Source organism: Pontibacter populi, from assembly GCF_040278685.1.
GTDB classification, from domain to species: Bacteria; Bacteroidota; Bacteroidia; order Cytophagales; family Hymenobacteraceae; genus Pontibacter; species Pontibacter populi.
The window spans coordinates 1-57,671 of the sequence record NZ_JBEOKT010000013.1; the positions used below are offsets into that span (position 1 = coordinate 1).

The following is a 57,671-nucleotide window of genomic DNA, read 5'->3' on the forward strand; positions in this document are numbered from 1 at the left end:
AGCGCGGCAACGACCTTAACACTATTCTGCTGGCTATTGGCTTTGTACTTTTGGTTTTTGTATGTGTGGTGCTACATGAACTGGGGCATGCACTTACTGCTAAAAAGTACGGTATCAAAACCCGCATGATCACGCTGTTGCCCATTGGTGGTGTTGCCAGCCTCGAGCGTATGCCCGAAAGTCCGAAACAGGAGTTAATGGTTGCCTTAGCCGGTCCTGCCGTAAATGTGGTGATCGCTCTTATACTATGGCTTGTGCTGCCCGGCTTACAGGCTGTGCCTTCCGATGAATTTTTTATGCGCATTACGCCGGGCAATTTTCTATACCTGCTGCTGTTCGTAAATATAATGCTAGTGCTGTTCAATGCTATTCCGGCTTTCCCGATGGATGGTGGGCGCGTGTTGCGTGCTTTGCTGGCGTTTAAACTTGGCCGGGTGCGAGCCACCCAGATCGCGGCCAACCTGGGACAGTTGCTGGCTATTGTTTTTGTTTTTTACGGCTTCTTCACAAATCCCTTCCTGATCCTGATCGGCTTGTTCGTTTTCTTTGGGGCCTATACCGAAAATATGATGGTGCAGCACCTCGACTTTCTGCGTGGCCATAGTGTGCGCGAAGGCATGATGACGAACTACGTTACCTTAACTCCGGACAATACTGTAAAAGATGCCTTAGAGAAACTGCTGATGGGTTCGGAGCACGAATTTATAGTGGAACAGGACGGAAACGTAGTCGGCACCCTTACCCGGAGTCAGTTGATACAGGCTTTAAAAGAAAACAAAACCGATACCGCTGTTTCAGAGATCATGACGAAGGAGTTTGTTGCTTTTGATGTGAAAGATAAGTTGTCGGTGGCCTACACTGAACTGCAGAAATCGCGCTCTCCCTTATATCCTGTTTTAGAAAATGGCCGCCTGGCTGGAGTTATCAATACAGATAACATCAACGAGTTCATCATGATCAAATCAGCGCTGGTTCATTGATCGTACTATAGTTTTATTTTTCTTTTCTGTCATCCCGAGCGTTAGCTGAGGGATCTTAATTGTTCTATAGTTACTCTTTTGTCATTTCGAGCCTGAGCGAGAAATCTATCCCAGCTTATAGTTGTAGTCTGTCCTTCCCGAACCAAGCTATCCTTTCAAATCACGTTCAACCCTGAGAGCTCTAGTTATCTATAGTTTCAATCCAGCTTTGGTGCCCTCACGGCCGGGAGGCCCCGTCTTTGGGCTTCGCGCGGTGTACATTTCCTTTTCTCGTACCTCGAAATGCCTGCGGCACCGGAAATCTACAAGGCACTCAACCCAAAGACTGAGAAATTTCTCATAGCAACCACCTGTCTATAGTTTGAATCGGTAAGCTTCGAATTTTATCGTGGCTGTAGTTCCGTAGGGACAGGTCGCGACCTGTCCGCGTGACAGGCTGTAACTATAAAACTATAACCCCAACTATAGCAAAGTCAGAGAGTCCCCCTTTGAAGGGGGCGAGGGGGATGACAAACAGTTGAAATGAAACTATAACGGCAACTCTAGCAAAAGCTAAAAAAACTCCCCGCCTTAGACAAGTCGCAGATCCCGGACTTGATTCGGGAAAAGGGTTGGGGTTGGGGGGGACCACAGCAGCTATAAAACTATACTCTCAACCGAATTTAACTTCATTTTAATTAAAACCCCCTCCGCCCACTCAAAACCCACTAACCACAACCATTTTTCTTCGGACTACGAAAAAAATCGTATATAAAATTTCTATTTACGAAAACATTCGTATATCTTAGTGATGCAGCTGTACTACTTTAACTTTTGTCTTTTAAGAACTATGAACCAGAACCAATCTTACAAACCTACCGAAGCCGAACTGGAGATACTGCAGGTGTTGTGGCAGAACGGGCCGTCCACGGTGCGTTTTGTGCACGATGTACTCAGCGAAACCAAAGGTGCCGGCTATACTACTACCCTGAAGCTGATGCAGATAATGGCCGAAAAAGGCATCCTGGAAGCTGATAAGTCAAGCAAGTCGCATATTTTCCAGCCACTCTTGTCTGAAGAAATTACCCAGCGCCGTCTGCTGGACCGTTTCCTGGATACAACTTTCCGGGGATCAGCGTCTAAGCTGGTAATGCAGGCACTGGGCAGCCAGCAAACATCCAAAGAAGAAATTGATGAAATAAGAAACCTGTTAGATAAACTGGAAGGAGGCACTAAATGAACCTGATCTCACAACTGGCTTCGGAGGCGTTAGTAAAAGCGCTCGGCTGGACGTTATTGCATTCGTTATGGCAGGGTGCGCTGGTGGCGCTTACGCTGGCAGTGCTGCTAGTGCTGTTACAGAAGCATAAAGCAACGTTACGCTATTTTATGGGCACTGGTGCAATGCTCCTGCAGTTACTTCTTTCAGTTGGCACATTCGCTTACTACTATAGTTCGGCTCCCGACACGGCAACTATAAAAGCAGGCAACGGCACACTATTCTTATCAGAAAGCACAGCTATAGTTTCGGCTACGCAGGTGGCAACTACAGCAGACCCGCTAACTACGGCGCAACTATACTTTGAACAGCACTTGCCACTGCTGGTAACACTCTGGTTGCTGGGCCTTGTAGTGATGGCGCTTCGTTTTATGGGAGGATTGGCTTATACCCAACGCCTGCGTTATCGTTCTGAATTACTTGGAGGTAAATGGCAGCAAAGGCTGCAAACTATAGCTTCGCAGATCGGGGTAAAACAGGCGATACAATTGGCTGAATCAGCAATGGTGAAAGTGCCAATGGTTATCGGTTTTGCGAAGCCGGTTATTTTATTGCCGGTTGGAGCAGTAACAGGTTTGAGCACAGCGCAGGTAGAGGCGATTCTTGCCCACGAGCTGGCGCACATTCGCCGCAACGATTACCTGGTAAATCTGCTGCAATCTATAGTTGATATCCTGTTCTTTTACCACCCGGCCATGTGGTGGATGTCGGCGGTGGTGCGTGATGAGCGAGAGAATTGCTGCGACGATATGGCTGTAGCTGTTTGTGGTAACTCGCTGGTTTATGCCCGTGCCCTGGCTGCCATTGCAGAAATGCAGCTGCCAACTACACCAAAACTAGCTATGGCGCTGGCTGGCAGAAAAGGTTCTTTACTTAGTCGTATTAAAAGACTGGTTGAACAGCCGTCTTTGCGGCCAACATTTTCAGAAGGATTTATGGCTGCTATGGTTATAGTGGTGAGCATGGTTTTCCTGTCGGTGGGTGCTATAGCTGGGATGAAAAAAGAACCTGCAGCTGTGCCCGTTGACGAAACTATAGTTAGCGAAAGACCTGAATTTATAGTGGCGGTTCCGGAAACTGAGGAAAGATACTCTGCTTACACATTCACTACCCAGGATACAACAGGTAAGAAACAGGATATCGTGATCATCAAGAACAAAAAAGGGGAAGTGACTGAGCTCTATGTTAATGGTAAGCAGATACCGAAAAAGAACATACCGGAATACAACGACCTGATAAACCAGCGCCTGCAAGCCGTTAAAAATGCCCCGAAAGCAAGCCGCGTTGAAGTGGAACGTGAGATAATAAGAGAACGTGCCGCAGTTGCCGAAGCCAGAAGAAGTAACCGCAACAACCGTGAAGAACGCCGCTACGAGTACAGGTATCAGACGGATAAGGATGGATTGGCTGTTCCGCCGCCTCCGCCACCTGCACCGGGTGTTCACCCAAGAGCACCGTTAGCACCTATGGCTCCAATGGCACCTATGTCTCCGCCACCTGTTCCGCCTGCCCCTCCGGTTATGCCGCTTAACCTGGATGGCAAGAATAAAGCAGAATTGAAAAAGCAGCAGAAGCAATATGAGCAGGACCAGAAACAGTATGAAAAAGATATGGCGCAGTTCCAGAAAGACATGCAGCAGTTTCAGGAGGAGATGAAAGCCCACTCTGCACGGGTAGAAGCTGAAGCAGGCAAACGTGTGGAAGTAGATATCCGCAGGATACAAACACAACAGGATGCCGCCATGCGCCGCCACGAGCAAAGCATGCAGAGACACAGCGAAAGCATGAAACGACATGATGAAAGCATGAAGCGTCACGAACAATTGTCGGAAGTACTGGACAATGTGACTGACGAACTGGTAAAAGACGGCCTGATGAAGAATAACAGCGAGAAAGTTGATTTTAAGATAGATGGCACCGGCCTGTACATAGACGGTAAAAAGCAGTCGCAGGAACTATACAACAAGTACCGCAACATGATGAAGAACAGTGATGGAAAGCCGTTTAACTATACCTACAAAAAAGACGGCAAAAACACACAGGTAAGAGTAGAAGACTGATCTGTAACCAATCAATACCTAGTAAAAAGGGCTGCTATGTGTAGCCCTTTTTTATTTTCCGAACCTATACTGCCTGGTTTAACGTACGCGCTCATATATAATTTAGCGAATATTATTACCTTCAACTATAGCACCTGTTTTGGGTATTAAAATGCGATCAGGAATAAAAAAAACTATAAAGTGCTGCAAACGACCTGAATACCTTGTATACTCTGGTGCTTAAATTTGCGTAAAAGCAATTTAGCTGTTGAGACCCCGGTATCACCCGCGCACCTGTTACAACTATACACATAAGCTCTTCTATGAATACTATCTACAACGGGTACAGCATAGCCTTTACTCCTGCCCGCATCAGGCTGTTTTTGCTGTTCTTTTTACTATTTCTTACCCCCAAACTATTCGCCGGCAACAGTGTGCACATGATTCCGGTGAGCCTGGAAGAACGCGTGCAGGCTGCCGATGTGGTAATTGAAGGCGAAGTGGTCTCTCAGCAGTCTTTCTGGGATGCCCGCCGCGAAAATATCTACACCTCTAACATCATTAAAGTATACAAGCTGTTTAAAGGCACTCTACAGGAAACGCAGCTGGAAATAATAACTGATGGCGGTACCGTTGGGCTGGATAAACATATATATTCGGTTGCGCTTACTTTAAAAGAAGGGCAGCAGGGTATGTTTTTCCTGCAGAAGCAAAACAAACTGGGCAATACACCTGGTAAAACCCGCTACAGTGCACGGCCTTATGCCAGCGAACAGGGCTTTATCCGGTACGACGTTCGGACGCAGACAGCCCAGGGCGTTTTTGAGAGCTATAGTTCGGTAGAGCAGATTTACCAGGCTGTTACCAAAAAAACAGGCGCCAACTATAGAACTATAATTACCAACCAAAAACTACAGAACGGCCCAAAACTGCAAACACAGAAGCAGAATAGTGTACTGGCCCCGGCTGCTATCCTGGATTTTAACCCCAAAGTAGCAAGTGCCGGCACCGAAACTATTCTGACTATAACCGGCACAGGTTTTGGCAGCACGCGCGGCGACGGCTATGTATCGTTTCGGAATGCAGATGATGGTGGTACAAGTTTCACAAAGTCTCCGAACGATGTTTACCTTTCCTGGACCGATACCCAGATCAGGATGTACATACCATCGGCTGGCGAAGATGGCGGAACTGCTGGCTCCGGCGAGATAAAAGTAACCACCGATGCAGGCTCATCTTTTACAACTACAAGGCAGATCAAGATCACGTATGCCTACAGCAATCTTTACGAAGACTCCATCACTTACCAGCCTGCGCTTATTGATGTAGATGGCGAAGGTGGCTACACAATCCATTTTGCGCCGAATATGCAAAGCCGCACCAATGCACGCGAAGGATTTATAAGAGCTATGAACAGCTGGATTTGCAACACCAACGTGAACTGGAAAATAGGCGCACCTACAACTATAGAAAGAAGTGCCGCCGATGACCAGATCGTGATCATGTTTAAGCCACAGTCTGATGTAGGGAAAGATGTGCTGGCCCGTACCCTGAGCCGTTATCGCGGTTGCCAGGTGGTATCTACCGGCGAAATAAACTGGTGGCTTTCTGAGTTTGATATGGAGATCAATAGCAACATAAGCTGGCAGTATGGCCCGGGACCTCCCAGCAGTACCCAGTTCGACTTTGAGACCGTTATGCTGCACGAGTTAGGACATGCGCACCAGTTGGGCCACGTAATTCTGCCACAGGAAGCAGTAATGCACTATGCGCTTGAGTTTGAGAGAGCCTTCCGCGACCTTAGCGACGAAGATATTGAAGGCGGTAATGTTGTTATAGCGCAAAGCGCACAGGAGAATGTGGCAAGCGTTTGCCGACAGCCGGAGATGAAGCCGAAGCTGGATGGGGAATGTAATCTTGCCGAAGAAGTGGCCACGTTGCAGGCAGACTATAATTCGGAACGCGATGTAGTTATTACCTGGGCTACAGACACAGAACAGAACATAGCCCGCTACATAGTTGAAAGAAGTGAAGACGGTACCACCTTTACAGAAATAGGCACAGTTAGTGCCTCAGCGGATAACACCTTTACGGACCAGGAACCAATACCGGGAACAGCGTATTACAGGCTGCGTGTAATTTATAACGACGGTAGCTTTAAGTACACGTTTGTGGTAAGGGTAACAGACCCGAGTTTCCTGTATAAGTTTGAGGTAGCGCCAAACCCGGTAGGGGCAGACCAGAAATTCACGATCAGGTTCCTGGTAAACAAAAACGTGCCGATGCAACTATACCTGTATGATACATCCGGCAAAGTAGTTCGTAGCTTCGAGACAACCTTTACCGACATAAACCTGCCACTGGAGTTCGACTTGACCGGTATCTCGCCAGGTGTATACATCCTGAAATGGAACTCAGCAGAAAGCAGCGGAACCACTAAAATTGTGAAACTATAACCTGCAAGATATATTCCTGAATAAGAGCGGGCCTGTACTTTTTGTGTGGGTCCGCTTTTGTTTTATAGTTTAAACTATAGCTTTAGCTGCAAAACAAACGGGCGTGACACTTGCCTGAACAAATGCACGCCCGTTTACACAAACTCTAACACTTTATTTTGCATAGGTGCAATTCCCAAATCAGTTGCCTGACCCTGTATTTAGAGATGCCTATTTGTTTTTAGCCTGGAAAGGATCGAAGATTCTATTGCAAAAGAACGCGTATAGTTGCCACTGTGCAAGGCTATTTGTATGCCTCCCGTAACATCGGTTTTTATTGTGGTTAATGCCTTAAATCGCCTCCTATTGTAAGTAAGGCTAAATATACTGCTAAAAAAACAGCACATTTAAGGCTTATCGTAACATTGGAGCGTTTAAACTTTAAGTGTAAAATCAGAAAAATTTTTGGTAGAGTGTTTATATAGATAAAGGTATATTTGAAGTAAAATGTTCCGTTACTCTATGGCAAAAAGGCGTCGTAAATTTACCCAATGCCCTAACTGTGGCTATATTTTCGAAGAAGTAAACAATTACTGTCCTAATTGTGGCCAGGAAAACCACGACCTGAATGTACCAGCTAAACACTTAATAGCTGAGTTCTTCGAAGGTACCCTGCATTTCGACACCAAAGTTTGGCACACGCTTAAGCTGCTACTTTTTAAACCTGGTCTGCTGACAGAAAAATTTAATGTAGGCCAGCGTGCATCCTATGTTCCGCCTTTCCGGCTATATGTTTTCATAAGCATCATTTTCTTTTTTGTGCTTGCATTACGTGGAGGTAGTAGCCCGGAGGAAGCTAAGGGTAGCTTTACACCTGATGTGGAAATAAAAGGGTTAGAAGCCGACACTGTGGCAGAAACGTCTGAAGCTGCTGTAGCGCTCTCCGATTCGCTTATTCAGGCAATAGACAGCCCTTTCCTGAAAGAATTGAGTGTCAAGTTCAAGACATTTACATCAGACGAAGAACAGTCGAGGCAGAAGCTTTTAAAGAATACGTCTTTTATGATGTTTATCCTGATGCCGTTTTTCGGGTTTGTACTTTACCTCTTCTACCGCAGGCAGGACCGCAACTATGTAGAGCATCTTATGTTCTCTATCCACTTTCATACATTCTTCTTCCTGATTACTATAGTTGCCATAGGTATAGAGTACTTTATTAAAAGCTTTGAAGTAGATACCTGGGTTTTCTGGATAGCATTACTGTACCTGTTCCTGGCTATGCTCCGGGTATACAAGCAGTCGTTTTGGCGCACGTTCCTGAAATTTTTACCAGTAAGTTTTCTTTATATTTTATCATTGCTTGCTTTGTTTTTGGGCACGCTGTTCATCAGTGTTATGATGAGCTAATTAAATTCTGATCTTAAGTTACCTATATGCAACATACAACTACCTGGGGCAAACTGATCTCTAAAAAGCGTTTCGAGAGTAGCGATAAAAAGTATACTTCGGATGAGTCGGTGCGCGGCGAGTTTCAGCGCGATTACGATCGTATTGTATTTTCTTCGGCTTTCAGAAGGTTACAGAACAAGACGCAGGTAATGCCCATGCCCGAAAGCGATTTTGTGCACACCCGCCTTACCCATAGTTTAGAAGCATCGGTAGTTGGCCGCACGCTGGGCCGTATAGTTGGCAAAAGTATACTGGAGCGTAACCCAGCCTTAACAGAAGAAAAACACATACAGGAAGCTGATTTCGGCGATATAGTGGCAGCAGCCTGCCTGGCCCACGATATCGGTAACCCGCCATTCGGTCACTCCGGCGAAGATGCTATTTCCTCATACTTCGAGAGCGAAGCCGCCCAGCCTTTTATGCAAAACCTGACCGAGGCGCAACGTAAAGATCTGTTAAGTTTCGAGGGCAACGCTGCCGGCTTCCGGGTGCTGACTTATACCTATCCGGAGCACTGCAATTTGTCCGGAGGCCTGAGTCTGACCTATACCACACTGGCTACTTTCACTAAATACCCGAAAGAGTCATTGCCGGTAATTGCTAAGACTAAAAACACCAGCGAAAAAAAGTATGGCTTCTTCCAGACCGAAAAAGACTGGTTTAACACGATCGCTGCAGAGCTTGGCTTGTTGCGTAAAGGCGATGGTGATACCGTTTTTTATCACCGTCACCCGCTTGCCTTTTTAGTAGAAGCAGCCGACGATATCTGTTACCGCATCATCGATTTTGAAGATGGCTTAAAGCTTGGTCTGGTACCGCATAAACAGGGAATAGAGCTACTAAAGCAAATACTGAATGATGATCCGAACCGTGTATCAACTATAAAATTTTACGACTGGCGCGAAGAGATAGGTTATTTGCGGGCCCGCATTATCGGTAAGCTGATAGATGAATGTTCGGCTGTTTTCCTGGGAAATGAAAAGGAGTTATTAGCAGGTACTTTCGACACGCCCCTCATTAACCTGCTGGATTGTAAACCTGCACTGGATGAGATCAAAATGCTGTCGATAGAGAAAATCTATCGAAACAAACCGGTTTTAGAAATTGAAGCTGCCGGTTTTGAAGTGTTGGGCGGTTTGCTGGACGCCTGCATGAAAGCCGTGTTTCTGCCAGAGTCCAAACGCCACCGCAAACTAGCTGACCTGATCCCAACGCACTACATTAACCTGCCGGATGGGGTATCAGATTACGAGCGCATCATCCACATCACCGACTTCGTAACCAGCCTGACAGACCAGGCCGCCATTAACCTCTTCCGGAAGATAAAAGGAATAGAGTTGCCGAGAATGTATTAGGGAGAATTACGAATTGAAGAGTCTTAAATACTATTGTCATCTCGAACAGCGTGAGAGATCTAATACAGCTTAAAATCGAAAATAGATTTCTCCTTGCGTCGAAATGACAAACAGCAAGTTAAATCGTCAACTATAGGACCTATAAGATCCCTCGGCTTTGCTCGGGATGACAGAAGAAAATTAGACTTCATAAAAAAGCGGTGACTGGAGTTTATACTTCCAGCCACCGCTTCTAACTATAGTTTAAAATACCTTAATGCGCTTCGAGCCAGTTATCACCAACGCCTAAACCAACTTCCATCGGTACGCTAAGTGGTAAGGCATTTGTCATCAACTCTACTATTTTTGGCGTAACAATTTCCACTTCTTCTTTCGGCGTATCGAACAGCAATTCATCGTGTACCTGCAGGATCATGCGGGTTTTCAGGTTTTCCTGCTTCAGGTACTCGTGTATGTTGATCATCGCGATTTTGATGATGTCTGCAGCTGTGCCTTGTATAGGCGCGTTGATGGCGTTACGTTCGGCAAAACCGCGGATGTTCTGGTTGCGGGAATTGATATCGCGGAGGTAGCGGCGGCGGCCGAGCACCGTTTCCACATACTCGTCATCGCGGGCTTTATCTATCGCGTTATCCATGTACTCTTTTACAGCCGGGAATTCCTGGAAGTAAGCTTCTATAATGTCAGCAGCTTCGCGGCGCGGGATGCTTAAACGCTCAGCCAGACCAAAAGCAGAGATACCGTAAATGATACCGAAGTTGATGGTTTTGGCCTTGCGTCGCATTTCACCGTCTACCTGGTCGAGTGGCACGTGAAACACTTTGCTGGCCGTGGAGGCGTGAATATCCAGCCCGTTCTTAAAGGCTTCCTTCATAGTTGGGTCGCCACTGAAGTCGGCCATTATACGAAGCTCGATCTGGGAGTAGTCGGCAGAAATAAGGAGGTGCTTGTTATCGCGCGGCACAAATGCTTTTCGTATTTCACGGCCACGTTCGGTACGCACCGGAATATTCTGCAGGTTCGGGTTGGTAGAGCTCAGGCGGCCGGTGGCGGTTACAGCCTGGTTAAACGAGGTGTGCACGCGTCCATCTAATTCGCAAACCAGTTGTGGCAGCGCATCCACGTAAGTAGACTTTAGCTTGGTTAGCTGGCGGTGATCAAGTATAAGCCTTACAATTTCGTGTTCGCCAGCCAGTTTAGATAAGATCTCTTCGCCGGTAGCGTGCTGGCCGGTTTTGGTTTTCTTTAGTTTTGATTTTCCCTGAAGCTCCAGTTTGTCAAATAATATCTCACCTAGCTGTTTCGGCGACCCAATGTTGAACTGTTCTCCGGCAATTTCAAAAACACGCTTCTCCAGCGTAATGATCTCGCTTTCTAACTGTGTAGAAATATCAGCCAGTGCATCGGTGTCTATGGTTATACCTTCGCGTTCTACATCGGCTAATACCTGCACCAAAGGCGTTTCTACTTCATGAAACAACTTCATCAGGTCGCGTTCCTGTAGCAATGGCTCAAAGTATAGTTTCAGACGCAAGGTAATATCGGCATCCTCGCAGGCATAATCCTTTACATCTTCCGGAGCCAGGTCAGCCATAGTTAGCTGATTTTTGCCTTTGGGTCCTATCAAGTCAGTGATCGGAATTGGTGTATAGTTCAGGTATGTTTCCGAAAGCACATCCATGTTATGGCGCATTTCCGGCTCCAGCAAATAGTGAGCGAGCATGGTATCGAACAGCGGTCCCTGCACTTCTACACCATAGCTTTTGAGTACCATAATGTCGTACTTGATGTTTTGGCCAACCTTTTGGATAGCCGGATTTTCAAGCACGTTTTTGTAGAGATTAACTATACGGAGGGTTTCTTCCTTGTCGTTTGGCGGAACCGGAATGTAATACGCTTCGCCGGGGCGATAACTGAACGACATGCCCACCAGCCTGGCTGTAATGGCATCTATACTTGTAGTTTCGGTGTCGAAAGAGATCTCATCCTGTTTCTCTAAGTAACTTACCAAGCTCTCGTGCAGCTCAGGTGTGTTGATGAGGTGATAGTCGGCAAGCGAGTTTTTGAAGCTGCGCATGGTTGCCGGAACCGCATCAACTATAGTTTCTTCAGTAGGTACTTCTGTTGCCCCGAAGAGCGATGTTTGCCCGGAGTCGGTTGGTTTGCGCTTTGCTGTTTTAGTAGCTATACCTGCCGCCGCCGCAGCCATAGGCTGGCCTAACACACGCTGCGCCAGTTGCCGGAACTCCAGTTCGTTAAACAGATTGATAAGCTGCTCCTCGTTGGGCGCATCGCAATGCAGACCCTCTTCACTAAACTCCAGCGGTACATCGCAGTGTATCGTAGCCAGTTCTTTCGACATCAGGCCCTGGTCAGCAAAGTCCTCTACATTTTCTTTCTGCTTGCCTTTCAGCTCATGCGAGTTGGCGATCAGGTTCTCAACAGAGCCATACTTTTGTATCAATGCTTTCGCAGTTTTCTCACCAATGCCCGGTATGCCTGGTATATTATCCACGGCATCGCCCTGCAAACCAAGTATATCTATCACCTGGTTTACATTCTCGATCTCCCATTTTTCCAGCACCTTGTTTACATCCCAGATATCTATGGCATTACCCATAAAAGCAGGCTTGTACAGGAAGATATGCTCCGTTACCAGCTGGCAGTAGTCTTTGTCAGGGGTCATCATATACACATCAAAACCGGCTTTTTCGGCTTTGCGCGCCATGGTACCTATAATGTCGTCGGCTTCGTAACCATCCAGGATGAGCACCGGAATGTTAAAAGCTTCTACAATTTTTTTGCAATAAGGTATAGCCACCGAAATATCTTCGGGCATGGCCTGTCGGTTAGCCTTGTATGCTGCAAAGTTATCGTGGCGGAAGGTCTTGGCAGCTGAATCGAAGGCTACGCCGATGTGGGTTGGTTTCTCTTTTTGCAGCACTTCTACCAGTGTGTTGGTAAAGCCGAGCGCTGCGCCCGTATTCATGCCTTTTGAGTTTATTCTGGGGTTCTTGCTAAACGCAAAATGTGCCCGATAGATTAGGGCCATGGCATCCAGCAGGAACAGTTTTTTTCTTGGTTCGCTCATAGTATAAAGGTAGCGTGTGCGGCTATTATCTGCAAATCTGTGGCAACTGTAACTATAAACTATAGCTTTTAAAATGCACGCCCGCCAACAGCAAAAATCAGTTGTCCGGATTTTGTGGATATACGTTAGAAGAGGCAGTTGTTACTGCCGGTTATATCCAAGACTCACCGTCTCCATTATCTATTTAAGTCTACCTTTATGGCAAAATTTTTACTCACTCTTATAGTAGCTATAGTTGTATGCGTTTCTGCTGATGCGCAAAAGGTATCGTTTGCTATAAACTATAGTTCGTTGAACGATAAAACCGGCCAAAATTACTACGAAGTAAAGCAAGTAACTATAGTTGAAAAGGAAACTGCAAACCCGGAGCGTGAAATGATGGAAGAAACGGCAAAGCTGCGTATCCAGGGAAGAGAGGATGCCAAACTATACTACCGATCAAAAGGCATTTTCTGGGGAACAATGGGGACAACGATTCTCTATCCGGCCGCCGGGCTTGTAACCGGAACCATCGTTTCGGTTGTGTCTCCGAGTACTGCATCCGCTGCAAACCCCAATGCACATTTAATGAAAGAGCCAGCCTACGAAGAAGCTTTTAAAAAACAGGCGCATCGCAAACGTTTCGGAAATGCCGCCGCCGGCTTCGGAATAGGTGTTGTGGTGTTGGGCGTGGTTTCGAAGGTTATAGTTGGAGGGTTGTAGTTTTATTTTCTTCGTCATCCCGAGCGTTAGCCGAGGGATCTTATGTGACTTATAGTTGCCTTACATTTTGTTGTCATTTCGACGTTAGGAGAAATCTAGTACAGATAATAGTTTGCTTTTCCACTATCCCGACCAAGCCTCTAACTATAGCCACTTCCAATCCTGGGAGCTCTATTAACCTAAAGTTTCAAATCAACCTTGGCTCCCTCACGGCCGGGAGGCCTCGTCTTCGGGCATCGCGCGGTGTACATTTCCTTTGCTCCTAACGTCGCCATGCCTGCGGCTCCGGAAATCTACAAGGCGCTCAACCCAAAGACTGAGAAATGTCTCATAGCAACCGCCTGTTTATAGTTTGAACCGGAAAGCTTCGAGATTTATCAGCAATGTATTTCCGTAGGGACAGGTCGCGACCTGTCCGCTTGTGGACTGTAACTATAAAACGAACTATAGACTAATCCTGTCAATCCTCAAATCCTGATTTACACAAAAAAGGAGACAAAGCCTGAGCTCCATCTCCCTTATTCATAATTCTTAATTTATAATTGCCCGCAGGGACACACTACCAACTGCTGCTGGCACCGCCACCACCAAAGCTACCACCACCGAAGCCGCCAAAACCACCTCCGCCTCCTCCGAAGCCACCGCCTCCGCCACCAAAGATACCGCCACCACTACGGAAAGTGCCGAAGCCACCAGGTATAATGATCGGGCCGCCTAACGTACGGGTATAGCCTCTGCCTCCCCGACCGCCGCCGCCGCCTTTACCAAACCTTGACAGGATAAACAGCAATATTAAGGCAATGATAACGATGAACATAATTGATGGTCCGCCTTCATCTTCGGCATTGGCTTTTGGGTCGGCCTGGTATTCGCCGCTGGCTACGCTAATGATAAACGAAGTTGCTTCATCCAAGCCTTTGTAAAACTCTCCCTGCTGGAAATTTGGCTTAAGTGTGTACTCGGTAATGCGTTTGGCAATGGCATCGGGCACCAGGTGCTCCATGCCATAACCGGTTTGTATGGCAACTTTGCGCTGCTCTATAGCAACCAGGATTACAATACCATTGTCAAATTTTTCGGAACCAACACCCCAGCGCTCGCCCAGTTCAGCAGCATACTGGTTGGGGTCGTAATCGCCGATAGATTTTAGGGTAACAATAGCTATCTGCGTGGAGGTAGTATCGTTATAGTTTACCAGTTTCTGTTCAAGCGCAGCTACTTCTTCCTGGGTAAGTATGTTGGCCATGTCGTTAACCAGCTTAGGCGGGTTTGGCCGTGGCGGAAAATCGCTGTCCTGGGCAAAAGCCATCAGGCTGATGCAGCAAAAGCACAGAAAAAGTAGCGTATGTTTAAGCATAGATGGTTATTGTCCGAACGAGATATCGTCTCGGAGTTCGTTTATATCTCCTTCTCTGTCGTAAGGAAAATGCGCTTTTAGTTGTTCACCGGCCATTTTTATGCCGTTCGCCAAGCCTGTGGCATACTGCTTTCGCTTAAAATGGCTTATCACTTCAGCGGTTATGTCTTCCCAGAAATGGTCCGGAACAATGGCATTTATACCGGCATCTCCGAGCACAGCAAACTGGTGATCTTTAATGGCGATATAAAAAAGTACGCCGTTGCGTAGCTTGGTCAGGTGCATATGCAGTTCGGCAAAAACTTCGGTGGCACGGTCCAGTACATCGCCTTCGCAATGGTTCTCGATGTGCACGCGTATCTCCCCGGAGGTATTCTGCTCTGCTTCCCGGATGGCAGCCAATATCAGCTGCTCATCTTCAGGGGTTATGGTATCTTTGGGCATACCCTATATGGTTAAATTGTTGAATTGTTAGATTGTTGATCATCAAAAACAGAACAACAATTAAACAATTCAACCTTAAACAATTTATAGTTTAAAACTCTACCGTCGGGGCTTGTTGCGCTCCTGCTTCAGCCTCAAAGTATCCTTTCTTCTCGAAGTCGAACCAGCCGGCTATGATGTTACGTGGGAACGAGCGGATGTAAGAGTTATAGTCCTGTACGGTCTCGTTAAACTTACGCCTTTCAACAGATATCCGGTTTTCGGTGCCTTCGAGTTGTGCCTGCAGTTCCAGGAAGTTCTGGTTGGCTTTTAATTGCGGGTATTGTTCTACGGTTACCAATAAACGGCTTAGTGCGCCTGATAACTCGCCCTGCGCCTGCTGAAATTTTTGAATATTCTCAGGTGTCAGGTTATCCGCACTGATGTTCATACTAGTAGCTTTGGCACGGGCTTCAATTACACGTGTCAGAGTTTCCTGCTCGAAATTGGCAGCTCCTTTAACAGTATTTACCAGGTTAGGAATAAGATCGGCGCGGCGCTGGTAGGCGTTCTGTACGTTAGCCCAGGCTGCTTCTACGTTCTCATCTTTGGTCACCATTTCGTTATAACCACAAGATGACTGAGAAGCCAGTACAACAAATCCGATCAGGTAGAATAATAGTCTTTTCATGAGTTTATGTTAGGTAGTGTGTATACGTTTCCGTTTTGCTTATAAGGCGTTATGATTACGAAAATATGTAAGCATCGTTTAAAGTTAAAGCTTTTATATTAACCAATCTTAATATAAGCTGATATGCTACTAATGCATTATAGTTTAAATTATTGCTTTAATTTAATATATTAGCAGAAACGTATAGTTTATGAAAGCAGTAATTCCGGTAGCAGGTATTGGCTCAAGGCTTCGGCCACATACACATACACAGCCTAAATCGCTGTTGCCGGTTGCAGATAATACTATACTTGGCCACATTATAGATCGCCTTTCAGAAGCCGGAATCACAGATTTTGTTTTTATTATTGGTTACCTGGGCGAGAAAATAGAAAGTTACGTCCGTAACAAATATCCCCAGCTAAAAACAGAGTTTGTAGTACAGGAGCCCCGCGAAGGTTTAGGCCATGCCCTTTGGGTAGCCCGCCATACTTACGAGAATGAGCCCAACGTACTGATCATGCTCGGCGATGCTATAGTTGATACCGACCTGCAACCTATACTGGATGCGCCTTATTCTGTGCTGGGCGTTAAAAAAGTATCGAAGCCGTCGCTGTTTGGGGTTACCGAAGTAGGCATGGATGAGTTTGTGGTGAAGCTGGTGGAGAAGCCAAAGATCCCGAAGTCGAATTTTGCGTTGGTGGGCCTTTATAAAATTGCCAATCCTAAAAAGCTGATCGAGTCGCTGGAGTATATTATCAACGAAGACCAGCGCACCCTGGGCGAATATCACCTGACCGATGCCCTGATGCACATGATAAAATCGGGGGAGAAAATGGTGAAGTGGAATGTAGAGCAGTGGTTTGATTGTGGCCGGAAGGACACTTTATTAGAAGCCAATGCTTTGCTCCTGAACCGTCCACATTTGCGCAAACAAAACTATAGCCAGCAATTTTCGGGAAGCATTATTATTCCACCTGTAACGATTGGTGCTGAATGTACTATTGTAAACTCAGTGATCGGGCCAAATGTAGCTATCGGCGATAATACAACTATAACTAATTCTGTACTTAGCAATTCCATTATCGGGTCTTTTTCGGAGTTGCGCTTTGCCGTGATGCATGATTCCATCATCGGGTCCGATGCAAGCTTTAAAGGGCTAAGCCATAGTTTGAACATCGGCGATAGTACCGAGATCAATTTTGGGCAGTAAGTATAGTTTGGTTCAATCAATTAAAATGATACCCCTTTTCCGGTGTAAACTATAAGCTCAACCGCTATAGATATTAGGTGCTAACTACAGCAAGTGCTTTAGTTGTAATTTTAGCCCTTTTCATGATAATTACTTATCTTAGCTTTTCCCGTATCACAATTAAACTCAGACGGAAAACATTATGAAAAAAACAACTGTTCTACTGCTGGCTGGTGGCCTGACGGCTATGTCGGCATGTAAATCATCACAAACAGAAACCCCAACTGTGAATACAGAGACTACTACGGAAGCCACCGCAACGGCTGAGACTACTTTAGATTATCCCGATACCAAAAAAGTTGACCACGTTGATAATTACCACGGCAAGCAGGTAGCCGACCCATACCGCTGGCTCGAAACGCATACCGATGAAGTAGACCAGTGGATAAAGGCGCAGAACGAAGTAACGCAGGAGTACTTAGGCGACATCGACTTCCGCGACAATATTAAGGCACGTCTGACTGAGATCTGGAATTACCCGAAATACGGCGCTCCGTTTAAAGAAGGTGGTAAATACTACTTCTACAAAAATGATGGCTTACAGAACCAGAGTGTGCTGTACGTGCAGGAGACCCTGGACTCTGAGCCAAAAGTTTTCTTTGACCCGAACAAACTGTCTTCTGACGGAACAGTAGCATTAACGGCTTTCTCTTTCTCGAAAGATGGCAAGCATGTGGCGGTGGGTACATCAAGCGGTGGCTCTGACTGGAACACCTACCAGGTAATGGATGTGGCTACCGGCAAAATGCTGAACGATAAACTGGAGTGGGTGAAATTCTCAGGCCCAAGCTGGTATAAAGATGGTTTCTTCTATAGCCGTTACGATGCCCCTACTGAAGGCAACAAACTGGCTAACAAGAACGAATTCCATAAAGTATACTATCACAAAATTGGTACGCCACAGAGCCAGGACAAACTGGTTTACGAAGACAAAGCACATGCGCTGCGCAACTTCTACGGCCAGACAACAGACGATGAGCGCTTCCTGATCCTGAACGCATCGGAAGGTGCCAGCGGAGCCAACGCGCTATACTATAAGGACCTTGCTGACCCGAAATCAACTATAAAACCGATAGTAGACAACTTCGAAAGCGAGTACAATGTAGTTGATAACTTTGGCGACAAGCTGCTGGTGATGACGAACAAGAATGCGCCGCGCTACCGCCTGGTGATGATCGATCCGAAGAAGCCACAAGAAGCCAACTGGAAAACTATAGTTCCGGAATCTGACAACGTAATGCAGAACGTATCTACAGTAGGCGGCCGCATTATTGCCAGCTACATGAAAGATGCTACCAGCCAGGTTGTAGTGTACGATCAGAATGGCAAGCAACTAAATACAGTAGAGTTACCAACTTTAGGTACAGTTAGCGGCTTCGGTGGCGACCAGAAAGACAAGGAGACCTTCTTTACGTTCACGTCGTTCACATATCCGCCAACTATTTACCGTTACGATGTACCAAACAACAAAGTAAGCCTGTTCCGCAAAACCGAAGTGAACGTAGATACCGATGCTTTTGAAACGAAGCAGGTGTTCTATACTTCGAAAGATGGTACCAAAGTGCCGATGTTTATCGTGCACAAAAAAGGTCTGAAACTGGATGGCACAAACCCGACTTACCTGTACGCTTACGGTGGTTTTAACATCTCAATGACGCCAAGCTTCAGCATTGCCAACATGCTGTGGCTGGAGAATGGTGGTGTTTATGCCATGCCTAACCTGCGTGGTGGTGGCGAGTACGGCGAAGACTGGCACAAAGCCGGCATGACGCCAAACAAGCAAAACGTATTCGATGACTTTATCGGTGCTGCCGAGTACCTGATCAACCAGAAGTATACTTCATCTGAGAAACTGGCTGTGGCTGGTGGTTCTAACGGTGGCTTATTGGTTGGTGCGTTCATGACACAGCGCCCTGAACTAGCTAAAGTTGCCCTGCCTGCGGTGGGTGTAATGGATATGCTGCGCTTCCATAAGTTTACGATTGGTTGGGCATGGGTACCGGAATATGGCTCGTCAGATGATGCTGCTCAGTTCGAGAACCTGTACAAATTCTCGCCGTTGCACAACATTAAAGAAGGCGTAAAATACCCTGCTACTTTAGTTAAAACTGCTGACCACGACGACCGTGTAGTTCCTGCTCACTCGTTCAAGTTTATCTCTGAACTACAGGCAAAGGGTGCTCCGGGTAATCCTTATTTAATTAGAGTTGATGTGCGTGCTGGCCATGGTGCCGGTAAGCCAACTTCGCTGGTTATCCAGGAGTATGCGGATACGTATGCATTCATCTACAAAAACATGGGCGTAAACCCTTACGAAGGCGAAGCTCAGAACAAATAACACAAGTATAGATCTGCCATTTATACTTCAGCCGCGCTGCCTGCATCAGGTAGCGCGGCTTTTTTTGTTTGGGTGGTATAGTTTGTAAAGATGCTCGCACATTTTCATAAGTATATTAAAACCGCTATATTTAGTTAATCGAAACACACTTAAACAACTAAAAAACATTTATTTATGGACGCAGAACTTTACGCAGATGCACCAGCACCGCAAAACCTTAGCCTTAACCTGGCATCGGAAGATTTTTTAAGAAATACAGCCAAGTGGGGCAAATTCCTGGCTATAGTCGGTTTTGTTATGATCGGCTTTATAGTACTAATGGGTATTTTTGCCGGCTCTGTTTTAGGCTCAGTTATGAGTAAAGCCAGCGGAAATGGAATAGGTGGTGGTGTTGGAGGAACATTCTTCGTTGTCTTTTATCTAATATTTGCTCTGTTGTACTTTTTTCCGGTGCTATACTTATACAGGTTCTCTGATAAAATGCAGCATGCGCTACGTCATAAAAACGAAGACCTGGTAACGGAGTCTTTTAAAAACCTGAAATCGCTGTTCAAGTTTATGGGCGTACTTACTATTATAATGCTTGCATTTTATGCGCTTGGATTATTGTTTATGGCTATCGGGGCAGGTATTGGAAGTATGATGTAAACTATAAACCATATATTATTTTAAAAGCACGTCCTGCCAGGGCGTGCTTTTTTGCTATAAGGCTGCATGTGTTTTAATTCCTCCGTATTTTAGCAACTATAAACCAAACCTACCACTATGAAATCATACCCAGGCAAAAGCCAGTTTATAGTTCGATCAAGTGAGATAGATTACCATGGCAAGGCAACTATACCGGCGCTTGTGAGCTACATGCAGGAAGCAGCCTGGGAGAACACGCGCAGCATAGGTATTTCGATGTACGACTTGCTGGAGCGTGGATTGACGTGGGTATTGCAGCGCATGCGTGTAGAAATCTTCCGTTATCCTAAGCACGGCGAAGCTATAGTTGTAAAGACGTGGGCATCGGGGCGTGAACGGGTTTTCCTGCATCGTGATTTCAGAATCTATAGTTCGGATGGAGAATTGCTGGGGCAGGCAACAAGTGTTTGGCTGGTAATGGATGTAGTAAAACGCCAGATGGTGTCGGTGCCTGATTTTATTATGGACATTGAAGTAGTGCCTAATCAGGAACCATTGCCTTTTGCCAAAGGAAAACTACCGCAACTACAGGAAGTACAGTATGCGCAACAAATGCCCGTGCGCTGGCACGACATCGACCTGAACCGCCACGTTACCAACACCCGCTACCTGCAATGGGTTCTGGATACGCTGCCAACTGAAATTCTGGAAAAGCAACTACGCGAAGTAGACATCATTTACAAAGCTGAAAGTGTATTGGGTGATACAGTTATATCAGAAGTTGGCACAGGTGAAACAGAAAGTATACTTTTGCACAAACTTACCAGCCAGCAAACCGGCAAAGAACTGGTGCAAGCGAAGACAGTTTGGGAAGTCTTGAGTTAGAGAAGTTAATAGGTTAGAAAGTTTGGAAGTTAGAAAGGGATTCTAAATCCTGCCAATCCTTTAATCCTGAAAATCCTGATTCAGACAATCAGCAATAAACAATTAGCAATAAAAGTGATACAAGTTAGAAAAGGAACTATAGACGATTTGCCGCAGGTACGTGACCTGGTAATGGAACTGGCTATTTTTGAGCGTGCCCCAAACGAAGTAACAAACACCTTGGAAGACATGCGCCGCGATGGCTTTGGCGAGCGCCCGATATTTGAATTTTTTGTGGCAGAGTCTGAAGAAGGTATAGTTGGCCTGTCGTTATACTATACCGCTTACTCCACCTGGAAAGGCAGAACCATTTACCTGGAAGACCTGGTGGTAACAGAGCGATTACGCAGGAGCGGAATTGGTAAAAAACTGTTTGATGCCGTAGCCGAAGAAGCAAAGCGAGTAGGTGCCAAGCGTTTCAGGTGGCAGGTGTTGGACTGGAATGAGCCAGCCATTGAATTCTACAAAAAGATAGGTGCCGACCTGGATGGCCAGTGGATGAACTGCACCATGACGGAGCAGCAGATACAGGAGTACAAAGGTTAATCAGGAAGCATTAAAAAAGCCCCGGCTATACTTGTTAATTAAGTATAGCCGGGGCTTAATATTTATACTTTAGGGTGTTTATTCCTGATCCTTGCGCTCTACGTTTACACCAACAATTTCCAGCATAGTCCGGAAGGAAGCATATCGGCCGGCATAGCGGTCATTAACTTTTTGCTGTAGTGCCGGAGAGTGGTCGCGCTGGTATTCCTGCAGATCTTGTACGCTGCGGCAGGTATATTGCACGGCATAGGTAGTTCCACCTGTGTCTTCATCTTCCATAACCCGGCAGATCTGGTTCGCCATAAAATAGCCTGTCTCCATCACTTCCGGAATATGTACATCTTTCATCCACTGTAGCCACTCATCGGCCACAGTATTATCTATGCTTACTGTTACGTTGTATAAGATCATCCTCAAAATTACAAAATAGCAACTGCTTTACAGAAACATACGATTAAAATTGCGCGACTGGCTATCAGCCATGATTATAGTTACAGTTTGACAGCGTCTTTCTCAACTACCAAAATTTAGATATCTCGTATAAGTCATATTAAAAATTAGTTTAAGTATGAAAAAAGTTCTTGTTTCATTTCTCCTGAGTGCTGGTTTGTGCTTAGGGCACCTGCAGGTTGTTGTTGCTGCACCTGTTTTGGTAACTATAGCCAGGCTGGATATACACCCCACCGAAGCTAAGTATGATAAACTGATGGAGAAATATGCCACTGGCCTGAAAGCTGCTTTTGCTGAAAAAGACGATACAAAGACCATTGCCATGGTAAATAAGCTTAACAACGAGCTATACACGGAGCTGGAAAAGATAAAACCTGAACTGGAGAGCTGGGTGAAAGGTATGACAGAAGCAGACAAGGAAGCTTTTGAACAGAGAGCAGAAAGCAAGCCCTACCTTAAAACCATGTTAGAGATCATGTTTAACCCGGAAGTTGGCAAGCGTATAGAAAACAATCCAAAGTTAAAAGCCGCCATGGAAGCCGGAAATAAACGAATGGAGTCACTGGGTTTTGAAGATGAGGATGATTCCGAAGAAGACTATAACTAAGGCTTACTCACAGATCCAGTTGCCGGCGCTGTCGTCGTATATGGCCTCAGGCAAAGTGCGCTGGTACGCCACAACTATAGGTGCATCGCCGGAAGTAGGTTGTAGCTGCATTGGTCCTTCCTGTAGCTGCAAGAATACCCTGCCATTTTTATCCCCTATCGCTTTTAAGGTGCCATAGTTGTTGCGGAGCTTATAGCTGTTGTATGTGCTTAACCCAGTGGCTGTAAGTTCTTTAACGGCAAATTGCCTGCGTATTTTTTTAGGATCATCCGCTGCTGGTATGCATTCTATCTTACCCCCGATCCAGAGGTTCTCTCCCAGGCACTCCGCTGTTTCCACTATAAGGTCGAAATAAGCTTCGTTGGTAGGTATGGTTAAAGCAGCAACAGTAACAGGCGTCTGTACTTCGGGAGGTGGTGGAGTTATAGTTGCGGGCTGCTGTTTTTCGGGCTGCGATGTATAAAGTACAATGGCAAGCAAGGTTAACGAAGATATGTCCGCAATTCGGGATGTAAACGGTATCTTCATAAGCAAGTTAATTTATAGCCGGAACTATAAATTTATACTTGTAATTTTCTGATTTAGTTGTACTGATTCTACCTTTTAAAGGAATCTGTAAATTCGCAATTGGTTAAGTATCAGGGTGGTTCCGGGTTTTGGTTTTGTAGTGCAACTCCCGGTTGCAAAATGGAATTTTACCTATAGTTGCTTCTTGAAATGCAAGCATCTCCTGCATACTCCAGCTAATCTAAAACCGCAGATTATAGTTGCAGGTATTTACAGTAAACTATAGCACTGGCCCGGAACTATAGTTTGCAGGCCGGGTGTATGGTTTTTGCTGATTTTAGATTAGCTTAGGCACCGCAATTAACTTAACTCAATTATAAATTACCTCATGCCTTCTATCTGCCAGAAACTCCAGCTTAAGCCACCTTATAGTTTGCTGCTCTTAAATGCTCCTGATACTTTAAAAAGTGGGTTTGAACAGGACGGTGGTAAAGTAACGGCAGCTACTACTACCAATGCAGAACACCAGTTTGATGTAGTGCAGGTATTTGTAACCACTAAAGCCGAACTGGATACGCTCGGGCCACAGGCTGTTGCAGCACTAAAGCCGGGCGGCATGCTATGGGTCGCGTACCCTAAAAAAACATCAGGCATAAAATCGGACCTTACCCGCGACCTTGGCTGGGCAACTATAAAAGAACTGGGCTACGAAGGTGTTCGGCTAATTGCGATCGATGATACCTGGTCTTCGCTTCGGTTCAAGCACACCTCCGAGCGAAAAGAACCTTCAAAATTTGGAGTTGATTACCCGGGAATAGACAGGGTGAACCGTACCGTAACTATACCCGCAGACCTGCAGCAGGCTTTAATAGAAGCGAACGTACTGGAGCAGTTCGGTAAACTATCATTTACGAACAGAAAAGAACATGTAATTGCAGTGCTGGAGGCCAAGCGCCCGGAAACACGACAAGTCCGCATCAGCAAAATTGTAGCAAGGCTTCAGGGCAGGTTGTAACTATAGGTATTAGCATAAAACAGGAAAGGCGCCCTTTATGGGCGCCTTTCCTGTTTATGTATGTAGCGTATTGTTACTGAACAACTACGTTAAATTTAGCTTCAACATCGGTCTCGCCAGCTGTAGGGCTGCCTTTTGTGCCAGGCTGGTGCTTTAATACTACTTTAAGCTCACCTGTACCGGCATTTCCAGTAACTATAGTTGCCGTTAAACCCAGTGGGCGGTTCTGGCTATCTTTATCAGTTACCGTTACAGTCATCAGGTTGGCAGGCGTTGAGGTGTAATATACCTGGTGATCGTTTGCCTCGTCGATGATCTCGCTGTTAAGGTTTTCTGTTTTGTTAAGTATAGTAAGATCTACATCGTATGTTGTACCAGCCTTAAGCGTTAGCTGAGGTATTACAGGAGGGTTACCACCCGGTCCGTCAAGATCTTCATAAGATGCAGTAACCAGTGTGCCTTCTTTGCCTTGTGGCTCCAAAGAAAGTTTAACAGTTGTGATCGTTTCGCGATCAACTACCGGTGCAGGATTGTCGTCGTCGCCACAGCTGGTTGTTGTAATAAGAGAACCCATTAGTAATACGGCAAGGTATGGTCTCAAAAGCTTCTTCATAAATGACACTTTACGTTAAGATGATATACAAATAAGGTGATTAAAATCTGTTGATACTTACTCTTTTAAGATTCGGTTTTAAAAAGTAGCGGTAAGTTAACACGAATCAGTAACATTCGGGCAGTTTCGGCAGCAAAAAAACGTAATCTATTTTGATAATCTCTATAAACGGTGTTTAACAAATTGTTACCAGATATACTCAACTCAACGGGCTGTCTGCCGATGTGTATTTTTGTGCCCGCCTCGGCCTGTAGCAGGAAATAACCTTCAGGTGCGGCCATGTACGGATCTGTCTGTTCGTCGGAGCGGTCCTGCCTGGCAACAGCCAAACCACCTATAGCTACAAAGCTATCCTTAAAATTACCGTTGCCCAGTTCTCCCAGCTCATACTGCAACTCTGCGTTAAGGCGGTTAGCCGGAATATTTGGCAGATATTGGTCCTCTTCAAAATTATACGCCCGAACTATAGTTGCCTTTGTATCCAGGTTAAGCCTGTCGGTAAAAGCATACGACAAGCTCAGGTCTGCCCCATAAAATCGCGAGTCAGCCTGTTTATAAAAATATGATAGATACGAACCTCTTATAGTTAGCTCTGGTACGGTGTCGGGTTGCAGGTAAATAAAATTGGAGATTGTGTTATAAAAAAAGCTGATACCACCGTTCAGTTTCGGGTTGGTATGGTAATTTATAGTTGCGCTTGCGTTTATAGCATGTTCCGAAACCATATCCGGGTTACCTACTTCGTAAGAGGCGGTTCCGTGGTGGATACCATCTGCAAATAACTCGTTAGCATGCGGTGAACGGGATGCGTAACTAACATTGGCTCCAAAAGTAAAGTGATACCCTACATCAACCAGCGCACCGGCACTACCCGATAGGTTATGGAAACTATAAGATGGTTGCTGCAGGTTGTTTTCGCGGTCGCGCCTTTTTACGTCCATGTTCTTATAGTCGTATCGCAGGCCGGCTTCCAGTTGCAGGTTATCTTTGCGCCACTTTTCTTCTACAAAAGCGCCTGCCGTAAAGCTGCGATAGAACGGTACAAACATACGTCCTTCATAGGTATTGTCCTGCCAAAGCGTGCTTACGCCCATACTTCCCGAAATAGCCGATGGCAGCTCATGTTCCCAAACCAGTTCAGTAGTATGCGTCAGCAGGTCGAGGTGCAGCTCAGGCGCTTCAGGGTTCGCCTTGGATGCATCTTTGTCATATTCATCACGAACATTCTGTTGCAGGGCATAGGTAAAGAGTAGCTTACCCAGGTTACCTGTTGTGTGGTAGCCTTTTAGTTTTAATAACTGGTGGTTCACATCCTGGTAAGGTCGGGCTATGTTATAACTAAATTCACCGGTTTGTTCCGGGTAACCACGCTCTATAGCATATAATAAATCTGTGGTGTTGCCAATGTGTGCCGAACTCAAAAGCCCGATCTTGGTATGGAATAAACTATAGTATGCCTCTGCGCCAAACTTCTCTTTGTTATAGCCCAACGTGGCCGCCAGGTTCTGTTCTTCGAATCCGGTGTTCTTCAGGTTATAGTCTGGTGTGTGCGAGTCTCCTGCTTTTTTAACGGATGTGTGCAATCGCCAACTGATCGGTTGTTGTTTTAACCTGCCTTGTAGCAAGCCGGCTATAGTTCCCATCCGGCCATTGGTATTTCCTATCAGGCCTATGTTGCCACTCATACCGGCAGAGTCTGGCAATGGGCTTGGGTTTACGAGTATAGTTCCGGCAATAGCATCTGACCCATAACGCACACCGGCAGCGCCTTTCACTACTTTAAGTTCTGTAGCTGCAAGGGCATCAATTTCAGGAGCATGCTCGTCGCCCCACTGCTGCGCCTCATGCCGAACACCGTTATTCAAAATAAGTACCCTACTGCCAGACATACCATGTATAACAGGTTTCGATACGTTCGGCCCGGTCTGAAACGAGCTAACGCCCGGTAACTTCTCCAACGACTCTCCCAGCGAAAGCCCTCGGGTTTGTTCCAATTCACGGCCAGACAATACTTCGGTAGCCTGAGATTCGGTGAGCAGACGGGAGCTTACTACTTCTACAGAGCGCAGCATAGCCGCATCGGAGTGCAGTTGCAGGTCTCTTACTGATGATGTGGTGATCCGGTAACTATAAGCTTCGGTTGCATAGCCAATAAAGCTAACCTTTAGTGTATAAGTGCCCTGGCAAACATGATGGAAATGGTAATTGCCGTACGCATCAGCTATAGCAGCACGGTCTAGTTGCGGAATATAAATAGTTGCGCCGGGCAGCGCTGTACGGGTGTCGTGGTCCAGCACTTTCCCCGAAATAGTAAGGCCGCAATCCTGCACGGGGCTGGATGTGCCCACATGCGGTAACATGCTTTGCGCAACCACAGGTACCACAGTCAGGAGTAGTGGCAGCAAAAGCAGCTTTCGCAAAATTAAATCTCTAAGCACGGTAATAAATTAAATAAGAATAACAGCTGAAATGCAGCCAAACTAGCACTTGGCAGCAACTATAGCACATGCCTATAGTTACCAGTGCTAAACTATAAATGCCGGACGATTGGAGTGTTTGCAATCCGGGCTTGAAGAAGAAATTATGCTACAGGAGGGCCTCGCAGATGAAGGGATTGGCTGTTGTTGTTTTGCCAGTAGCTATGGTAATAATTAGCATAAGCTGATCGGTGTTGTGCCGTCGCTAAATCTATAGTTGTTATTGTACCCTGGAACGGAACATCAAAAGTGTCCTCAACGGGGCAATGCTTGTGCTTCTGACCTATCTGAGCCTCGTGGCTATCGGTATGGTCGGCGTGTACGGTATGGGTGTGCGGGTGTAATTCCAGTAAAAGCGCATCGGGCACCATGGCTCTGGTAAAGAGCAGGAGCAGCACAATGGCGATATAACTGGTAAACTTGTACACTTTCTATAGTTAGGCTTTTACAAATATAACAACATCCGGTACATTGTTATGTTTATCGGTTAGCTTTTGACTGACTTGAAACTATAAGGTTTAATCTGTCAGAAATAACACAACTATAACGTGTTTATGTACTTGAATGGTTTGTTCGCTGACAACTTGTCGTGATTCAGGTGGTATGGTTACAATGGAACGCCTTTTGAATGCAGAACCGCAGAAGCAAATCACATAACGATATAGCAAACTATAAACATGGAAGAAAGAGGTAGTATTTCGATCCACACCGAGAACATTTTCCCGATCATCAAGAAGTTCTTGTACTCTGATCATGAGATTTTCCTGAGAGAACTGGTAAGTAACGCTGTAGATGCTACGCAGAAGATAAAAAGATTAGCAGCTATAGGTGAGTACAAAGGCGACCTTGGCGAGCCAAAAGTAACCGTATCGGTTGATAAAGATGCCCGAACGATAACTATAGCTGACCAGGGTATCGGTATGACTGCCGACGAGATCAAGAAATATATTAACCAGATTGCTTTTTCGGGAGCCGAGGAGTTTGTAGAGCGTTTTAAAGAAGCCGGCGACAGAAGCCAGATCATTGGTCAGTTTGGCTTGGGTTTCTACTCTGCGTTTATGGTGGCCGACCGCGTTGAGATCATTACAAAGTCTTACCAGGAAGGCGCTGAGGCAGCACGCTGGTCTTGTGACGGCAGTACTGAGTTTGCCATTACAAGCGCTGACAAAGAAACCCGCGGAACAAATGTGATCCTGCATATCGCGTCAGATTCAGAAGAGTTTTTAGAAACTGCCCGCGTTAAAACGATTCTTGATAAGTATTGCAAGTTCTTGCCAGTACCAGTTGAGTTTGAGGGTGAAGTTATCAACAACCCGAACCCGATCTGGACAAAGCAGCCATCTGAACTGACTGACGAAGACTATAAGAACTTTTATAAAGAACTATACCCGTTCTCTGAAGCGCCACTTTTCTGGATCCACCTGAATGTAGACTATCCGTTTAACCTGACTGGTATTCTGTACTTCCCTAAGATCAAGAACGATTTCGAACTGCAGCGCAACAAAATACAACTATATTCGCGCCAGGTATTTATTACCGATGAGGTAAAAGATGTGGTGCCTGAGTTCCTGATGCTGCTGCACGGTGTTATCGACTCGCCGGATATTCCGCTGAACGTAAGCCGCTCATTCCTGCAAGCCGATTCAAGCGTGAAGAAGATCAACACTTATATCACTAAGAAAGTAGCTGATAAACTGGCTGAGATCTTCCGCAAAGACCGCGAAACCTTTGAGAAGAATTGGAACGACATCAACGTGTTTGTGAAGTACGGCATGCTGAGCGATGACAAGTTCTATGAAAAGGCGAAAGACTTTGTGTTGCTGGAGAGTATCGATAATAAATACTATACAATAGAAGAGTACAAGGCACTGACGCAGGCTAGCCAGACCGATAAAAATGGCAACCTGGTATTGCTTTATACAACAGACGCCGACAAGCAGCACGCCTTTATTGAAGCTGCCCAAAACCGCAGCTACGATGTACTGAAACTTGACTCGCTTATCGATAGCCACTTTATCGGTATGCTGGAGCAGAAGCTGGAGAAAACTACCCTGAAGCGCGTTGACTCCGATACTACTGACAAGCTGATCGAGAAAGACGAGAACAAGGAAAGCGTGCTGAATGATAAGGAGAAAGAATCTCTGAAAGGCATTTACGAAACGGCTATCGACAACAAGAACATGACCGTGGAAGTAGCTGCCATGTCGCCGGACGATGCTCCGCTGGTAATTACACTGCCTGAGTTTATGCGCCGCATGAAGGACATGAGCAAAGCTGGTGGTGGCGGTATGATGTTTATGGGCGATATGCCGGATATGTATAACGTAACTATAAACGCCAACCACAGCCTGAACCAGCGCATCCTGAACGCAAAAGAAGATAACAAAGCACGCATTGCCCGCCAGGCTTTCGACCTTGCATTACTCTCTCAGAACATGCTTTCGGGTGCGGCGCTAACAAGCTTCGTGAAGCGCAGCTTCGAATTGATAGATAAAGAATAGTGAACGATTAGTATTATACCTACAGTTTAAGGGCGGCGCCAATGGTGCCGCCTTTTTGATTTTCATGAAACTTACAGGCCACAGCTATAGTTATAGGGCAAGTTGGCAGGTATAAGATTTATCCGCATATTTACGTTACACTTAAAGGTTGAATTGTTGGATTGCTAAACGGTTAAATACTTGATTAGGGCTTAGGTGAGATTCTGGATCCTATTAATCTATAAATCCTGATTCAGACAATAAGTAATCAACAGTCTAACGACCAGCAAGAGAATAGTCGCTCATTTAAAATTGATGGCAAAGCACGCTCCCCGTTTAGTTTATAGTTTGATAACAGCACTGTTTCTACTGATGCTGTCAGGATGTGGTGAGCCCAAATGGAACAGCGACTATAACCTGAGCCAGGCCATGCAGAAGAGTAGCAGTAAATCAGATTCTACCGCTCTTGCATCTGCTGATACCACGCAGCCAGACATTGCCTCTTCGCTGGTAAAAGATGAAGTTGAGAAGAAAGACAAAAAGAAGAAGAAAAAGCGCAGCCGTTATTTCCTGGGCCATAAAGTACAGAAAGGTTATACCCGTACCGGTCGCGACGAGCGCGAAACGTTAGAGCTGTTCAGTTACCTGCCAGACTATAAAGAGCCACGTGAATATGCCCAGGAAAAGTTTGTGTATGATGTAAAGCGCAAAAAGATTGGCAAAGTACGTGGTGAGATCGATCCTGAAAAGTACAAGCTCCTGCACGGCCCTTACAAAAAAACGTATGGCGATGTGGTGATCGAAGAAGGCTTCTTTTACATTGGCACCAAACACCTGCGCTGGGAGAAATACAAACGAGATGGTACCCTGGCTGATAAAGCGCACTATGACCAGGGATTTTTGAGAGATGCTGTCATTACCTACTATGGCGGAAACTCAGATAAAATAAAAGAGATCATCCCGTATGCGTACGGCGAAGTGCAGGGTACCTACTATAAATTCTATGAAAATGGCCAACTGGAATGGACGGGCAATTATGAAAAAGGCCGAAAGGTTGGCAAATGGATTAAGCACTACGACTTTAAGAACCGCCGCCATTACGAGTTTCAATATCCTGAGACAGCCTACGAGCCGCAAACAAAACCGGAATTAGTAAGGGAATACGACCGTCATGGCACCCTTATTTTCGAAAAAGGCAAGATTGATAAGCGCTCGGCACAGCGTCAGTGAAAAGCATCTTCAAAATGAACTATAGCCGGTGGTGTAGTTAAGGTAACTGAGATAATATCAAACCGGATATCCTGCTGCCAGTCTATTGCAACTATAAATTCTTCGGCCGCATTCAACAGCATTTTCTCTTTCCTGCTGCCAACCGCTTCTTCCGGAAAGCCAAACGTATCGGTAGACCGGGTTTTTACTTCCACAAACACCAGCAGTCCATCTTTCCGGGCAATTATGTCGATCTCGGCACGTTTATACCTATAGTTTTTTTCGAGTATAGTATAGCCTTGCTCCTGCAGGTATAGTTGTGCCATAGTTTCGCCTAACTGGCCCGTCCGGATGTGGTTGTTTATTGGTGAAGCCATGTAAAACTTGTAATTTGCAGCAGGTTACGGTAGCTAAACTATAGATATAGTGCTAAAGTTACATTTAAGCTATCTGAACAAGAACTTAAAGTAAGCGGTTACCAACTATAAATCTGCCCGAAAGGCGGCAACTAAAGAATAAACTGCTGTGTCAGAAAATAAGGAAATACTGTTCAAAAACCTTGGCCTTATAGATTACCAGGAAGCGTGGGATTACCAGGGCAAGCTTTTTAACGAGATACTGGAGCTTAAAAGCCAGAACCGGAATGCACCGGAAGGTGAGCAGAAACAAACGCCAAATTACCTGTTGTTCTGTTCGCACCCTCATGTGTACACTTTAGGCAAAAGTGGCCACGAAGAGAACCTGCTGATAGACGAAGAAGGCCTGAAAGCGAAAGGTGCAACGTTTTACAAGATCAATCGCGGGGGTGATATCACGTACCATGGTCCAGGCCAGATCGTAGGTTACCCCATTCTTGACCTTGATAATTACTTTACCGATATCCATAAGTACCTGCGTTTTTTAGAGGAAGCAGTAATCCTTACGCTGGAAGAATACGGCATCACAGCCGGGCGCATTCCGGGCCTGACCGGCGTTTGGCTCGACCATGAAGCACAGGCAAATCCACGTAAGATATGTGCGATGGGTGTAAAGTGCAGTCGTTGGGTTACCATGCATGGTTTTGCCTTCAACATAAACACAGACCTGAATTATTTTAGTAATATTGTGCCCTGTGGCATCAGCGATAAAAAAGTAACCTCGCTGGCTCAGGAGCTTGGGCGTGAAATACCTTTGCCTGAAGTAGAAGAAAAATTACTGATGCATATCGCTCACCTGTTTGATGCTACCATTATTACAGCTACGCATGAAAAAAGACATTGATTTCGGAACGGTAGAAGGAATTTCGGTGGCGGTGGCAACTACGCCAAACGAGTCTGGGGTAGATGCCTGGAATGTTTACCTGATCAACAATAACCCCTTCCCTATTGAAAATGTGCTTGTATCCTCTAAAGGCTATGGCATCCTGGATGGCGAAGAAGTAAAGACCTCGATGCTGCGCCATATGTTTGAACTCGTAGAGGCTAAAAGCTTTGTACAAATAGAACCTATCGACCCCGCTATCTTTCATATAAACAACGAGTACTGGGTGAGCTACTACATAGACCGCCAGATATTTGATAAGAAATTTATCTTTGTTCCCGAATCGATCACGCAGGATAACCTGATCGAAATAAGTATACTGAACATGCAGGGTGTGCTTCATTCTTAATTTTAACTATATTTATACCATAGCTTAAAAGTAATAGTCCCGCATTGGGGAACTAGCCCTGCCGCAGCTTATACTTTTACCCGTACACCCTCTATCATGGAGCAAAAAATCATACATCTGGTACTGTCTTTCACCTGGGCTTTCCTGATAGCTATATTTGCTGTTCCTTCTATTATCAGGGTGGCACACCTCAAGAACATTCTCGATCAGCCTAATTTCCGGACCGTACATGCAGAGCTTACCCCTCGCTTAGGTGGTTTAGCAATGTTTGCCGGCTTCATGTCGGCGCTCACCATTTTTGCCGACCTGGACAATGGTGTGCAGCAGTTACTGGCGGGTTGTGTTATCCTTTTCTTTATAGGCTTAAAAGACGACCTGATCGCCATCTCGGCCATGAAGAAGTTTTCTGTGCAGTTGTTGGCTACTGGTATAGTTATGTTCATTGCCGATATTCGCATTACGAGTTTTCAAGGCATATTTGGCATTGGCGAATTACAGATCGGAGTTAGCTATATGTTCACTTTCCTGGTAATTATAGGTATAACCAATTCTATAAACCTGATTGATGGGTTGGATGGACTGGCTGGTACCCTGGTAATTATAGCAACAGTAACCTTTGGCGTATACTTTTACCTATTCGGAGGGGCAGACTATGGTAACTATGCTGCTGTTGCGTTTTGCCTGGTAGGTGGTGTGGTTGGTTTCCTGCGTTACAATTTCCATAAGGCAACTATTTTTATGGGCGATACCGGCTCACTGCTCTGTGGTTTTATAATTTCGGTTCTAGCTATCCAGTTCATCGAGATGCGACAGGTGCCTGCATCTCCGTCAGTAGCCCTGGGAATACTGTTCATTCCTGTTTTCGATACGATCCGTATTTTCTCTATCAGGATATTTAATGGTAAGTCTCCGTTTATACCTGACAAGAACCACGTACACCACCGTTTGCTGGCATTAGGTTTTAACCAGATCGGAACTGTGCTGACGTTGGCGATGGTAAACCTGTTGATCATTCTGTTTGTAGTTAGCTTCGGAGACTGGGGTAATCTCTATCTCCTACTCAGTTTATCGGCATTCTCCGTGGTTTTCAGCATTTTCCTTGGGGTATATAAATCCAGAAGTGTACAACGTGTTTCAAAAGTATAAACTCCTTTCATGGCTTTTAGTGGCTTTGCTGATCTGGGTTAGTACTGTTATACCCTTACAGGCACAGGTATTGCCTATAGAGCAGGAAAACTCTATCACTACCAACTGGCTGGTATACAAAAATGGTACAAACGAATTGGTACCTTATGTAGAGAGTGCAAATACAGAAAGCCATGCACTTCACCAATGGTTACAGATAATTCCTGACAACAATTTCCCTGTTTCATTTATAGCCCAGGAGGGCTTATGCCTTTTCCTGAATAATCAATTGATATTTGTGGCAAATGCGACAGAAGCATACAAACTGAACCTGGCGCCTTACGCTCGTAATATAAAACCTAAGCAAGGCAAGTATTTGTTAACAGTGTGGCATCCAGAGCAGCAACCCGTGGTAAGCTCTTTCAAGAATGTGGAAGTGTTGCAGCAAGGAGAAGTTAAGGAGGTAGGTAACTCTACTTTTGTAGTACGGGTTCGGGAGTATGTGAACTTGAATGCTTTTATCATCTTTACATTATTGCTGGGCCTGCTTTACGGAGCACTTAAGAGCAACTACCCTGCGGACTTTGGTAGCCTTTACAATGTTGGTTCTTTTATGCGGGTGAGTTCTTTACAGGAAGGTTTTTTGGCCAAGCCTATCAGCTCCTGGTCTAATATATTGTTCGTACTGGTATTTTCGCTGTCACTTGCCCTGCTTATTGCGGCAATTCACACAGAGGTAAAGCATGTTCGTTTGCTTAATCAATTTATTCCTGCATCAGCAACGGGAATTAGCACTAAGATTATTTCTTACACACTCATTATCTTTTTGTATATCCTGCTAAAGTACCTTTTCCTTAAAACAATGAGTTTTATTTTCGGATTAGAGCAAGTAGTACAGCTGCAATACCGGGAGTTTTTAAGAACTATACTTTTTCTGGGTATATTTCTGCCGGTTGTTGTTTTATTTTACCTGGCTTTTAATGCTAGCATGCCACAGATAATACTGATAACATCGAATATGGCGGTAGCCTTGATGTTGATAATCACTATAGTGCGTGTTTTTGCAACCGTAAATACAAAGGTTTCTGTACTAAATTTGCATTTATTTTCATACCTTTGCGCCACAGAAGTTATTCCACTGGCTATCATACTAAAATTGATCGTGTTTAACTTCTAAAAACACAATTAAGTATAGTTGCCGCAAAACTGAAGGTGTTAAATTAAGAGCCGCATATATGGTTGAGAGCAAAGCAAAAGGAAGTGCCAATCCTGAAAGACACAAAGTACCAATCAAAAGTATACTGGTAACGCAGCCGCAGCCTACAACAGACAATTCACCTTATGTAACTATAGCCGAGAAATACGGCATAAAAGTAGATTTCAGGGCGTTTATTGAAGTTGAGCCTGTTCCTTTCAAAGAGTTTAGAAAGGATAAAGTTGATATTCTGTCTCATACTGCTGTTATATTTACAAGCCGTAATGCAGTAGATCATTTCTTCAGGATCTGCCAGGAAAATAAAATAGAAATGCCTGCTGATATGAAGTACTTCTGTATTTCTGATCAAACGGCTTATTACCTGCAAAAGTATATTGTACTGCGTAAGCGCAAGTTGTTTGTGGGCGAGAAAACAGCAAAGGATCTTTTTGAAGTTATCAAGAAGCATAAGAATGAGAAGTTTTTGTTCCCTTGTTCTAACATCCGCAAAGATGACATTCCGGCATTCATGGAGGCGAACAAGATAAAGTTTACAGAAGCCATTATTTATAAAACGGTGCCTGCTGACTTGTCTGATCTGGATGATGTGACCTATGACTGCCTGGCTTTCTTCAGCCCTTCAGGTATTACATCGCTGTTTATGAACTTCCCGGACTTTAAGCAAAACAATACGCGTATTGCTGCTTTCGGCCCAACAACGGCTAAAGCAGTACGGGATGCAGGACTGGAACTTGACATTGAAGCGCCTATGCCTAATGCGCCATCTATGACAGGTGCAATTGAGGTTTATATACAAAATCAGAAGCAAAAGTAAAAAAGGTGTAACTACCGCAACTTTTATCGCTGAATTACATACTATCTAAAACGCAAAGATAAGAGAGTATCAAACTGTCTTGTTTTTGCGTTTTACCGTTTAAGTAGTATATTTAAATCTCTATACTTCCCATTAGTTATATTACTGTTTCTTGCTTTGTTGCAGTAGCCTATGAAAAAGCTATTACCTGTACTAGTGCTGATTATGTTATGCGGCCAGCACCTGGTTGCACAGCAGCAGCCGCAGTTTACCCACTACAGCTTTAATGGCATGCAGCTAAGCCCTGCCTATGCAGGTATAACCAACCGCCCCGAAATACTGTCGATTTACAGGTACCAGTGGTTGGGATATGATGCGACTTTTGATGATGGTGGGTCACCGCAAACACTGTTGCTAACGGCGCACACGCCAGTCCGCTTGTTGCACGGCGGCGTGGGTGTAAACCTGATGCGGGATAAGATCGCAAACACAACCTATACAACTGCAGCGCTATCCTACTCATTTCATATAAAAATTGGCGAAGGGAAATTGGGATTGGGTATTCAGGGAAATGTGAACAATATCAAGAAAGGCAGTTACAGACCCAACGACGATAATGACCCGAGCGTGCCCAACAACAGCTCAGATACAAAATATGACCTGGGAGCGGGCGTCTGGTACGAATCAAGCACTTTTTATGCTGGCGGAGGTGTAACCAATCTTCTTAAAGCACAGTATGAGTTTGCGAATATAGAAGACGGTATAGACGACGATAAAAAAGGTAGTTTACTTAGCGAAAATCATATTTACGCTACTGCCGGTTATCACTTGCCTGTTTCAAGTATATTTATACTTACTCCAATGGCGCTAATAAAGCACGATACCGAAACTTTTTCGTTTGATGCAGGAGCTAAAATTACCTATGACGAAAAATATTGGGCAGGAGTGAACTACAGACACAAAGAAGCTGTTGGAGCGCTAATCGGGTTAGGTTTGTTTACAGATAATTCATTACGAGTAGGATACGCATTTGACTTTACAATATTCAATAAAGTTGCCAAGGCCCCGACATCACACGAAGTGATGCTCTCTTACAGGCTGCCAGAGCCAACAGTGCGATTTAAACCGCCAGTAAGAACACCGAGGTATAACTTCAGTAAATAAAAGGCCAATACATAAAAAAGCCGATATTAGTTTAAAGTGCAATTCTTAAAAAAATACAGAAAAAAATAGTGATTAATCTGTAAAATAATCCCCTAATTGTACCGTTAAAAAATAATAAATGCGTGTAACAGGTAAATGTTTGTTTATTTGGTACAAAACCTTATATATTTGCTACACCAGTAAAAATGTGCTAAGAATACATTGCTAAAAATTTTACCTTTTTTAAGAGTCATCATGAACAAACTATTTAAGCTGTCTTCCTTCGCTTTGGCGGTGTTGCTGCTTGCAGGTTGCGGATTGAGAAACAGGCCGCAGGGAGACCTGATCGGGTCAGAAGACCGTCCTGATTATAATGCGCAGCAAATACCTTACGGTATGGTGGCGTGCCCGGGCGGAACTTTCCATATGGGGCAGGCAGATCAGGATATTGCTGCAACAATGGCTAACCTGAATAAACAAGTGACGATTGGTGCCTTCTATATGGACGAAACCGAGATCACGAATAATGAATACCGCCAGTTTATGGATGTTATCATGCAGGACTCTCTTGAGGTACTGGGTGAGGACTGGGTAATGGCAGAACTATATCCGGATACAACAGTGTGGGTGAAAGACTTCTCTTACCACATGGGTGATCCGTTAATGGAGTATTACTATTCACACCCTGCGTTTGATGATTATCCGGTAGTAGGTGTTGATTATTTCGCTGCGAAGTATTTCTCAAAGTGGCGTTCAAATTTCAAGAACCAGGCAAATGCTGATAACGGCATGGCTCCTATGCCAAGCTTCAGACTTCCTTCAGAAGCAGAGTGGGAATATGCATCTCGTGGTGGCCGCGACATGACGGTTTATCCTTGGGGTGGTCCGTATCTGCGTAATGCAAAGGGTTGTTTGCTGGCTAACTTTAAGCCAGGCCGCGGTGACTACTATAGCGATGGCTTCTCATACACAGCTCCTGTAGCACAATACTTCCCGAACGACTATGGTCTTTATGATATGGCTGGTAACGTGGCAGAATGGTGTGAAGATGCTTATGCAGATGCTTATGTTCCGATTACCTGGGACTTGAACCCGGTTTATTATGATGACAACGAACCTCGCAAAGTGGTAAGAGGCGGTTCATGGAAAGATATTGCTTACTTCTTGGAAACAGGTACGCGTAATTTTGAATACCAGGACTCAGCACGCTCTTATATCGGCTTCCGTAACGCAATGGTTTATTTAGGCCGTTCTTCAGGAAGAGAGTTCAGATAAGAAACATCCCAATACCCAAATACAGTTAAATACAAAACCCAAACACTTTCGTTCACAAATTAATTAGAAAACAAAATGAGTAACGCTAAAGAACGCAGCTTTGTTTACGACGTCCTGATGCCAAAAGTATATGGTATCGGTGCCGCAGTCGTTATCGTTGGAGCACTTTTCAAAATCATGCACTGGCCTTTTGCGGACGTGATGCTGATTGCAGGTCTTAGTACTGAGGCTGTAATTTTCTTTCTTAGTGCTTTCCAGCCACAGCCACATGATCCGGATTGGGCTAAAGTTTACCCACAGCTTGCCGATGATTATACAGGTGAAGCACTTATGCCAGCAACTTCAGGCGTATCAGGCGGAAACGGTTTGACCCGCAAACTGGATGATATGTTACTAGATGCCAACATCACCCCTGAAACTATAAACTCTTTAGGTTTAGGCCTTAACAGACTTAGCGAGACAGCTGCACAGATGGCTGATATGAGCCAGGCTGCTACTGCTACTTCAGAATATACTATAAGAGTAAAAGAAGCTACAGGTTCGTTAGATAAAATGAACGTGGCTTATGCTACTACTGCTGATGCCTTAGCTCAGATGGCTGGCTCAACTGTAGATGCGAAAGAATATCACCAGCAGATACAAGGCATGACCAGAAACCTTGGTGCACTGAACGCAGTGTACGAAATGGAACTACAAGACGCTAACAACCACTTGAAGGCGATGAATAAGTTCTATGGTAACCTGAGCATGGCCATGGAGAATTTAACTGATGCCAGCAAAGATACAGAGCAATTTAAGCAGGAAGTTTCGAAGCTTACGCAGAACCTACACTCACTTAACAATGTGTACGGTAACATGCTGACAGCTATGAGGGGTTAATCCTTGCTAATTGTAATTGTTCTAAATCATAAGAAAACAACAGTTAATATAGTATAACATGGCTGGAGGAAAAGAGACACCACGGCAGAAGATGATCGGTATGATGTACCTGGTACTTACCGCACTTCTTGCCCTACAAGTGAACTCTGCTATCCTGTTGAAATTTCAGTTCCTGGACGAAAGTTTAATGGAAGTGAATGGCAAAACAGTGAATGACAATGCAGGAGTTCTGACAAATATTAAATCTGCCGTTAACGAAGGTGGTAACAGATCATCAGACGCCCGTGTACTAAACAGTGCACAGGAGATCCGCAAGCAGACATCAGAAATGGTAAACTACATCCGTAGTATCCGTGAAAAACTGGTGAAAGAAACTGGCGGTATGAATGAAGAAATAGCTAATCAGTATGCCAATCCAAGTGCAGAAGATAAGGTAGCTATGACCATGATCGGTGCTGCAAATGCTAACAACGGAGAGGCATATAAGTTAAAAGACAAGCTTAATGCTTATGCGAAGTTCTTAAAGCAGTATAACCCGAGCATGCCAGCGCAACTGGCAAATGACGGTAAAGATGACCCTGTTGCTAAAAACGACAAGTCGCAGCGCAGAAAAGACTTTGCTGAACTTAACTTTGGTGAAACGCCATTAGTAGCAGCTTTAGCGGTTCTTTCTCAGAAAGAAAATGAAGTACTGAAGTACGAGGCTGATGCTTTACAGAAACTGGCTACACAGGTTGGTGCCGATATCATCAAGTTCGAGAAGATATTTGCGATGGCCCGTGCTGAGTCTAAAACTGTAGCAGCTGGTACAAAATATAAGGCAGACATGTTTATTGCTGCTTCTTCTGATGCGATTACGCCAACTATGACTTTCCAGGGTAAGCCTGTAAAAGTAGTAGACGGTAAAGGCCAGGTTGAGTTTACAGCATCTGCATCTAACTATGATGCGGAAGGTAACTCTAAGCAAACATGGAAAGGTCAGATCAAGATCAATCAGAATGGACGTGATACTGTGTTTACAGTAGAGGAGCAGTATGTTGTAGCTAAGCCTGTTATCCAGGTGCAATCTGCAGCAGTACAGGCTTTATACTTCCAGTGCGCAAATGAGCTTAACATACAGGTACCTGCTTTAGGTGCTACATATGACCCAAGCTTTAGTGCATCAGGTGGTTCAGCTATTAAAGGTGCTAAGAAAGGTTTGGTAACAGTAATACCAAGCGCTGCGGAAGTTAAACTTACTGTGAGCAGCGGCGGTAGCACTATCGGTTCTGAATCATTTAAAGTCCGTCCGATACCTAAGCCTGAAGTTGTAGCGTTAGTAAACGGCAGACCTGTTGACATGAAGCGTGGTGTTCCGGCATCATCTTTCAGACAAGTTACACTGGAAGCTATAGCTGACGATGGCTTTAAACAATTATTACCTAATGAAGCGCGTTATAGAGTAACAAAATGGAGAGCATTCCTTGTTAGAAATAACCGCCCGATAGACCAGGCAGAGTTTAACAGCCCAACTGCAAACCTCACTAACTTTGCGTCGAAAGCGACTAAAGGAGACATGGTTTACATTGAAGTGGTAGATGTTAAGCGATTAAACTATAGAGGTGTAGCAGTTGATGCGAAGACCGGTAGAGATTTAAGCTGGAATATCCCATTAAACTAAAATACTTAAGCTTAAAAGGAATATGAAATTAGTAAAAGCATTTGGTGTAGCAGCAGGAGTACTCCTGTCAGTAGGTGCTATGGCACAACAGGTATCAACAACTGCTACAAGCAGTGCATCTGCGAGACCAATTCCTGAGCATGATATTCTCTTCAAGAAAACAGTTTGGCGTAAAATTGACCTGCGTGAAAAGCAGAATCAGCCAATGTTCTCTCAGAACAGACAGATTACGAAGATCATTATTGATGCCGTAAAAAGCGGAGAATTAACACCTTACAAAACTGACTCTGTAAACACACCAATTACGAGAGAAGAGTTTGTTGGTAACATGACTCCGCAAGCTGCCGGAAGTGAATTGAGCGAGGAAGAGATTGCAGCAGGATTAGGAAAGACGGAAGAAGAGGATCCATGGGCGGAAGCGGGTGTAGCAACTGCAGAAGAAGCTGGGCCGATCAGTACTGAATACTTTCCTAAGGATCTGTACCTACTGGAAATCAAAGAAGATGTAGTTTTCGATAAGAAACGCTCCAGAATGTATCATGATATCCAGACTGTTTCGCTAATTGTTCCTTCTACTATGAGCTCACGTGGTTTTGAAGAGCCAATCGCAACATTTAAAATGAGCGACCTGGTACGTGTGTTCCGTGCCAACCCGGAAACGGCAATTTGGTACAACGCGCAAAACACGGCACAGCATAAAAATTTAGCTGATGCATTTGACCTGTGGTTATTCAGTTCTTATATCACTAAAATCTCTAATGCCGGCGACAGATCGTTAGCAGACCAGTTTGGTGGTGGACAGAAAGGTTTATTAGCTGCTCAGGATGCTGCAGAAGCACTTATAGAGTACGAATATAGCCTTTGGAGCTACTAAGCTTTAAAGCAGATAATAAAAAAGGAGACTCAATAATGGGTCTCCTTTTTTATTTATAGTTATTAATAGCTATAGTTGCTGCGGAGCATGAAGATAGTTGTAGAGTATAGTTGCTCTCGCTTTTCCTATCTCTATAGTTAACTCTTCCAGCGTAAGTTCGCGAAGCTTTTTAACAGAGCGGTATTTATTTAAAAGCTGATCAGAAATAACAGGACCTATACCTTTAATATCTGTTAGTTCAGTTTTTAGAGTACCAGCATCACGCTTACTTCGGTGAAATGTAATAGCAAACCGGTGTGCTTCATCGCGGATACGTTGGATAAGGCGAAGCGATTCAGACTTTTTATCGATGTATAGTGGCAGGTTGTCACCCGGGTAAAATATTTCTTCCAGGCGTTTGGCAATACCAACTATAGCTACCTTACCCCAAATATCCAGATCTTTCAAAGCCTTTACAGCAAAGCTTAGCTGCCCTTTACCACCATCTATAATAATAAGCTGGGGTAGTGGCTGGTTCTCATTAAGCAGTCTCCTGTAGCGCCGCGTAACAATCTCGTACATCGATTCGAAGTCGTTGGGTCCGACAACCGTTTTGATGTTAAAATGCCTGTAATCTTTTTTGCTGGGCCTGCCATTCCTAAAACAAACCATAGAGGCCACAGGGTTATCACCCTGGAAGTTAGAGTTATCGAAGCATTCGATTTGACGCGGAAGCTCCGTGAGACGTAGATCCTTTTTCAGCGTTTCCAACACCCTTATTTCACGCTGATCGCTCAATTCGCGGTTCTTTTCCTGGCGGCCTTCGCGTTCTTTGCGCAGGTACATGGCATTTTTAAGAGACAGATTTAGCAGCTTTCGCTTGTCTCCTATCTGCGGGTAAGTAACTGTAATATTATCCAGCGGAAGAGAAACTTCAATGTTAGTGATCACCTCTCGGGAAGTGCTTTCGAACTCCTGGCGCAACTGAACTATAACTGAAGCTAAAATATCTTCATCCGCCTCATCCAGTTTCTTCTGTATCTCCAGCGACTGTGTCAGAATAATCGATCCATTCATTACTTTCAGGTAATTTAGGAACGCGCACTGCTCGTTAGATGTAATAGTAAAAACATCAATATTAGTGAGCGTATTACTTACTACCGTAGATTTAACCTGGAAATCTTCAAGCATGTCAAGTTTCTGCTTGTACTGATGTGCCAGCTCAAACTGAAATTCAGCAGCTGCAGTGGCCATGTGCTCTTTGAAGTAATTCTTAGCTATAGTCAGGTTACCCGAAAGAATACTTCTTATCTGTGAAATATAATGATTGTAGGTTGTCTCATCTTCCAATGCTTCACAGGGTCCTTTGCAATTGCCGATGTGATATTCCAGGCAAACCTTAAACTTGCCGGCGGCAATATTTTCCGGTGAAAGGTTGTAAGTACAGGTGCGAAGGGGATAAAGTGTTCTTATCAGGTCCAAAACTACATGCATAGTAGTACCACTTGGGTAAGGTCCAAAGTAACGGGAGCCGTCGTTTATCTTGTTACGGGTGCTGATAACACGGGGAAAGCGCTCATTAACTATACAGATATAAGGATAGGTCTTCCCGTCTTTCAGCAGAATATTGTACTTAGGCTGATACTGTTTGATGAGGTTGTTCTCCAGTAAGAAAGCATCTGCTTCGGTATCAACTATAGTAAACTCAATGTTTTTTATCTGGGAGACAAGCTTCAGTGTTTTCTTATTATGCTGGGCCGAGCGATTGAAATAAGAACTTACACGTTTTCTTATATCAACCGCTTTGCCAACATAGATAATACCTTTCTCGTCAAAAAACTTGTAGATGCCGGGCTTATGCGGCAGGTGCGATATAGTTTCTTTCAGCTTCTCGTTAGCAGGCATTTTAGCTCAAATTAGATCTCAGCATCCAGGTCTATTTCAGTAGGCATTAACAGGAACTCGTCCTGTTGGGCCGAATCCATCGGCATTCCACTACTGTTGTACCTGGCGCAGTCTAATTCTACAGATAAAGGCGCTAAAGGTTTAGGGAAAGGTTGCTTTGAAACATCCAGGGTTTTATCTGCATACACTTTCTGCATAAAATCTCCATAGATCGGCATGGCCGTTTTATTACCCTGCCCTAAGGCGATACTTCTGAAGTGGATAGAACGATCTTCGCCGCCAACCCATGTACCTGTTACAAGGTTAGGGGTAAGTCCCATAAACCAGCCATCAGACTGGTTCTGAGTCGTACCTGTCTTGGCAGCTATTTCATTTTTCAGGCCATTGCGGTGGCGCAAACCATAATATGCTGTACCACCGGGCTCGGCAGCAGCTTTAAGCATGTGCACCATCATGTAAGCAGTTTCTTCACTCAGCGATTCCATCGTTTTTGGAGCGAATACCTTCAGCACATTGCCATGCTTATCCTCAATCCTGGTAATATAGTTCGGTTCTACCCAGGTTCCTCCATTTACGAATGTACCGTAAGCGCCTACCATATCAAACAACGTAACATCGCTGGTACCAAGTGCTAATGATGGTGTTGGGTCCAGAGGAGTAGAGATACCCATACGTTTGGCTGTTTTAACCAAAGTTTCGGCCCCCAGTTTATTTACAAGGAAAGCAGAAATAGAGTTAACAGATTCGGCAAGGGCTTTACGTAACGTGAATTTCTCTCCTGAGAATTTATTGTCTGCATTGTTAGGGCACCACATATTGCCATCCGGTAACGGAATACATACCTGCGCATCTATAACCTCATAGCAAGGGTAGTAGCCATTTTCGATAGCAGCTGTGTAAAGGAATGGCTTAAAGGTAGAGCCCGGCTGGCGTGCACCCTGCTTAACGTGGTCGTATTTAAAGTGCTTGTAATTGATACCTCCTACCCAGGCTTTGATGTGGCCAGTTTGTGGCTCCATAGCCATAAAGCCAGTCTGCAGAAAGTGCTTATAGTACTTCAGCGAGTCCATCGGGCTCATCATGCGCTCTTCTTCACCGTTCCAGGTAAATACCTTCATCGGTATTTTCTTGTTCAGGTAGTAGTTTATTGAGTCTTCGTTTCCATCAAAGCGCTCATCTAACCTGCGGTAACGGTCGGTGCGTTTAATGGCCTGTTCAGCAAATCCTTTAATTTCTCTGTTGTCACGGTCAACCCACGGGTTGCGGCCTTTCCAGTGCTCAAAGAACAGTTTCTGCTGGCCTTTCATGTGTTTTTCAACAGCTTGTTCAGCATATTCCTGCATCCGCGAATCTATAGTTGTGTAGATCTTCAGACCATCTGCATACAGGTCGTAGCCATTTTCGCGGCACCACTGCAACAGGAACTTGCTGGCTTCGGTACGGAAATAAGGCGCAAGGCCGATGTTCTGGTTCTCGACACGGTAATCAAGTTTTATGTCTTTTTCCTTTAGCTGATTATATTCTTCTTCCGGCAGATAACCATATTTCACCATCTGCGAAAGCACCACATTACGGCGAAGTTTAGAATTGTCTGGGTTAAACTTAGGGCTAAAAGCAGTCGGCGCTTTCAGCAAACCTACCAACACCGCAGATTCCTGTACCTGCAGATCTTCGGGCTTTTTGTTAAAGAACGTTCTGGCAGCTACTTTTATACCAAAGGCATTCGATCCGAAATCAACTGTGTTCAGGTACATGGTCATGATCTCGCGCTTGGTATAGTTGCGCTCCAGCTTCACGGCCATTATCCACTCTTTTGTTTTCAGGATGAGCATACCTAGACCCGGCACGTCGTTAAGCACACCATTATTCAGCTCGTCACTACGGGTGTCAAACAGGTTTTTGGCAACCTGCTGCGTTAAGGTACTACCGCCACCTTTGCGGTTGCCGGTAATGATACCTGCAGCCACACGGCCCATTGCCTCTGCATCTATACCAGAGTGTTCTTCAAAACGGATATCCTCTGTTGCGACAAGGGCATTGATAAGGTTTTCAGGCAGGTCTTCGTAGTCTACCGGCGAACGGTTCTCACGAAAATATTTACCCAGCAGTTTATTATCGGCAGAGTATAGTTCCGATGCCAGTTCGCTTTTAGGGTTTTCAAGGGTACGCAGGTTAGGCAACTCGCCAAACAGGTTCAGGAAGTTAACGCTAACGGCATAAACATAAATTATAAACGCCACAAAGCCGCCGGCAAACAGCAGCCAAAGGGTGGTTATTACTTTCGGGAAAACCGTTTTTTGTGGTGCAATGGTCTTTTGACGCGTAGTCATGTACTTTAATAATTGTTTTTGAAGAAAGTCTGGTATGCTTCTACATCTTTCTTCTGCATAAATTTAGTATAGTTGGCAGAAGATATGACAAAGGTAATGAATTCTATGCCTCTAATTGTACCAACCGGAGCTTGTGGTCCTTTTTGTTTTATATTATAAGACTTAGCAATTTTCAGATCGTTAACAGAGCGGCCAATAAGCATCGTTTTACCGGCTGTAAGTGGCTCTTCTGTTACCGTTATGTTTTCTGCTTTAAAAAACCTGTTGTTATACTGCTCATACTTGGTAACTATATCCTTAAAAGAAGCATGCCCTGTCGGGTAGATCAGTACAAAATAATAAGCACTGTCAGGTTCCGAACTATAGGCCATCGGGTCAGGAGCCGGTAAACTGGCTGCTACAGCTGCAGAGTCTGGTAGGTCTGATATGTCAGGCAAATTAGTTGGCTCCGCTTTAGTTGTTGAGTCCTTAGCGGGTATAGTATCTGTTATAGTTCGCTCTGTAGTAACAGTTTTGGTCTTATCTATAGTTGGTTGTACCGGTGCGGTAGATGCAAGTATCGTGCTGACTTTTTCTTCCGGAGTTTGGGATGAGGTCGCTTCTTTTGGTTTTGTAACGGCAGGAGCATCTTTGCGCAACTGGTTCTTTTGCTCCAGCGCACTATAGGTATCCAGCAATTTAGCAGCATTGGCTTGCAATGAGCTTGTTGGGTATGCTTTCCTGAATCGCTCCAGTTGCTGCTTTAGCTCCTGTGGCTCTTTTGTGCGTGCAGTTATAAGTATTTCCAGGTAAGCGGTTTTGTCCTGTATGTCGCTGAGCGGATACTGGCTAATAAGCTGGTTCACGATCTGTTGCGCCATTTTATAGTTAGCATCCTCGTAATATGTATAGGCAGAGTCGTAAAGGGCATGTGCTTTTAAGTTCTCCGCTGCATTTTTGCTCATAAAGTCAGCATCATCTACTAACTGCGCAAAAGAGGAATTAGGGAACTGCTGCTTTATCTTATTATAGTATACCTGTTTCTGTGCATCGTTATTAGCCTTAATATAGATCAGGTACAGCGCATAGTAGGTTTCAGCGGCATGCTCGGTTTTCGGGAAGCGCTTCAGGAGTTCTTCGTACGTCTCAGTGGCCTTCACAGAATTTTTCAGGTTCTGGTTATAGATATTGCCCAGCGTAAACAAAGCCTCTTCCACCATCTTTTCAGATCTCTGAAAGGCAGCTGTAGTTAGCGGAATATCCTGTAAATAGGTTTGTACCTGGGCTTCTGCTCTGGCTTCCGGGCTTATAGTTGAATCAGGTTCAGCTATAGTTTGTGTTTGCTGTTGTGCTAACTGCGGTTGTCCGTCACTTTCGCCGCGGCTCCTTATCCGCCAGAAATCCTGCAATGGCCGGTCTCCCCAGCGGCGTATGAACTCTGAGCGAGCACTTGCCATAGCGGCAGGGTTATCGAAATACCATACTCCAGCCGAATTAGTGGTCGGGTTAAAAGCTACCGCGTCGTTAGAGTTAATGCCGGATCGGCGTTGCTCTTTCCGGGTTTGCTCTTGCTGCTGCTGGCGGGCCAGTAACTGCTGTCGCTCTTCTTCCTCACGTTGCACCAATTGCTGCAGAAAAGTCATTCTATCTGACTCGCTCATGCGTGCAATGCGTTGTAAACTGTCCTGGGTTTGTATCGTGTTATACTGTGTGGCAAAAGAAGTAAGCACATCGCGGCGTTCGGCTACAGCTTCGTATTCAGGGGCAGTTTTAGGGTACACCTGCACGGCGCTGTCGTAATAAGCCTGTGCCATGTTGTACTTGCCCAGGTGGTCGAAATAGATTTTACCGGCTGACAGGTAACTATAGGCTTTCTGGTTTGGCAACGAGCCGCGCTCTTTTATAGATCGCTGCAGATACGAAAGGGCTTTGTCAAAATTCCCCTTCCGTAGTTCGAACTGTGCCATTTCGTACAGGATCTTGTCCTTGTACTCCACGTTTTTCTCGTCCTTCAGCATTTTCTCGTAAAAGCCGGCAATACGCTCCTGGTCCTGTTCATCGCTCAGCTCCGAAACCTGGCCAATATATAACCTGCTGAAAAAGCCCAGATCGTAAGGAGGGTTGCGTTTTAAAATTTTGCTATATTGTTTGTAAGCTTCTTTGTCCTGGTCGGTAGCCTGGTATAGTTGCGCCAGTGCAAAACGTACCCGCGACTGGGCATCCTTTTCTTCAAAGTTCGGGATAGACAACGCCAGGTTCTCGATGACGGCCGCCGTGTCGCCCAACATGCGGTGGTACTGGGCACGGGCCAGGTATAGTTCGCGTGCATTGTCTTTATTAAGTCTTTCCCGGCGGAGCAACTCCGATACCTGGTTGGCATTATCTTCTTCTTCCATCTGCAGGTATGTGCGCATCAGCCAGACCAAAGCCTCATGTCGCGCATCCTTATCCTTACTTATGGTATTGGCATATTTGAACGTACGGGCAGCATCTGCAAAATCAAGCTGGTAATAGCGGGCCCGGCCTATCAGTATATAGCTATCATCTATCCACTTGCTATTTTTGTGGTACTGTATCGGGAACGATGCTTTTTTAACAATATCCTCAAGTTCTGCTGCGGCGGCTTTGGCCGTTGTCGAATCTATAGTTGGATAGATCGGAATGGCCTGGTTATAGTCGTACTGCATTTGTGTCTGCAGTGCTTCCTCTACGGCACGCAGTTTTTCGCGTGCCAGAAAATAGCCATTGTACCTGGCTGTAGTGTTATGATAGGTTTTGCTAAGCGGATTGGAACGTTCCACGGAGCACCCAACAGACAGCAGGGCAATGAACAGAATAAGAAGGTATACTATGTTTTGCTTCAAGTTATGTTGCGATGCAGAAATTTGTGGACATGTATAAAAATAACGTTGCGGCTGGCTTACAAAGTATAAGATGATACACAACAAAAGCGCATACGCACCCACCTGCAACTGGTTTAGCCAACCCAACTCCTACAAAAATACACTAATATATAATATAAGGTACAACCCAGGGTGCCTGCTTATGAACTATATAGAAAAGCTTTTGGTTTCAGGCGGGGTTAAGTAAGGATAAATAAGGGCAACTCAACTGCTTATTTATCAGTTACAGCAGTTTACATCAAAAAAAGACGTAATTTTGCACAAAATTTAATCTATGGCAGCAACTCCCGAAGGCGAAAAGAAAGATGGTGGTGTAAAACCATACCTGAAATACTCAGGACTAGCTTTCCAGATGATCGGGGTGATGGTGCTGGCTGCCTGGGGCGGCATGAAACTGGATGAACATTTTGCCACCCAGAATCCGTGGTTCACGATCAGTTTGCTGTTGATAGCAGTCGTAGCCTCTATTGTTTTGGTTATACTTTCTTTAAATAAAAAATAAGTACCTGTGGATTTTCTTAAAAAGCTTGCGCTGTTTTCGTTGGGTATTGGCTTGCTGGTTGGGGCGTTGCAGTTTTATACCGGTAACCAGTTGGTGCATACGCATGTATGGTGGCTGTTCGGGTTTATGGTTATAGTTACGGCGCTGACCTTTTATGTGTCCAGGCTGGGTGTAAGCTACGACAGCGATAACTTTCAGCTCTATTATTTCGGTTCTATGGGCTTCCGGATGATCCTGAGCATTGCACTTATATTTATATATGTGTTCATGTTCTCAGAGAACGAGCTGCAGTTTGTGCTCAACTTCTTTGTGTTATATTTTCTATTTACCGGGTTTGAAATTTACAGCTTATTGGCTAACTTCGCACCGCAATTGAAAAAGCAAAACGAAGTATAAATTGTTTCTTTACAACCATTGCTTCTAACTATCTCTTAATGAAGAAGTTATTTATTTTACTGTTTTCCTTCTTAACGATAACGGCTCAGGCTGCATCTTCGGAAGGTGAAGAATTCAAGCCTGGCGATATGATCACGCATCACATCGCAGATGATTATACCTGGCATTTTGCTGATGGCGCAGTGCTTTATTTGCCTGTTATCCTGATAGATAACGGTCAGGTAAATGTGTTCTCGTCAAGTAACTTCTATAACGAAGCGCATGAACTGGTGCCTTACAATGGCTACAAAGTAGAGCATGGTCATATTTACAAGGTAAACGAAGCCGGTGGGCCTGTTGAAGGTTACAAAGGTCTTTACGACCTGTCTATCACGAAGAACGTGGCTTCAATGTTCGTAAGTGTTGCTTTGTTGTTCTTTGTGTTCTTCTCTATTGCAGGCAGCTACAAGAAAAATGCTGGCAAAGCTCCTCGTGGCATGCAGTCATTCTTCGAGCCGATCATCATCTTTATTCGTGATGAGATAGCAAAAGCGAACATTGGTCCTAAGTATGAGCGCTACATGCCGTACCTGCTTACAATCTTCTTTTTTATCTGGTTTAACAACCTGCTTGGCTTAATGCCGGGTGGCGCTAACTTAACCGGAAATATTGCGGTAACGCTTGTGCTGGCGGCTATGACGCTCCTTATTACAGTGTTTAGCGGTAACAAAAGCTACTGGGGTCACATCTTCGCAACGCCTGGTGTACCAGTATGGCTGGCTCCAATCATGATCCCGGTAGAATTGATCGGTATCATTACCAAGCCATTTTCCCTGATGGTTCGACTTTTTGCTAACATTACGGCAGGTCACATCATCATTCTTTCCCTGTTCAGCTTGATCTTTATTTTCAAGAGCATTGCAGTTGGTCCGTTGAGCGTGGCGTTCGCTACCTTCATGAACTTCCTGGAGTTGTTCGTGGCGCTGTTACAGGCTTATATCTTTACCTTGTTATCTGCCATGTATTTTGGTGGTGCTGTAGAAGAGCATGACCATGTAGGTGACTTAGGTCATGGCGATGGCGGTCATTAATCTGAATTCTTTTTTTAACTATATATAACTACAATTATGTTATTAGCAATGTTGCTTCAAGTTGCGACCGATTACGGTCTAGCTATCATGGGTGCTGGTATCGGTGCTGGTCTTGTTGCCCTTGGCGCTGGTTTAGGTATCGGTAGAATCGGTGGCTCTGCCATGGAATCTATTGCTCGTCAGCCAGAAGCTGGTGGTAAAATCCAGACTGCTATGATTATTGCAGCTGCTCTTATCGAAGGTGTTGCACTTTTCGGTGTGGTAGTTTGTCTGCTAATCTCTTTCAAAGGCTAGTAATAGCTTTTGCAGATCTCACGTCCGGACGAATGGTCCGGACGATGAGATCTAAAGTAGTAACATAGTTAAAAAGCCATAGTTGCGAAGGCAGCAGGCAAACAAAAAACTAAATAGTCAACTTTCATAAACAATGGAATTAGTAACCCCCAATTTCGGTCTAATTTTCTGGCAGTTAGTAACGTTCCTGATCGTTCTTTTCCTGCTTACTAAATTCGCTTGGAAGCCAATCATGAGCGCACTTCGCGAGCGTGAGACTTCTATCGAAAACGCGTTGAGCGCAGCTGAAAAAGCAAAGCTTGAAATGCAAGGCTTAAAAGCTGAGAACGAGAAACTGTTGGCTGAAGCACGTATGGAGCGTGATAAAATCCTGAAAGAAGCGTCTGATGCTGGTAATACACTTGTAGAAAATGCAAGAAACAAAGCAAACGAAGAAGGTTCACGCATGATTGCACAGGCCCGTGAAGCTATTGAGAATGAAAAGCGTGCTGCTATTACAGAAGTAAAAAATATGGCAGCAGCTCTATCAGTAGATATCGCTGAGCGCATCTTGAGAAAAGAACTGAATGATCCACAGGCGCAGCAAGCCCTGGCACAGGATTATATTCGCGAAGTAACGCTTAACTAATAATATAAACGGAAGGTGCTGCAAAGCACTGGCCATACTTTATAAAAGCAATATGTCAGAATTAAGAGTTGCTTCCAGATACGCGAAGTCGCTGATTGAACTGGCTGCGGAAAAAGGCGTTGTAGAGCAGGTACATGATGACATGAAACTGTTTACCAGCGTAGTTTCCCAGAACAGGGATTTTCAGTTACTTCTAAACAACCCGATCGTAAAGTCAGACAAAAAACTGGCGGTTATCAACGCTGTGTTCAAAGGCAAAGTGAATGAAATGACACTGGCTTTCTTTAACATCGTTGCCCGTAAAAGCCGCGAGTCTATCCTGGAGTTTGTAGCAACAGAGTTTGAAAAGCAGTATAACATTATGAAAGGTATACAGCGAGCAAGTGTAACAACTGCTGCGCCACTTTCTCCTGCTTTACGCCAGCAACTAGGCGAAAAACTGGCTAACGAAACCGGTAAAACTATACAGTTAGAAGAAATGATCGATCCAAGCCTTATTGGCGGCTTTGTGCTGAAAGTAGGCGATAAACAGATCGATAGCTCTGTGAAGTATAGCCTTCGCAAGCTTAAGAATAAATTTAAAGACAATTCCTATATTAATAAACTATAATCATGGCAGAAGTAAGACCTGACGAAGTATCAGCCATACTAAGAGAGCAGCTATCAAACTTCCGTTCTGAGGCAGAACTGGAAGAAGTAGGTACAGTACTGCAAGTGGGTGACGGTGTCGCTCGTATCTATGGCCTTTCCAGAGCACAGTCTGGGGAGCTTTTAGAGTTTGAGAACGGACTTCAGGCGCTTGTTCTGAACCTGGAAGAAGACAATGTTGGTGCCGTAATGCTTGGCGATTACAGCGAGATCAAAGAAGGCGCTACAGTAAGAAGAACAAATCGCATCGCCTCTGTTAAAGTTGGTGATGATATAATTGGCCGTGTGGTTAACACACTTGGTCAGCCTATAGATGGTCGTGGACCGATTGCCGGTGACTTATACGAGATGCCATTGGAGCGTAAAGCACCAGGTGTTATCTTCCGTCAGCCGGTAAACGAGCCAATGCAGACTGGTATCAAAGCGATCGACTCAATGATTCCGATCGGCCGTGGTCAGCGTGAGCTTATCATCGGTGACCGCCAGACTGGTAAGTCAGCTGTTGCGATCGATACGATCCTGAACCAGCGTGAATTCTTTGAAAAAGGAAAGCCTGTATTCTGTATCTATGTGGCAGTTGGTCAGAAAGCATCTACAGTAGCACAGGTTGTTAAAGCCCTAACTGAAGGTGGTGCAATGGACTACACAGTAGTTGTTGCGGCTTCTGCTTCTGATCCGGCTCCTATGCAGTTCTTTGCTCCGTTTACAGGTGCTGCTATCGGTGAATTCTTCCGCGATACTGGTCGTCCTGCACTGGTTGTTTATGATGACCTTTCTAAGCAGGCGGTTGCTTACCGCGAAGTTTCTCTTCTACTGAGAAGACCTCCGGGGCGTGAAGCTTACCCAGGTGACGTATTCTATCTGCACTCACGTTTATTAGAGCGTGCTGCAAAAGTTAATGCATCTGACGATATCGCAAGAGAGATGAACGACCTGCCAGAGTCTATCCGTCATATGGTGAAAGGTGGTGGTTCTTTAACTGCTCTTCCAATCATCGAGACACAGGCTGGTGACGTTTCTGCCTATATTCCGACAAACGTGATCTCAATCACAGACGGTCAGATCTTCCTTGAGACGAACCTTTTCAACTCAGGTATCCGTCCTGCGATCAACGTAGGTATTTCGGTATCTCGTGTGGGTGGTAACGCTCAGATCAAGGCGATGAAGAAAGTGTCTGGTACGCTGAAGCTTGACCAGGCGCAGTTCCGTGAATTGGAAGCGTTTGCTAAATTTGGTTCTGACCTGGATGCTGCTACTAAGCTTACTATTGAGCGTGGTCGTCGTAACCTGGAGATCCTGAAGCAGCCGCAGTTCTCTCCGGTTCCGGTTGAGGAGCAGGTAGCTATTATCTACTGCGCTACAAATGGTTTGCTGGATGATGTTCCGGTAAATGAAGTTAGAACGTTTGAGAAAGATTTCCTGCGTACAATGCGTGCTCAGCACGAAGGAACACTAAATGCTTTGTTAGCCGGTAAACTGGATGACGAAACAACAGGTGTTATCCGTCAGGTAGCAAGAGAGCTTTCAGCTAAATACAAGAAGTAATTTTTAAGTTATGCGTTAGGGGTTAAGGAGTTTAAAGCTTCTTAGCCTTTAACTTTTGCTCATAACAAAAACTATATGGCAAGTTTAAAAGAGGTTAGAAACCGCATTACATCGGTATCGTCGACACAGCAGATCACAAAAGCCATGAAAATGGTGGCAGCTGCAAAGCTAAGACGTGCGCAGGATAACATTTTGCGTATGCGCCCTTATGCGCAGCGCTTAGGCGGTATACTTGCTAACCTGTCTTCGCTTACCGAAAGTTCAGTAGAAAATAAATACTCTGTAAAGCGTGAGGTAAACAGAGTACTTATAATTGCTGTAACTTCTGACCGTGGTCTGGCGGGTGCTTTTAACTCTAACATTATCAAAACTGTTACCACACTAGCTGCTACCAGATACAGCAGCCAGATGGAAGCAGGTAATGTTACCTTTTTAACGATAGGTAAAAAAGGTTTTGAAGCACTAACCAAGCGTGGCTATAATGTAATAGGCGACTATAATACGATCTTCACTAACCTTTCTTTTGATACTGTTCGTGCTGCTGCAGAGCGTGCAATGGATGGTTTCGTAGATGGGGAGTTTGATCAGGTGGAACTTGTTTATAATGAGTTCAAGAACGTAGCAACGCAAATCGTTCGTACAGAGCAGTTCCTTCCTATTGAAGAGCAGCCAGTAGATGATAGCAAAGCTGCAACGCTTGTAGCCGACTATACTTTTGAACCATCTAAAGAAGAGATCATCCAGGAGCTAATACCTAAGTCGTTAAAGATACAGGTTTATAAAGCTGTGCTTGAGTCGAACGCATCGGAACACGGCGCCAGAATGACGGCCATGGATAAGGCTACGGAAAATGCCGGCGAACTACTGAAGGAGCTTAAGCTTACCTACAACAGGACGAGACAGGCAGCCATCACGAAGGAGATTCTCGAGATCGTGGGTGGTGCCGAGGCCCTTGCTTCAAAATAACGAAGAAAGAAATACCGATAAAGCAGCGCCCATCTCTAAGGTGGGCGCTGTTATTTTGTACCAGTATCAGCCAGGTTAAATAACTGTTAAGAGTTAAACTTTAGCAGCTATAGCAGGCTGAAAACCAGAATGTGTGTTGTAACTTTAACGCAATCACAGAAGGGATACATGAGAACTATAAGCTCCAAAGTTGTACTTGTATTGATGTTGCTGCTTAGCGCATGTGCAACTCAATCAGGTACCATCAGTCAGAAAGATAATGCTGTAACGATAGACCGCCCCAAACTGGTAGTAGGTATAGTTGTGGACCAGATGCGTTATGACTTTTTGTATCGTTACTGGGATAAGTATGGCAACGATGGCATAAAGAAACTGGTGCAGCAAGGCTTCAATTTTAAGAATACGAACTATAGTTATGTGCCAACTTATACGGCGCCCGGGCATGCGAGCATCTATACAGGTACAGTACCAGCAGTAAATGGTATAATTGCGAATAGCTGGTTTAACCGGGAAACGGGCAAGACCATGTATTGCGTGGAAGACAAAACGGTGAAAACGGTAGGCAGTACTTCTAAAGCCGGCGAAATGTCACCTAAAAACCTGCTTTCAACAACTATAACCGATCAGCTGAAACTAGCTACCAATAAAAGATCGAAAGTGATAGCGGTTGCATTGAAAGACCGGGGAGCAGTTATTCCGGGTGGTTACATGGCCGATGGTGCTTACTGGTTCGATTCTCAGTCGGGGAATTTTATAACGAGTACGTTTTACCGAGATGAGTTGCCTGCGTGGGTAAATGAGTTTAACGGGCAAAAACTGGCAGATAAGTACCTGAGCCAGACCTGGAACACGCTTTTACCAATAGAACAGTATATTAATAGTACAACGGACGATATGGCTTACGAAGAAGGTTTGCCGGGTAAGCTAAAGCCGGTTTTTCCTTATGAACTAGCAACGCTGAGAGGGAAAGATTACGAACTGATCCGCACTACGCCTTTTGGAAATACGTTAACAAAAGATATTGCAATAAAAGCCCTGCATGCTGAACAATTAGGTAAAGGCGAGAGTACAGATTTTCTGTCGATAAGCTTCTCGTCAACAGATTACATTGGTCATGATTTCGGACCAAATTCTATTGAAGCGGAAGATACCTACATCCGACTGGACCGTGAGATTGCAGAGTTGCTGAAAGAGTTGGAGAGTACAGTTGGGAAAGAGAACCTGCTGGTATTTTTAACGGCAGATCATGGTGTTGCTAACGTGCCAGCGTATATGATTGGAGAACGGGTAACGGCTGGGGCGATTGGTTATTATACCGTTGGCGATTCGGTGAAAACATACCTGGCACGCAACTATGGCGAAGGCAAATGGTTGGAGAAATACACCAATCAGCAAGTATACCTGAACCATAAACTGATAAAAGATAAAAAGCTTAACCTAACAGAGGTGCAGCAAGATGTTGCACAATACATAATGACGCTGGAAGGTGTAGCCAGAACGATAACCGCTGACGCTCTGCTACGTACCAGTTGGAACCATGGGCAGATGCGACTGGTTGAGAATGGGTATAATGCCCGACGGTCGGGAGATGTAATGGTGCAACTGGAACCAAACTGGCAGAAACACGGGCCGAAAGGCACTGCACACGGCTCTTACTCAACGCACGATACACACGTACCGCTCTTATGGTATGGCTGGAAAGTAAAACCGGGTGAAAGTGCCACAACAACAGAAGTATCAGATATAGCGCCAACTATAGCTACCTGGCTTAACATACAGGAGCCAACTGGCAGCATAGGAAAAGCATTACAAGAATATATGAAATAACAGCGCTCAAAGGGAGTGCTACAAGTACATTAACATTTATGAATAATTTAGACAAAAACAATCCATGGCATAGCGTAAGCTACGGAGAAGAAGCACCTGGTGTGGTAACTGCCATCATTGAAATACCAAAGGGGTCGAAGGCGAAGTACGAGTTGGACAAAGAGAGCGGAATGCTGAAACTGGATCGTGTACTTTTCTCGTCGATACATTACCCGGCCAACTATGGCTTTATACCTAAGACTTACTGCGATGACAAAGATCCGTTGGATATCCTGGTGATCTGCTCTGTAGATGTGCAGCCAATGTGCCTGATAGATGCGAAAGTGATCGGGGTAATGCAGATGATCGATAACAACGAAGAAGATGACAAGATCATAGCTGTTGCAAATAACGATATGTCGGTTCGCCACATTAACGATATCTCTGAACTGCCACCTCATACTTTATTGGAAGTGCGCCGTTTCTTCGAAGACTATAAGAAGCTGGAAATGAAAGAAGTAATTGTAGAGCAGTTTCTTGGCCGCGAAGCAGCTTACGAAATCATTCAGCAGAGCATAGAGCTGTACAACGCTACGTTTACTGAAGAGAAGCAGAACGTACTGTAAGAATTTACCTTCCTGTTTTAGCCTGGCGTAGGATTTCCTGTGTCAGGCTTTTTTGTTTGTAACTATAGTTGGTTTGATAAAAGCCTAATTGTTTAGAACTTGCAGTGATAGATGAAGCGAAGCGACTCCGAAACGAACCTGGATTATAGCGGAAACCCCGTTTACAATTTTCTGGCAAGTGTACTGAAAAGTATACTTTATAGCAGTGTGTTCATTTCGGTCTGTGCATTTGGGCTAACTATAGAAACTTACCTTTTGGCCGAACTGCCGGTATCTGTGCCTATGGCTTTATTTGTTTTCCTGGCTACGCTTTTTACCTATAACCTGAGTAGCATACAAAGCGTGGTGTTGCGAAAGCAGGTTAAACATGACCCGGACTCGTGGTGGTACAGACACCAGAAGCCAATGGCTATAGTTGGTTTAGCTAGCATTGTGTTAGCAACTATAGTTTACTTTTATTTTGGCCTGAGACTAAATATTTGGTTTGTGCTGCACCTGGCCATCATATCCATCGGGTATACTATTCCGGTCATGATCGGGAATAAACAGGTGAAGCCGCTTAGGCGTGTGCCACTTCTTAAAGTCTTCCTGATAGCCTATGTGTGGGCCATGGTTACGGGTTTGTTTCCGTTGATGGATGCCGGTGTGTATGTGCTGGACTCACAGGCCATGGAGTT

50 protein-coding genes (1 of these 50 running past the window's edge) are annotated in these 57,671 nt (G+C 44.9%); 37 read left to right on the forward strand and 13 right to left on the reverse strand.

Going from position 1 to position 57,671, the window contains the following annotated elements:
• The 6 genes from ABS362_RS13865 to dgt all read left to right on the forward strand — a co-directional run.
• The coding region (locus tag ABS362_RS13865) for a site-2 protease family protein (RefSeq protein ID WP_350413093.1) at positions 1-980 on the forward strand (980 nt) is incomplete at its 5' end.
• An 829-nt stretch (positions 981-1,809) separates the two neighbouring features.
• Entirely contained in the window at positions 1,810-2,199 is a 390-nt protein-coding gene (locus ABS362_RS13870) for a BlaI/MecI/CopY family transcriptional regulator (protein WP_350413094.1), read from the forward strand.
• Complete coding sequence (locus ABS362_RS13875) at positions 2,196-4,298, forward strand: M56 family metallopeptidase (protein WP_350413095.1); 2,103 nt, start codon at positions 2,196-2,198, stop codon at positions 4,296-4,298. The genes ABS362_RS13870 and ABS362_RS13875 overlap by 4 nt, the downstream gene beginning before the upstream one ends.
• Positions 4,299-4,600: 302 nt before the next feature.
• Positions 4,601-6,733, forward strand: a complete 2,133-nt coding sequence (locus tag ABS362_RS13880; RefSeq protein WP_350413096.1) for a T9SS type A sorting domain-containing protein — start codon at positions 4,601-4,603, stop codon at positions 6,731-6,733.
• Between the two features lie 501 nt (positions 6,734-7,234).
• Entirely contained in the window at positions 7,235-8,119 is an 885-nt protein-coding gene (locus tag ABS362_RS13885) for a DUF3667 domain-containing protein (RefSeq protein WP_350413097.1), read from the forward strand.
• Positions 8,120-8,145: 26 nt separating this feature from the next.
• On the forward strand, positions 8,146-9,516 hold the full coding sequence (gene dgt / locus ABS362_RS13890; RefSeq protein ID WP_350413098.1) for a dGTP triphosphohydrolase: 1,371 nt from the start codon (positions 8,146-8,148) through the stop codon (positions 9,514-9,516).
• 253 nt (positions 9,517-9,769) lie between these two features.
• Here dgt and polA read toward each other — a convergent pair whose 3' ends face one another.
• A complete protein-coding gene (polA, locus tag ABS362_RS13895; RefSeq protein ID WP_350413099.1) occupies positions 9,770-12,607 on the reverse strand; it encodes a DNA polymerase I in 2,838 nt (945 codons plus the stop codon).
• 198 nt (positions 12,608-12,805) lie between these two features.
• Here polA and ABS362_RS13900 point away from each other — a divergent pair, with 198 nt between their 5' ends.
• Positions 12,806-13,309, forward strand: a complete 504-nt coding sequence (locus tag ABS362_RS13900; RefSeq protein ID WP_350413100.1) for a hypothetical protein — start codon at positions 12,806-12,808, stop codon at positions 13,307-13,309.
• 559 nt (positions 13,310-13,868) lie between these two features.
• Here ABS362_RS13900 and ABS362_RS13905 read toward each other — a convergent pair.
• The 3 genes from ABS362_RS13905 to ABS362_RS13915 form a co-directional block, all read right to left on the reverse strand.
• Positions 13,869-14,666, reverse strand: a complete 798-nt coding sequence (locus tag ABS362_RS13905) for a TPM domain-containing protein (RefSeq protein ID WP_350413101.1) — start codon at positions 14,664-14,666, stop codon at positions 13,869-13,871.
• Between the two features lie 6 nt (positions 14,667-14,672).
• On the reverse strand, positions 14,673-15,110 hold the full coding sequence (locus ABS362_RS13910) for a TPM domain-containing protein (protein WP_350413102.1): 438 nt from the start codon (positions 15,108-15,110) through the stop codon (positions 14,673-14,675).
• A 91-nt stretch (positions 15,111-15,201) separates the two neighbouring features.
• The gene (locus ABS362_RS13915; protein WP_350413103.1) at positions 15,202-15,780 is read right to left on the reverse strand and encodes a LemA family protein; all 579 of its coding nucleotides are present in this window, start codon (positions 15,778-15,780) and stop codon (positions 15,202-15,204) included.
• A gap of 190 nt (positions 15,781-15,970) precedes the next feature.
• Between ABS362_RS13915 and ABS362_RS13920 the strand changes: the two genes are divergently transcribed.
• The 5 genes from ABS362_RS13920 (at position 15,971) to ABS362_RS13940 (ending at position 21,446) form a co-directional block, all read left to right on the forward strand.
• On the forward strand, positions 15,971-16,972 hold the full coding sequence (locus ABS362_RS13920; protein WP_350413104.1) for a sugar phosphate nucleotidyltransferase: 1,002 nt from the start codon (positions 15,971-15,973) through the stop codon (positions 16,970-16,972).
• 181 nt (positions 16,973-17,153) lie between these two features.
• Positions 17,154-19,349: a prolyl oligopeptidase family serine peptidase gene (locus ABS362_RS13925; RefSeq protein WP_350413105.1), complete on the forward strand. Its 2,196-nt coding sequence runs from the start codon at positions 17,154-17,156 to the stop codon at positions 19,347-19,349.
• Positions 19,350-19,523: 174 nt separating this feature from the next.
• Positions 19,524-19,997 carry a DUF5362 family protein gene (locus ABS362_RS13930; RefSeq protein ID WP_350413106.1) on the forward strand — a complete coding sequence of 158 codons (474 nt, stop codon included), beginning with the start codon at positions 19,524-19,526 and terminating at the stop codon, positions 19,995-19,997.
• A 117-nt stretch (positions 19,998-20,114) separates the two neighbouring features.
• The gene (locus tag ABS362_RS13935; protein WP_350413107.1) at positions 20,115-20,861 is read left to right on the forward strand and encodes an acyl-[acyl-carrier-protein] thioesterase; all 747 of its coding nucleotides are present in this window, start codon (positions 20,115-20,117) and stop codon (positions 20,859-20,861) included.
• 114 nt (positions 20,862-20,975) lie between these two features.
• Positions 20,976-21,446 (forward strand): GNAT family N-acetyltransferase, encoded by a 471-nt coding sequence (locus tag ABS362_RS13940; RefSeq protein WP_350413108.1) that lies wholly within the window; start codon positions 20,976-20,978, stop codon positions 21,444-21,446.
• Between the two features lie 78 nt (positions 21,447-21,524).
• Here ABS362_RS13940 and ABS362_RS13945 read toward each other — a convergent pair whose 3' ends face one another.
• Entirely contained in the window at positions 21,525-21,857 is a 333-nt protein-coding gene (locus ABS362_RS13945) for a DUF4286 family protein (RefSeq protein WP_350413109.1), read from the reverse strand.
• Positions 21,858-22,014: 157 nt separating this feature from the next.
• Between ABS362_RS13945 and ABS362_RS13950 the strand changes: the two genes are divergently transcribed.
• Complete coding sequence (locus ABS362_RS13950; protein WP_350413110.1) at positions 22,015-22,503, forward strand: hypothetical protein; 489 nt, start codon at positions 22,015-22,017, stop codon at positions 22,501-22,503.
• Positions 22,504-22,506: 3 nt separating this feature from the next.
• Here the strand turns inward: ABS362_RS13950 and ABS362_RS13955 are convergent, their stop codons facing one another.
• Entirely contained in the window at positions 22,507-23,031 is a 525-nt protein-coding gene (locus tag ABS362_RS13955; RefSeq protein ID WP_350413111.1) for a hypothetical protein, read from the reverse strand.
• 367 nt (positions 23,032-23,398) lie between these two features.
• Between ABS362_RS13955 and ABS362_RS13960 the strand changes: the two genes are divergently transcribed.
• On the forward strand, positions 23,399-24,025 hold the full coding sequence (locus ABS362_RS13960; RefSeq protein ID WP_350413112.1) for a YdeI/OmpD-associated family protein: 627 nt from the start codon (positions 23,399-23,401) through the stop codon (positions 24,023-24,025).
• A gap of 73 nt (positions 24,026-24,098) precedes the next feature.
• Here the strand turns inward: ABS362_RS13960 and ABS362_RS13965 are convergent, their stop codons facing one another.
• The 3 genes from ABS362_RS13965 to ABS362_RS13975 form a co-directional block, all read right to left on the reverse strand.
• Positions 24,099-24,638 carry a hypothetical protein gene (locus tag ABS362_RS13965; RefSeq protein WP_350413113.1) on the reverse strand — a complete coding sequence of 180 codons (540 nt, stop codon included), beginning with the start codon at positions 24,636-24,638 and terminating at the stop codon, positions 24,099-24,101.
• Positions 24,639-24,703: 65 nt separating this feature from the next.
• Entirely contained in the window at positions 24,704-27,058 is a 2,355-nt protein-coding gene (locus ABS362_RS13970) for a TonB-dependent receptor (RefSeq protein WP_350413114.1), read from the reverse strand.
• Between the two features lie 161 nt (positions 27,059-27,219).
• Complete coding sequence (locus ABS362_RS13975; RefSeq protein ID WP_350413115.1) at positions 27,220-27,543, reverse strand: hypothetical protein; 324 nt, start codon at positions 27,541-27,543, stop codon at positions 27,220-27,222.
• Between the two features lie 249 nt (positions 27,544-27,792).
• Between ABS362_RS13975 and htpG the strand changes: the two genes are divergently transcribed.
• A complete protein-coding gene (htpG, locus tag ABS362_RS13980) occupies positions 27,793-29,616 on the forward strand; it encodes a molecular chaperone HtpG (protein WP_350413116.1) in 1,824 nt (607 codons plus the stop codon).
• Positions 29,617-29,910: 294 nt separating this feature from the next.
• The gene (locus ABS362_RS13985) at positions 29,911-30,825 is read left to right on the forward strand and encodes a toxin-antitoxin system YwqK family antitoxin (RefSeq protein WP_350413117.1); all 915 of its coding nucleotides are present in this window, start codon (positions 29,911-29,913) and stop codon (positions 30,823-30,825) included.
• Here ABS362_RS13985 and ABS362_RS13990 read toward each other — a convergent pair.
• Complete coding sequence (locus tag ABS362_RS13990; RefSeq protein WP_350413118.1) at positions 30,819-31,181, reverse strand: YraN family protein; 363 nt, start codon at positions 31,179-31,181, stop codon at positions 30,819-30,821. The genes ABS362_RS13985 and ABS362_RS13990 overlap by 7 nt on opposite strands.
• Before the next feature lie 148 nt (positions 31,182-31,329).
• On the opposite strand from ABS362_RS13990, the gene lipB reads away from it, so the two are divergent.
• From lipB to porN, 10 genes are all read left to right on the forward strand, one after another.
• Complete coding sequence (lipB, locus tag ABS362_RS13995; RefSeq protein ID WP_350413119.1) at positions 31,330-32,064, forward strand: lipoyl(octanoyl) transferase LipB; 735 nt, start codon at positions 31,330-31,332, stop codon at positions 32,062-32,064.
• Complete coding sequence (locus ABS362_RS14000; protein WP_350413120.1) at positions 32,048-32,452, forward strand: hypothetical protein; 405 nt, start codon at positions 32,048-32,050, stop codon at positions 32,450-32,452. The genes lipB and ABS362_RS14000 overlap by 17 nt, the downstream gene beginning before the upstream one ends.
• 96 nt (positions 32,453-32,548) lie before the next feature.
• Complete coding sequence (locus ABS362_RS14005; protein WP_350413121.1) at positions 32,549-33,598, forward strand: MraY family glycosyltransferase; 1,050 nt, start codon at positions 32,549-32,551, stop codon at positions 33,596-33,598.
• Positions 33,582-34,754 (forward strand): DUF4271 domain-containing protein, encoded by a 1,173-nt coding sequence (locus tag ABS362_RS14010; protein ID WP_350413122.1) that lies wholly within the window; start codon positions 33,582-33,584, stop codon positions 34,752-34,754. The genes ABS362_RS14005 and ABS362_RS14010 overlap by 17 nt, the downstream gene beginning before the upstream one ends.
• A gap of 58 nt (positions 34,755-34,812) precedes the next feature.
• Positions 34,813-35,607: a uroporphyrinogen-III synthase gene (locus tag ABS362_RS14015; protein ID WP_350413123.1), complete on the forward strand. Its 795-nt coding sequence runs from the start codon at positions 34,813-34,815 to the stop codon at positions 35,605-35,607.
• A gap of 171 nt (positions 35,608-35,778) precedes the next feature.
• Positions 35,779-36,750, forward strand: coding sequence for a PorP/SprF family type IX secretion system membrane protein (locus ABS362_RS14020; protein WP_350413124.1), 972 nt, complete (start codon positions 35,779-35,781; stop codon positions 36,748-36,750).
• A gap of 234 nt (positions 36,751-36,984) precedes the next feature.
• The gene (porK, locus tag ABS362_RS14025; RefSeq protein ID WP_350413125.1) at positions 36,985-38,004 is read left to right on the forward strand and encodes a T9SS ring complex lipoprotein PorK/GldK; all 1,020 of its coding nucleotides are present in this window, start codon (positions 36,985-36,987) and stop codon (positions 38,002-38,004) included.
• A gap of 75 nt (positions 38,005-38,079) precedes the next feature.
• Entirely contained in the window at positions 38,080-38,883 is an 804-nt protein-coding gene (gene porL / locus ABS362_RS14030) for a type IX secretion system motor protein PorL/GldL (RefSeq protein ID WP_350413126.1), read from the forward strand.
• A 58-nt stretch (positions 38,884-38,941) separates the two neighbouring features.
• The gene (gene porM / locus ABS362_RS14035) at positions 38,942-40,543 is read left to right on the forward strand and encodes a type IX secretion system motor protein PorM/GldM (protein ID WP_350413127.1); all 1,602 of its coding nucleotides are present in this window, start codon (positions 38,942-38,944) and stop codon (positions 40,541-40,543) included.
• 22 nt (positions 40,544-40,565) lie between these two features.
• On the forward strand, positions 40,566-41,417 hold the full coding sequence (gene porN / locus ABS362_RS14040) for a type IX secretion system ring subunit PorN/GldN (protein ID WP_350413128.1): 852 nt from the start codon (positions 40,566-40,568) through the stop codon (positions 41,415-41,417).
• 69 nt (positions 41,418-41,486) lie between these two features.
• Here porN and uvrC read toward each other — a convergent pair whose 3' ends face one another.
• From uvrC to porW, 3 genes are read right to left on the reverse strand one after another with little or no spacing between them, the layout of a single operon-like run.
• Positions 41,487-43,301 carry an excinuclease ABC subunit UvrC gene (gene uvrC, locus ABS362_RS14045; protein WP_350413129.1) on the reverse strand — a complete coding sequence of 605 codons (1,815 nt, stop codon included), beginning with the start codon at positions 43,299-43,301 and terminating at the stop codon, positions 41,487-41,489.
• A gap of 11 nt (positions 43,302-43,312) precedes the next feature.
• Positions 43,313-45,631 carry a penicillin-binding protein 1A gene (locus ABS362_RS14050; protein WP_350413130.1) on the reverse strand — a complete coding sequence of 773 codons (2,319 nt, stop codon included), beginning with the start codon at positions 45,629-45,631 and terminating at the stop codon, positions 43,313-43,315.
• Positions 45,632-45,636: 5 nt separating this feature from the next.
• Complete coding sequence (gene porW, locus ABS362_RS14055; RefSeq protein ID WP_350413131.1) at positions 45,637-48,474, reverse strand: type IX secretion system periplasmic lipoprotein PorW/SprE; 2,838 nt, start codon at positions 48,472-48,474, stop codon at positions 45,637-45,639.
• Between the two features lie 313 nt (positions 48,475-48,787).
• On the opposite strand from porW, the gene ABS362_RS14060 reads away from it, so the two are divergent.
• From ABS362_RS14060 to ABS362_RS14110, 11 genes are all read left to right on the forward strand, one after another.
• Positions 48,788-49,015 carry an AtpZ/AtpI family protein gene (locus ABS362_RS14060; protein WP_350413132.1) on the forward strand — a complete coding sequence of 76 codons (228 nt, stop codon included), beginning with the start codon at positions 48,788-48,790 and terminating at the stop codon, positions 49,013-49,015.
• 6 nt (positions 49,016-49,021) lie between these two features.
• Entirely contained in the window at positions 49,022-49,411 is a 390-nt protein-coding gene (locus tag ABS362_RS14065) for a hypothetical protein (RefSeq protein WP_350413133.1), read from the forward strand.
• A gap of 38 nt (positions 49,412-49,449) precedes the next feature.
• Positions 49,450-50,481 (forward strand): F0F1 ATP synthase subunit A, encoded by a 1,032-nt coding sequence (gene atpB, locus ABS362_RS14070; protein ID WP_350413134.1) that lies wholly within the window; start codon positions 49,450-49,452, stop codon positions 50,479-50,481.
• A gap of 36 nt (positions 50,482-50,517) precedes the next feature.
• Positions 50,518-50,775 (forward strand): ATP synthase F0 subunit C, encoded by a 258-nt coding sequence (atpE, locus tag ABS362_RS14075; protein WP_162346967.1) that lies wholly within the window; start codon positions 50,518-50,520, stop codon positions 50,773-50,775.
• 133 nt (positions 50,776-50,908) lie between these two features.
• Entirely contained in the window at positions 50,909-51,403 is a 495-nt protein-coding gene (locus ABS362_RS14080) for a F0F1 ATP synthase subunit B (protein WP_350413135.1), read from the forward strand.
• A gap of 52 nt (positions 51,404-51,455) precedes the next feature.
• Complete coding sequence (gene atpH, locus ABS362_RS14085) at positions 51,456-52,013, forward strand: ATP synthase F1 subunit delta (RefSeq protein WP_350413136.1); 558 nt, start codon at positions 51,456-51,458, stop codon at positions 52,011-52,013.
• 2 nt (positions 52,014-52,015) lie between these two features.
• Positions 52,016-53,596 (forward strand): F0F1 ATP synthase subunit alpha, encoded by a 1,581-nt coding sequence (gene atpA / locus ABS362_RS14090; RefSeq protein WP_350413137.1) that lies wholly within the window; start codon positions 52,016-52,018, stop codon positions 53,594-53,596.
• Positions 53,597-53,671: 75 nt separating this feature from the next.
• Positions 53,672-54,562, forward strand: a complete 891-nt coding sequence (atpG, locus tag ABS362_RS14095; RefSeq protein ID WP_350413138.1) for an ATP synthase F1 subunit gamma — start codon at positions 53,672-53,674, stop codon at positions 54,560-54,562.
• 168 nt (positions 54,563-54,730) lie between these two features.
• Positions 54,731-56,389 carry an alkaline phosphatase PafA gene (pafA, locus tag ABS362_RS14100; protein ID WP_350413139.1) on the forward strand — a complete coding sequence of 553 codons (1,659 nt, stop codon included), beginning with the start codon at positions 54,731-54,733 and terminating at the stop codon, positions 56,387-56,389.
• A 38-nt stretch (positions 56,390-56,427) separates the two neighbouring features.
• Positions 56,428-56,994 (forward strand): inorganic diphosphatase, encoded by a 567-nt coding sequence (locus tag ABS362_RS14105; RefSeq protein WP_350413140.1) that lies wholly within the window; start codon positions 56,428-56,430, stop codon positions 56,992-56,994.
• Positions 56,995-57,105: 111 nt separating this feature from the next.
• Positions 57,106-57,671, forward strand: partial view of a UbiA prenyltransferase family protein gene (locus tag ABS362_RS14110; RefSeq protein WP_350413141.1) — the 5' portion only. Its footprint extends 334 nt past the window's final position; only the first 566 of its 900 coding nucleotides appear in the window; it begins with the start codon at positions 57,106-57,108; its stop codon lies beyond the right edge, outside the window.

Bases quoted from the DNA above. Each gene is read 5' to 3' on its own strand.
- ABS362_RS13870 (WP_350413094.1), top strand. From the start codon at position 1,810: ATGAACCAGAACCAATCTTACAAACCTACCGAAGCCGAACTGGAGATA.
- ABS362_RS13875 (WP_350413095.1), top strand. From the start codon at position 2,196: ATGAACCTGATCTCACAACTGGCTTCGGAGGCGTTAGTAAAAGCGCTC.
- ABS362_RS13880 (WP_350413096.1), top strand. From the start codon at position 4,601: ATGAATACTATCTACAACGGGTACAGCATAGCCTTTACTCCTGCCCGC.
- ABS362_RS13885 (WP_350413097.1), top strand. From the start codon at position 7,235: ATGGCAAAAAGGCGTCGTAAATTTACCCAATGCCCTAACTGTGGCTAT.
- dgt (WP_350413098.1), top strand. From the start codon at position 8,146: ATGCAACATACAACTACCTGGGGCAAACTGATCTCTAAAAAGCGTTTC.
- polA (WP_350413099.1), bottom strand. From the start codon at position 12,607: ATGAGCGAACCAAGAAAAAAACTGTTCCTGCTGGATGCCATGGCCCTA.
- ABS362_RS13900 (WP_350413100.1), top strand. From the start codon at position 12,806: ATGGCAAAATTTTTACTCACTCTTATAGTAGCTATAGTTGTATGCGTT.
- ABS362_RS13905 (WP_350413101.1), bottom strand. From the start codon at position 14,666: ATGCTTAAACATACGCTACTTTTTCTGTGCTTTTGCTGCATCAGCCTG.
- ABS362_RS13910 (WP_350413102.1), bottom strand. From the start codon at position 15,110: ATGCCCAAAGATACCATAACCCCTGAAGATGAGCAGCTGATATTGGCT.
- ABS362_RS13915 (WP_350413103.1), bottom strand. From the start codon at position 15,780: ATGAAAAGACTATTATTCTACCTGATCGGATTTGTTGTACTGGCTTCT.
- ABS362_RS13920 (WP_350413104.1), top strand. From the start codon at position 15,971: ATGAAAGCAGTAATTCCGGTAGCAGGTATTGGCTCAAGGCTTCGGCCA.
- ABS362_RS13925 (WP_350413105.1), top strand. From the start codon at position 17,154: ATGAAAAAAACAACTGTTCTACTGCTGGCTGGTGGCCTGACGGCTATG.
- ABS362_RS13930 (WP_350413106.1), top strand. From the start codon at position 19,524: ATGGACGCAGAACTTTACGCAGATGCACCAGCACCGCAAAACCTTAGC.
- ABS362_RS13935 (WP_350413107.1), top strand. From the start codon at position 20,115: ATGAAATCATACCCAGGCAAAAGCCAGTTTATAGTTCGATCAAGTGAG.
- ABS362_RS13945 (WP_350413109.1), bottom strand. From the start codon at position 21,857: ATGATCTTATACAACGTAACAGTAAGCATAGATAATACTGTGGCCGAT.
- ABS362_RS13950 (WP_350413110.1), top strand. From the start codon at position 22,015: ATGAAAAAAGTTCTTGTTTCATTTCTCCTGAGTGCTGGTTTGTGCTTA.
- ABS362_RS13955 (WP_350413111.1), bottom strand. From the start codon at position 23,031: ATGAAGATACCGTTTACATCCCGAATTGCGGACATATCTTCGTTAACC.
- ABS362_RS13960 (WP_350413112.1), top strand. From the start codon at position 23,399: ATGCCTTCTATCTGCCAGAAACTCCAGCTTAAGCCACCTTATAGTTTG.
- ABS362_RS13965 (WP_350413113.1), bottom strand. From the start codon at position 24,638: ATGAAGAAGCTTTTGAGACCATACCTTGCCGTATTACTAATGGGTTCT.
- htpG (WP_350413116.1), top strand. From the start codon at position 27,793: ATGGAAGAAAGAGGTAGTATTTCGATCCACACCGAGAACATTTTCCCG.
- ABS362_RS13985 (WP_350413117.1), top strand. From the start codon at position 29,911: ATGGCAAAGCACGCTCCCCGTTTAGTTTATAGTTTGATAACAGCACTG.
- ABS362_RS13990 (WP_350413118.1), bottom strand. From the start codon at position 31,181: ATGGCTTCACCAATAAACAACCACATCCGGACGGGCCAGTTAGGCGAA.
- ABS362_RS14000 (WP_350413120.1), top strand. From the start codon at position 32,048: ATGAAAAAAGACATTGATTTCGGAACGGTAGAAGGAATTTCGGTGGCG.
- ABS362_RS14005 (WP_350413121.1), top strand. From the start codon at position 32,549: ATGGAGCAAAAAATCATACATCTGGTACTGTCTTTCACCTGGGCTTTC.
- ABS362_RS14015 (WP_350413123.1), top strand. From the start codon at position 34,813: ATGGTTGAGAGCAAAGCAAAAGGAAGTGCCAATCCTGAAAGACACAAA.
- ABS362_RS14020 (WP_350413124.1), top strand. From the start codon at position 35,779: ATGAAAAAGCTATTACCTGTACTAGTGCTGATTATGTTATGCGGCCAG.
- porK (WP_350413125.1), top strand. From the start codon at position 36,985: ATGAACAAACTATTTAAGCTGTCTTCCTTCGCTTTGGCGGTGTTGCTG.
- porL (WP_350413126.1), top strand. From the start codon at position 38,080: ATGAGTAACGCTAAAGAACGCAGCTTTGTTTACGACGTCCTGATGCCA.
- porM (WP_350413127.1), top strand. From the start codon at position 38,942: ATGGCTGGAGGAAAAGAGACACCACGGCAGAAGATGATCGGTATGATG.
- porN (WP_350413128.1), top strand. From the start codon at position 40,566: ATGAAATTAGTAAAAGCATTTGGTGTAGCAGCAGGAGTACTCCTGTCA.
- uvrC (WP_350413129.1), bottom strand. From the start codon at position 43,301: ATGCCTGCTAACGAGAAGCTGAAAGAAACTATATCGCACCTGCCGCAT.
- ABS362_RS14050 (WP_350413130.1), bottom strand. From the start codon at position 45,631: ATGACTACGCGTCAAAAGACCATTGCACCACAAAAAACGGTTTTCCCG.
- ABS362_RS14060 (WP_350413132.1), top strand. From the start codon at position 48,788: ATGGCAGCAACTCCCGAAGGCGAAAAGAAAGATGGTGGTGTAAAACCA.
- atpB (WP_350413134.1), top strand. From the start codon at position 49,450: ATGAAGAAGTTATTTATTTTACTGTTTTCCTTCTTAACGATAACGGCT.
- atpE (WP_162346967.1), top strand. From the start codon at position 50,518: ATGTTATTAGCAATGTTGCTTCAAGTTGCGACCGATTACGGTCTAGCT.
- ABS362_RS14080 (WP_350413135.1), top strand. From the start codon at position 50,909: ATGGAATTAGTAACCCCCAATTTCGGTCTAATTTTCTGGCAGTTAGTA.
- atpH (WP_350413136.1), top strand. From the start codon at position 51,456: ATGTCAGAATTAAGAGTTGCTTCCAGATACGCGAAGTCGCTGATTGAA.
- atpA (WP_350413137.1), top strand. From the start codon at position 52,016: ATGGCAGAAGTAAGACCTGACGAAGTATCAGCCATACTAAGAGAGCAG.
- atpG (WP_350413138.1), top strand. From the start codon at position 53,672: ATGGCAAGTTTAAAAGAGGTTAGAAACCGCATTACATCGGTATCGTCG.
- pafA (WP_350413139.1), top strand. From the start codon at position 54,731: ATGAGAACTATAAGCTCCAAAGTTGTACTTGTATTGATGTTGCTGCTT.
- ABS362_RS14105 (WP_350413140.1), top strand. From the start codon at position 56,428: ATGAATAATTTAGACAAAAACAATCCATGGCATAGCGTAAGCTACGGA.